Consider the following 50,009-nt stretch of genomic DNA (forward strand, 5'->3'; position numbering starts at 1 on the left):
GGATGCGGGGCCGGCAGGGCAAGCCCGGCCAGCCGCTCTCCGATGGTGGAGATCGCAACCGTGACCGAGAGATCGACCGGGGCGTCAGCGGAAAGGTCTGCGATCACGGGCTCATCTGGTCGGTTGCTTCATCCTGCGGTGCAGATAGCGGCAAGGGAAGGGGGAGGTCAATGCGCAGCGCCGCGCGCGGGAAAGAGCGGCGACCAGGTGTTTCGCGCGCGAAACAAATCATGATAACAAGTTGAAAACAAACAATATCACTCTTTCCACTCTTTCAGCCACTGCTGCAAGGCGCTGCGAAACGCCGCCGAGACACCGGGGCCGGAGAGCCGCAGCTCCTGCGCCTCGGGCTGCCAGTCCATGGAGATCGGCCCGGCGGCGGCCCCGGTCGCGCGCGGCCGTTCGGCCGGCGCCGGGCGGGGGGTGCCCTCGGCCGGGGTCGCCGCCCCGGCGCCGGTCCCGGCGCGCAGGGCGCGTTTCAGCACCACCTGCTCGGCCTCGGCATCGGCGGGACCGGCGGCTTTCAACGCGCGCGCGAGGGCCTTGGCAAAGCCGCGATCCTCGCCCAGCCGCCGCGCCAGATCGAGGCCCAGCCGCTCGCCGATCGCCATCGGAAAGGCCAGCGCCCCGTCGAGATGGCGCACCAGGGCGACAAAGGACCGGATCTTGGATTTCTTGGCCCGGCTGGCCGCGGCATAAAGCGCATCCAGCGCCGCCCGATCGTGCGGGAAGACGCCTTCCTCCACCGCCCGCACCGCGATGCGCGCGCGCTCGTAATGGCTGAGCCCGACGCGGACCTCGTTCTCCTCGACCATGGCGAGATAGGCCTCCGAAGCCTCGCCCGGCCGGGTCACCCGCGCCAGCACCGCGGCAAAGCGCGCCTCGCCGGTCTCCTCATGCAGCTGGCGCAGCGCGGTCAGCCGGCGCCAGCCCGAGATCAGCCCGTAGCGGCCGCCGGCGCGACCGGCGCCGAGATCGACCACCTCGATCGCCGTCTGCTGGCCGCGGGCGCGCAGGCTGGCGGTCAGCGCCGCCTGTTCCTCGTCGGAAACGCCGATCCGGTCGCGTACCAGATAGGCGGCATCCACCGCCGCAAGCGGCAGGCTTTCGAGAAAGCGGCCATCGGCGCGGGCCCGGGCCATTTCCTCCGACAGCGTCTCGAGCGCCGCCGAGGAGGCGGTCTCGCCGGCGACCTGGGCGATCGGCGGGGTCGAGAGCGGACCGGGGGCGGCGCTGGGGGCCGGGGCGGCGGCCTCGAGGTAATCGGCGCGCGGCGGGGTCAGGCGTTTGCGACGGGCCATCAGCGGATCTCCGGCAGACAGGGACAGGACAGACGGGGAGAGGGCAGGGCGGGCGTCATGCGGCGCTCTCTTCGCGGGCGGCCTGTTCCTCGCGCCGCCAGATGCCCAGCAGCAGCTGCTTGAAGGCGGCATAGGTGGCGTCGAAGGTCTCGCGGCCGCGGGCATAGGTCTCGCGGTTGAAATCGCGGTAATCGGCCTCGTAGATGCCGTTGACCTGTTCCCCGGCCTGGCCGATCAGGGCGGTGAAATTCTGCCGGTGCGGCGACAGCACCCGACCGAGATAGGCCTGCATCAGCCCGGCAAGCTCGGCCTGCTGGCTGTCGTCGTAGCGGGTGATGACGGCGCGCACCGCATCCCATTCGAAATGCAGCTCCTCGCGGCCCAGCGCCCGGGCGGCGATATTCTCGCTCTGCTCGATCGAGGTGAAGGTGGAATGCAGCATGTCGAAGAACCGCCCCGTGGAATCGAACTCCAGGAAAGAGGCGCCCAGCGGCACCAGCAGGATGTCAGAGGCGGCCAGCCCGTTGATCGTCAGATAGCCCAGCGCCGGCGGGGTATCGAGGAAGACCAGATCGTAATCGTCGAGGATGCCATCCTCCTCCAGGGTCTCGGTCAGCGCATCCCAGAGCTTCCAGCTGCGGCCCTGCATCCGCCAGACCGGGATCTGGAACTCGGCCCAGTAGAGGTTGAGCTGGGCACCGATCAGGTCGATGTTGGGCCAATGGGTCTTCTGCACCAGGTCGGGGGCCTTGATCTCCAGCGCCTCGCCCAGGGTGTCGTCGAGCGGCACCGGCGCCTCGCCCCGGTCCATCCGGCCCTGGTTGGTGGCGCGCAGGTGGCGGGCGTAGTGGCGCGCCAGCAGCGGGAAGACGGTCTGCCATTCATCCTCGACCTTGCCGTTGAAGATCGAGGTCATCGAGCCCTGGCTGTCGAGGTCGATCACCAGCACCTTGTAGCCGTCGAGCGCCGCCGACATCGCCAGATGCGCCGCCGTCGAGGTCTTGCCGACGCCGCCCTTGAAGTTGGCCACCGCCACCAGCTTGGCCGGCAGCCCCTCGGGGCGATAGGGGCGATAGTCGCGGCCCTTGGCGCCCTCTTCGGCGAAATGCGCCCTGAGCCGCAGCACCTCGTCGAGGGTGAACCATTTGGCGCCGCCCTCGGTCTCGGAGCGGCCCTGCGGCAGGGCGGGGTTCTGCCGCAGCACGCGGCGGAAATGCGCCTGCGCCACCGGGATCAGGTAACGGGTGATCTCCCAGGTGGAAAACAGCCGCAGTCGGCGTTCACCGCTCTCGCCCATCCCGCGCGAGGCGAGATCGGCGCGACCGCGCGCACAGGCCTCCGACATCGACTTGAATTCCGCGGTCGACATCGGCGCGCCAAGCTCGGCCAGGGCGGCATCGGGGTCGATGTTGAAATAGGGAGGCCGCTGGTCGGATTTGTTCATTGTGCCGCTCGAATTTCGCTATGTGCTGCGTTTTCTCCAGTGTACGCAAAAAGGCAATACATTCAAATGGAGATCGCACATTGAGCCAGGTTTTCGGGGAAGAGCCGGTTTCGCCCGGGGGCGGGAGAAAAAAATTCCAGTTAGGAATCTGTTATATCTTTAGTTACAGGCTCGGGGCCTTTCGGCAAAGCCCCTGAAAACAAGGGGCTTTGAGGTGTTGCCGGAAGCCTGGGTGACTCTGATCCCACGATCGGGCGATTCCGAACCCCCAAAGCGCCGATTCCGATCCCACGTTGCCGCGATCCCCGGCGCTGGACGGGGGCTGTGGATAACCCTAGGGTGAGCGTTAATGAAAACACGATTCCCGAACAGCCGGGAACGGGCAGAGAGACGGGTATGACGGCGGCAACTGGCGGTAGCGGGGCAGGGGGGCTTTTGCCCGAACGCCACCCCACGGGGGATTTCTTTGTCTGCGATATCTTCGACGCCCTGCCCAAGGGCGACCTGGCGACGATGGAACACCCGGTGTTCTCGCTCTCGACCCGGCCGGACCGGCGCATCCTGTCCTATCTGCACAATGGCGCCGAGATCACCGTCACGCCTTCGGTGCGCGGTCTGGCGACGATCCATGACAAGGACATCCTGATCTATTGCATCAGCCAGCTGGTGGCGGCGCTCAACGCCGGGCGCACGGTGGCGCGGCAGCTGACGCTCCGGGCGCATGACCTGCTGGTCGCCACCAACCGCGAGACCAGCGGCGATGGCTACAAGCGGCTGCGCGATGCCTTCGAGCGGCTGGCCGGCACCCGCATCACCACCAATATCGAGACCGGCGGCCGCGAGGTGACCGCGGGCTTCGGGCTGATCGAGAGCTGGCAGATCGAGCGCCGGTCGAAGGGCGGTCGCATGGTCAGCGTGCAGGTGGTGCTGAGCGACTGGCTCTACCGGGCGGTGCTGGCGAAATCGGTGCTGACGCTCAGCCGCGACTACTTTCGTCTGCGCAAGCCGCTGGAGCGGCGGATCTACGAGCTGGCGCGCAAGCATTGCGGCCGCCAGCCGGGCTGGACCGTCTCGGTCGACACGCTGTTGAAGAAATCCGGCTCGGCCAGCCCGCGCCGGGTGTTCCGCAAGATGCTGCGCGACATGATCGCCGCCGATCACCTGCCGGATTACCGGATGGAGGAATGCGAGGGCGATCTGATCCGCTTTGCCCCGCGCGCTGCGGTGATCGAGAGCCCCGGTCGCGGCCCGGTGCTGAGCCCGCAGGTGATCGAGCAGGCCCGCGCCCTGGCGCCGGGGCAGGACGTCTATCAACTCGAGGCCGAATGGCGCGCCTATTGGCAGCGCTCGGGCCGGCCGCAGCTGCGCCGGCCGGGGGCGGCCTTTCTGGGCTTCCTGCGCCGGCGGCTGGCGCAGGACTAGCACCGCCTGTCGCACCCGGGCGCCGGGGGCTCACACCAGGGCGATGTTGTCCTCCAGCGCGGTGATGTCGGTCAGCCCTTCGAGAAACAGCACCTCGCCGGTGCCGAAATCGATCTCGATACCGCCATTGACCACGGTGGCATGGGCCTCGAGCAGCGCCTCGGCATCCCGGGCCCCGGTCAGCCGGGTGTTAAAGCGCAGCATGTCCTGGAAATCCTCGAAATCGGTGATCGTGTCATTGCCGAAGCCCTCGGCAAAAACGAAGGTGTCGCTCAGGGTGCCGCCGCGCAGCTCGTCGTCGCCGGCGCCGCCATCGATCCGGTCGACCCCCTGGTTGCCATAGAGACTGTCATTGCCGGCGCCACCGGTGAGCCAGTCGTCGCCCGATGCCCCCGAGAGCCAGTCGTCGCCGTTGCCACCGATCAGCGTGTCGGCGCCGATATTGCCGTAGAGGCTGTCATTGCCGATCCCGCCCTCGAGCGAATCCCAGCCGTAGCCGCCGGAGAGGAAATCATCGCCGTCGCCGCCGAACAGCTGGTCGCGGCCGTCGCTGCCATAAAGCGTGTCCTGCCCGGCATTGCCGTAAAGCGTGTCCCAGCCGGTGCGGCCGATCAGGAAATCGTCGCCGCCCCCGCCATGCGCCGCATCGGCGCCATTGCCGGGGCTGATCCAGTCGTTGCCGGTGCCGCCATACAGCAGATCGACGCCGGTGTTGCCGTAAAGCGTGTCATGACCGCCATTGCCATGCAGGGTGTCGGCGCCGGTGCCGCCCAGCATCGAGTCATTGCCGGCGCCGCCGTTCAGCAGGTCGGTCGAGCTTTCGCCATTGACGGTGTCGTTGCCATCCTCGCCATGCAGCACATCCGCGCCGGTGCCGCCGAGCAGCAGATCGTTGCCGTCCGCGCCATGCAGGGTGTCATGCGCCGCCGCCCCCTCGATCCGGTCATGACCCGGGCCGCCGTCAAGCGCATCGTTGCCGGCCAAGCCCTCGAGGGTGTCATTGCCTTCCATGCCCGCGATGGTGTCGTTCCCGGCGCTGCCGGTCAGCCGGTCGTTGCCGGAAGTGCCGATCCGGGGCCCGTCGAGACCACCCCCACCGCCGCCACCTCCGCCGCCGCCGGTGTTGCCGCCGCCCGAGCCTGCCCCGGCGGGCAGGCCCAGCATGTCGGTGTCGAGGAAATCTTCCGGCGCCAGCGCGGCGCCATTGGCTGTTTGCAGGATCAGGGTCTCGCCATTGAAGCGGATCTCGGCGCCATCGCTGCGGCTGGTGATCTCGAGCTGGCCCAGCGAATGGAGCCGCCCCCAGGCCGAGAGATCGACCCGGTCGGTGCCGGGGGTGAAATCGGTGATCCGGTCGGGGACGCCATCGGCGGCCAGCACGAAGACATCCGCCCCCGCCCCGCCGGTCAGCACATCCGCGCCGCCGCCATCAAAGAGCACGTCCTCGCCGCTGCCGCCGGTCAGGGTCTCGTTGCCGGTGCTGCCGATCTCGACCCCGCCGGCGGGGTCGAAGGCGACGGTGAGATGGGTGAGGCCCCGCTCGCTTTCGGAGGTGGCGAAGACATGCAGCACATTGCCCAGGGCGACCAGCTCCAGCGCCGAGACATTCATCAGCGTGCTGTCCGGCCCGTCGGCGATGGTGTCGAGATGCACGAGCTGGCCCGAGGGCAGGATCAGGAACAGGCTCAGCCCGTCGTCGGCGCCGCCGGCGACCAGGTAATGCCGGCCGGCCACCTCGGCGGTCTCCAGCACCGTCACCCCGCCAAAGCGGGTGGCGAGCGTGTCGAGCAGGTGGCTGCGCGGATCGAGCGTGCCATTGGCCGAGACCGCGAAGACCGACAGCGAGCCGCTGCCCGCCGCGCCGAGGATCACCAGCGTGGTGCCGTCGACCTCGGCCACCCTCAGCGCGCTGGGGTTGTGGACGCCCAGGCCCTCGGCCGCGCCGAGGCTGTCGGTGGCGGTGAGCTGGCCGCTGGCCGAGACCCGGTAGAGCGTCAGCCCCGACTCCGCCCCGCCCGAGGCCACCGCCACAAAGGTGGTGCCGCCGATCTCGAGCCCGGCCAGCGCGGTGGGCGCCCCGGCATAGGTGCCGGTGGTGTCGCCGCGGGCATGGACCTGGACGAGCTGGCCGGCGCTGCCCGGCGCCAGGGTATAAAGCGTGCCCACCCCCGGCAGGGCGGCGACATAGACCCGGCCACCGGCCAGGTCGAGCGGCAGCAGGGTCGGCGCCATCCCCGGCAGGGCGGAATTGCCGGCATAGACCATCTGGCCGATGCCGGGCACGAGCCGGTCCAGGGTCTCTTCGCGCACCGCCCAGCTCTGGCCTGCGGCGCTCCAGCCCACCAGCGCGGTATCGACCGGGCTGGCGCCTGCGGTCGAGAGCCCGCCGCCGCCCAGCTCGAAGCGGGCGAGGCTCTGCCCGCCCTGGCTTTCGACCAGCAATGTCGTGGCGCCGCCCGCTTGCGTCACCCAGAGGCCGGGCGCCCGCGCGTCCTGCAATATATTGGTGCCCAGCACCCCTTCGACAGCAAACTCCGCCATCTCTCACACCTTTCCCGCTACCCGGGACCAGGCATGCCCGCAGACCCCGGAGGGGCGCGGGCGAAAGCATGGCGAAAGGGGGGAGAGCGGGGCCGATTTTAGGAAAATGCGGCCGGGATGCGGTGGGGTCCGGCGATGTCCGCAGGGCTACTTGCGGGCCTTCTTCATGTTCTGCCCATGCACGGCGATGGCCTCTTCGAGGTCTTCATAGAAGGTCAGCTCGCCCTCCTCGAGCACCGCGCCGTAATCGCAGAGATTGCGGATCTCGGCGATCGAATGGGTCACCACCAGGGCCGAGGAGGTGGCCATGCGGTCCTTGAAGACCATGGCGCTCTTGGCCCGGAACGAGGCGTCGCCCACCGAGGTCACCTCGTCCACCAGATAGGTGTCGAACTTGATCCCCATCGAAATGCCGAAGGCCAGCCGCGAGCGCATGCCCGAGGAATAGGAGCGCACCGGCATGTGGTAATGGCCGCCGAGCTCGGCGAAATCGCCGACGAAATCCAGGAGCGCCTCGGTGTCGACGCCATAGATCCGGGCGATGAAGCGCACGTTCTGCGCGCCGGTCAGCTCGCGGTGGAAGGTGCCGGCAAAGCCCACCGGAAAGGAGATCTCGCCATCGGTGAGGATCTCGCCGCCATCGGGCGGAAAATTGCCGGCGATCATCTGCAACAGGGTGGATTTTCCGGCGCCGTTGCGGCCCATCAGCCCCACCGCCTTGCCGGTGGGAAACACCGCGTTGATGCCGCGGGCCACGTATTTGCGGCCCCGGCGGGCGGGAAAGCTCTTGGTCAGGTTGCGCAGCTCGATCATCGCGCTCAGCGGCGGTCCCGCAGGCTGTAATAGACCAGCACCAGAATGCACCAGCTGCCGAAGAGCACCATCGCCACCAGCCCGAGGATCAGCTCGCGGCGGGGGTATTCGGCGCTTTCGGCCAGGGTCGGGCGGACAAAGGCGGCGAGGTAGCGGCTCTGGCGCTGGGCATTGGCCTGGGCGGCGTCGAAATTCGACAGCGCCGAGGTGTACTTGTTCTCGGCAAATTCGCGCTCGACGGTGAGCCGCTCGAATTCCGCCACCACCTCGGCGTAATCGCCGGTCTCCTCCTGGCTGCCGCCGCTGCCGAACTTCAGCCGCTCCTCGCGGATGCGTTCGCGGATCGCGGCGATCCGGCGCTCGGCCTGGACGACGCGGGGGTCGTCCTCGCGGGCGGTCTCGCGCAGCAGGTCGTAATCGATCAGCTCGCGGCCCAGCATCTGCTGCAACGAACCCAAAAGCCCCATCTGCACCTGGATGTCGGCGTCGGGGTTGACGATCTGGTTGCGCGAGCGGAAGGCGGTGAGCGCCTGGCGCGCGGCGCTGAGCTGGTCGAGCGCGGCATTGAGCTCTTCGCGGGCATAGCGCATCGCATCCTCGCGGGCGATCGCCGAGAGCGCGTTGATCATCTCGCTGCTGGCGGCGAAAATCTCCTCGGCGATGCGCTTGGCGCTGTCGGCGTCGAAACTGAGCACCTGCACCTCGATCAGACCGGTGCCCGGGGCATAGGAGATCCGCACCATCCGGCGCCAGTAGTCCAGCAGTTCCTCGATCGAGGCCTCCGGCACCAGCGCAAAGACCGGATCGCTGGCGAAGGGCGCGGAATAGAGATCGCGCAGGCCGAGCCGGTCGTCGATCTTGCGCACCAGTTCATGCGACTGGATGAATTCGAACAGCACGTCGCTGTCGGAGGAACTGGCGGAAGAGAGATTGGAGAGCCCGCCCAGCAGATCCACCGCCGAGGGCGCCTCTTCGCGGCGCACGGTGAAGGCCACCGAGGAGGCATATTGATCCTGCGCCTGGGTCCAGAGGTAATAGGCCGCCACCCCCAGCGGGGCCAGCACCAGGATCAGGAAGGAGAACAGGATGCCCCAGTGCCGTCGCTGGCGCCGCGCCGGCGGGGCCGGCGGCCGCGGCTTGGGCAGCAGTTGCGCGGCCGGCTTGGCGGCGGATTTGGCCGGTTTGGGCGCCGGTTTTGCAGCGGGCTTGGGCGCCGGTTTCGCATCGGATTTGGCGGCGGGTTTCGCCTCCGGTTTCGGTGCGGTCTCGGCGGGGTCCGACACGTTGTCCCGTGCCCTCTGATCCTGGGGTGATTGATCATTCATCACGGCTGTGTTCCAAAGGCACAGGTCAAATTTCGCTTGTCTATAGGGCAGATGGGGACATGCTGCAATGAAAGCCTCGACGGACACCGGGTTTCCGCCGCCGCAGCGCCCGCTGGCGCCACCGCGCAGCAGCGGCCGGATGGGGCGTGTGGTCGGGGCGCTGATCCTGCGCGAGATGTCCACCACCTATGGCCGCTCTCCGGGCGGCTATATCTGGGCCGTGCTCGAGCCGGTGGCGGGCATCGCCATGCTGGCGGCGGGGCTGTCGCTGCTGTTCAAGGCGCCCTCGCTGGGGACGAATTTCCTGCTGTTCTATGCCGGCGGGCTGTTGCCGCTGCGGTTCTTCCAGAACCTGTCGCAATCGGTGGGGCTGGCGATCCAGTTCAACCGCCCGCTGATGGCCTATCCGCGGGTGACCTATGTCGACACCATCCTGGCGCGGGCGATCCTGGCGGTGCTGACCCAGACCATGGTGGTGCTGATCATCTTCGGCGGCATCTTTTTCACCCAGGACATCCGCGAGACCATCGACCTGGCGCCGATGCTCCAGGGCTTCCTGCTCTGCACCCTGCTCGGGGTGGGGCTGGGCACCTTCAACTGCTTCATGTTCCTGCGCTTCGCCATGTGGAAGACCGCTTGGGGGATCGTGACGCGGCCGCTGCTGCTGATCTCGGGGGTGTTCTACATCTACGAGGATCTGCCGCGCATCGCCCAGGATATCCTGTGGTACAACCCGCTGATCCATATCACCGGCATCGTGCGCTCGGGGGTCTATTCGACCTATGATCCGACCTATGTCTCGCCGGTCTACGTCACGCTGGTCGGGCTTATCCCGATGATCTTCGGCACCCTGCTGCTCTGGCGGTACGGGCGGGAAATCCTTCAGCGCTGACCGGCAGATCCGCAAGCGCGCGCCGGGCAGGGGGCCGCGGCGGGCAGGGGGAAATAGAGATTGCCTTTCAGGCGCGGGTTTGCGATTTCCCGAGCGGTCCCCGGGCCGCTTATTGATTGATTGAGGAATTGAAACATGTGCGGAATTGTCGGCGTCCTGGGAAATCACCAGGCCTCTCCCATCCTGATCGAGGGCCTGAAGCGGCTGGAATACCGCGGCTATGACAGCGCCGGCATCGCCACGGTGAACGGGGGCCACCTCGAGCGCCGCCGCGCGCTCGGCAAGCTGGTCAACCTTTCGGATGCGCTGGTGCATGATCCGCTGGCCGGCACCGCCGGCATCGGCCACACCCGCTGGGCCACCCATGGCGCCGCCAATACCACCAATGCCCATCCGCATCAGCGCGGCCGGGTGGCGGTGGTGCACAACGGCATCATCGAGAATTACCGCGCGCTGCGCGCCCGGCTCGAGGCGCATCGGATCACCTCGGAAACCGAGACCGACACCGAGACCGTGGCCATGCTCTGCGACTGGCACCTGGGCCAGGGGCTGGCGCCGGTCGAGGCCGCCCGAGCGACCATTTCCGAACTCGAGGGCGCCTATGCTTTGTGCTTCCTGTTCCAGGGCGAGGACGATCTGATCGTCGCCGCCCGCAAGGGCAGCCCGCTGGCCATCGGTTGGGGCGAGGGCGAGATGTTCGTCGGCTCCGACGCGCTGGCGCTGGCGCCGATGACCAGCGAGATCACCTATCTCGAAGAGGGCGACCTGGCCATTGTCAGCCGCGCCGGGGCCGAGTTCCGCGATGCCGATCACCAGCCGGTCACCCGGGCGCGCAAGACCGTCGATCTCGAGGTGACCACCACCGACAAGGCCGGCCACCGGCATTACATGTCGAAGGAGATCGCCGAACAGCCCGGCGTTCTGGCCAATGCGCTGAAATATTACACCGCCGACCGCGAAGGCCGCCACCTGATCGAGGCGGGGGTGGATTTCACCGCCTATGACCGCATCGTCATGGTCGCCTGCGGCACCGCCTCGCTGGCCTGTTTCGTGTCGAAATACTGGTTCGAGCAGATTGCCCGGATCCCCGTCGAGATCGACATTGCCTCGGAGTTCCGCTACCGCGAGCCGCCGCTCAACACCCGCACGCTGGTGCTCTTTGTCAGCCAGTCGGGCGAGACCGCCGACACCCTGGCCGCGCTGCGCTATTGCACCGGCAAGGCGGGTCTGATCCTGTCGATCGTCAATGCGATGGAAAGCTCGATCGCGCGGGAAAGCGATCTCGCTCTGCCGATCCTCGCCGGGCCCGAGATCGGCGTCGCCTCGACCAAGGCCTTCACCTGCCAGCTCGCGGTGCTGGCGGCGCTGGCGCTACAGGCCGCGCGCCAGCGCGGCGCCGTCGATGCCGCCGCGGCGCAGGCGCTGACCGACCAGTTGCAGCAGGTCCCCGGCCAGGTCACCCAGGCGCTGGCCATCGCGCCGCAGGTGCGCGCCGTCAGCGCCCGGCTGGCGCGGTATGACGATGTGCTCTTCCTCGGTCGCGGCGCGCTGTATCCGCTGGCGCTGGAAGGCGCGCTCAAGCTCAAGGAGATCTCCTATATCCACGCCGAGGGCTATGCCTCGGGCGAGCTCAAGCACGGGCCGATCGCGCTGATCGACGAGGAGATGCCGGTGGTGGTGCTGGCGCCGCATGACGCGATGTTCGACAAGACCGTGTCGAACATGCAGGAGGTCATGGCGCGCGGCGGCAAGATCGTGATGATCTCGGATGCCCGGGGCGCGGCCCGGGGCGGCGCCGGGGTCTGGCAGCAGATCGAGATGCCGGCCGTCGACGGGCCGTTCGCCGCCATCGTCTATGCGGTGCCGGTGCAGCAGCTGGCCTATCACACCGCGCTGGAACGCGGCACCGATGTCGACCAGCCGCGCAACCTGGCGAAATCGGTCACCGTGGAATAGGGCCCGCCACGCCGCCGCCCTCCGGTATCGACCTGCCGTTCCGGCCTCGCTAAGCTGCGCCGGGCGCCCCGGGAAACCGGACCGACAGGCAGGAGGCCCTGATGACACCGCCGGAGATGACAGAAACCCTCAAGCGCGCCGAGGCGCGGTTCCGCGCCGGCGCGCGGGCCGAGGCGGTGGCGCTGGTGCAGGCGGCGGTGACGCGGCAGGCGCCCGAGCGGATCGTGCTCTTTGCGCGCAAGGCCGATGCGCTGCTTACCCGCCATGGCGAACGTCGTGCGGCGCTGGCCTGTGTCAGTGCCGCCTGCCGGGCCTGCCCGGGGCGGCAGGATCTCGACCTGTTGCGCGTGGCGGGGCTGCTGCGGCTGGGCCGGACGCCGGAGGCCGCCGCGGCGCTCTCGGGCCTCTTCGCGCCTTCCGACAAAGCCGCCCCCGCCGCCTATTGGCGCTATCTGGCGCAGGTTTCCCTGGCCCGTGGCGAGATGGCGCGCGCCTCTGACATCTTGGCCCGGGCGCGGGCGCTGGGCCATGACGACGCGGTGCTGCGCGGGCTCGGGATCCGGGCGCTGATGGCCGAGGATCCGCCAGAGGCGCTGGCCCAGGCCAGGCAGGCGCAGGCGGCGTTTCCTGACCACGCCGGCCTCACCCTGCAGCTGATCCGGGCAGAGCGCGCGGCGCTGGGTCCGGCGGCGGCGCGCGCGCTGGCCGAACAGGCGCTCGAGCGCTTTCCCGAAGGGGTCACCTTTCACCTCGAACTGGCCGACATCCTGCGCAGCCTCGGCGCGCCTCTCGCCGCCCGGGAGCGGCTCGAGTTGGCGGCGCGCTGCGATCCGCGCTCGCCGCTGCCGGCGGTGCAGATGGCGCTGCTGCATCTGGCCGAGGGCGACCCCCGGGCGGCGCTGGCGGCGGCGGAACAGGCCGAAACCCTGGGCCGCGACCTGCCCCGGGTCGAGCTGACCCTTGCCACCTGTCTCGAGGCTGCGGGCCAGCCCGAGGCGGCGCTGGCCCGGCGCGAAGCGTTGTTCGACCGCGGCCAGGCCGGGCCCTCGGGGATCCGCGACCTGATCAAGGCGCATCTCGCCCGCGGCGATCTTGCCGCCGTTTCGCGCTATCTCGCGGCCGGTCAGGAGATGTTCCCGGGCCATCCGGTGCTGGTCGAGCAGATGCTGCGCAACAGCGGGCTGACCGAAGAGGATTTCCCCGCCGGCCAGCTGACGGACTGGCTGGCGGGCTGCCTGCCCGCCCCCCGGCTGCGGCGGCTCCGGGCCGAGATGCGGCTGACTGCCTTCGACTTTGCCGGCGCTCTGACCGAACTGCGGCGCATCCCGGTGGCGGAGCGCGATGTCCAATATGCCGTGCTGGCGGCCAAGGCGCTGCTCTTTTCCAACCGCTTGAGCGTGGCGATGCGCTATCTGCGGATGAGCCTGTCTGTCTGGCCCTCCGATATGCGGCTTGCTGCGCTGGTGGTCGCCACCTTCACCAAGGCCGGGCAGGAGCGCGCCGGGCTGGCGCTGTTGCAGCAGGCGGCGCAGCGCAGACCTGAGGGCGCAACTTCCCTGGCCCGCCATCGGATCAAGCTCCATGCCTCTTTGGGCGAGTTCGACGCGGCCCTGGCCGCCTTCCGCATCGCTCTCGGGTGCGAGGCTGCCCGAATGCGGCCAGAAACCCATGCGCTCTTGCGGGAATTGGCGGCGCAGGGGCACGGCGAGATAGTGGCGACGGTGCTGCGTGAAGCCCGCGCAGCCGGGGTCTGGGATGATCCGCATCTGCACAAGACCCTGTTGGGCCAGAACATGACCGAACTCACCATCGCGCTTTTCGATTTCGAAAAGGGCCCGCTCCGCCCCCTGCCGCCCGGTGATACCGCGGGGCATATAACGTTGGTCCAGGCCGAGCCGGACTCGAACATTGCCGCAATGCGTTTCTTGAAACACTGGCAGGCACATTTGCAGGCCGTTCCGGACGCCCTCCCGGCCCGCCCCCGGATCCCCCGGTGTATTTTCCAGTACTGGAACACCCTCGAACCGCCGGAGGCGCTGGTCGGGATGATCGAAAGCTGGCGGGCCGTGCCGGGCTGGCAGCATCGGCTCTTCGACCGTCGCGCGGCGCTGGCCTATCTGCATGACACCTACGGGACAGATTGGGCACGGGCCTTTTCGCTGGCCAGCAATCCGGCTGAGGAATCCGATTTCCTGCGGCTCTGCCTGCTGGCCCGGGAAGGCGGTGTCTATGCCGATGCCGACGATGTCCTGGTCGGGTCGCTGGAAACCCTGGTTGATCGCGGCGCCGGATTCGTGGCGCTTCTGGAGCCGGGCCGATCGATCATCGGCAACAATTTTCTCGCTGCCACCCCAGGACACCTGATTGCCGAACTGGCGGCGAAAACCGCCCGGGAGGCGCTTCTGGCACGTGCAAACGAAACCACCTGGTCCAAGACCGGCCCCAGCATGCTGGGGCGGGCCACGGCGCGCTGTCTGGCGCACTGGGCCAAAACCGGCACTCCGGCGGATGTCGCCTTTCTGGGGTTCGAGGATATCTTCGGACAGCTCGCCATTCACAACAGGGTGCCGCACAAGCGCCAGGCTGGCGACTGGCGACAAGGCGCATATTCGCGCAAAAGCGTCCCCTTTGCCCGGGTTCTGCAAGAGCAGCTCCTCCGGCAGTCAGCTGGGAGCGATTTCGCGGCCTGATCGGACCAACCGATCGGGCGGTAACAAAACCTTGAGCCCGGCGCGCGGCTTTGCCAAGGAAGGGACAAGGCATTTTCGTTGCAAAGGATATTATCATGGCTCCCAAATTCGGCACCAGCGGCCTGCGCGGTCTTGTCACCGAGCTGAGCGCTGACCTGGTCGCGGAATACACCCGCGCCTTTCTCTTGGCCTGTCCGCATGGTGGCGGGCTCTATCTCGGTCGCGATCTGCGGCCGTCCTCGCCCGAGATCGCCGATGCGGTGGCCCGGGCCGCCCGGGCCTGCGGCGTCGAGGTGATCGATTGCGGCGCGCTGCCGACCCCGGCGCTGGCGCTGGCGGCCCAAGCGGCGGGCCGGGCGGCGGTGATGGTCACCGGCAGCCATATTCCCGCCGACCGCAACGGGCTGAAATTCTATCTGCCCGGCGGCGAGATCTCGAAGGACGACGAGGCCGCGATCAGCGCCGCGCTGGGCCGGGCGCCGGCCGCGGGGCAGGCGGGGCTGCGCCACCATGATGCCGCCGCGGCCTATGTGCAGCGCTATGTGACCGGCTTCGGCGCCGCCGCGCTCGCCGGGCTGCGCATCGGCGTCTATCAGCATTCCTCGGTGGCGCGCGACCTGATGATCACGCTGGTGGCGGCGCTGGGGGGCGCGCCGGTGCCGCTGGCTCGCTCGGGGCATTTCATCCCGGTCGACACCGAGGCGCTCGACCCGGAGACCCGCGACATGCTGGCGGGCTGGTGCGCGGACCACCGGCTTGACGCGGTGATCTCGACCGATGGCGATGCCGACCGGCCGATGGTGGCCGATGCCGCCGGCGCGGTGGTGCCCGGCGACGTGCTGGGCGCGCTGAGCGCCCGCAGCCTCGGCGCCGAGGTGATCTGCACCCCGGTCTCGTCGAACGCCATGATCGGCGAGATGGACGACTTTCGCGAGGTGGTGCTCACCCGCATCGGCTCGCCCTATGTGATTGCCGCGATGGAGGCGGCACTGGCGCAGGAGCCCCGGGTCCGGGTGGTGGGCTATGAGGCCAACGGCGGCTTTCTTCTGGGCTTCGAGGCCGAGGGCCCGGCCGGCCCGCTGGCGCCGCTGATGACGCGTGACTGCCTGCTGCCGATCCTCTCCCCGCTGGCCGCGGCGCGCGCGGCGGAGATGCCGCTGGCGGCGCTGGTGGCCGGGTTGCCGGCGCGGTTCACCGCCGCCGACAGGATCGCCGGCATCGCCTCCGAGACGGCGCAGCGCTTTCTCGCGCGGCTGCGCGCGGATGCCGGGGCGCGGGCGGAATTCTTCGGACGGCCCGAGACCGGGCTGGATCTGACCGACGGGCTGCGGGTGTGTTTCGAGGGTGACGAGGTGGTGCATCTGCGTCCCTCCGGCAATGCGCCGGAATTCCGCTGCTATGCCGAAGCAGGCAGCCCCGAGACGGCGTGGGCGCTGGTGACGCGTTATCTGGACAAGGTGGCGGGAGAGCTTGCGTAGAGGCTGTCCTTCCCGGGCCGGATGCCGCGCGCGGGGAATAAGTATAACATAACGTTGATTTGGCGCTTACAGGCCTGCCGCCGGGGCGCCCCCCTTTACTTGCCCTGACAGGTGCCAGATACTCCGGCGAAATACGCCGTATCCTCTTAAATTGACCGGAATTTCATGCAAATCGCCCTCATTCCTGCCCGTGGGGGCAGCAAACGCATCCCCCGCAAGAACATTCGCCCCTTCGCCGGCCGTCCGATGATCGGCTGGCCGATTGCCGCGGCCCGGGCCTCGGGGCTCTTCGACCATGTGATCGTCTCGACCGACGATGAGGAGATCGCCGAGGTTGCCCGCGCCCAGGGCGCCGAGGTGCCCTTCATACGCCCCGACCACCTGGCCGACGATTTCACGCCGGCGCGCGAGGCGATCGTCGATGCGGTCGAGACGATGGAAGAGATCGTCGGGCAGAAGGTCGAGCGGCTGTGCTGCATCTATGCCACCGCCGCCTTTGTGCAGGCGGCGGATCTGCAACAGGCGCGCCGGATCCTCGACGGGGTCGCCGAGGGCGGCTTTGTCTTTGCCGCCGCCAGCTATCCGCACCCGGTTCACCGCGCCATGACCGAAGGCGAGGCGGGCATCGGCATGCTGTTTCCCGATTATGCCAAAACCCGCACGCAGGATCTGCCGGAGGCGTTCCACGATGCCGGCATGTTCTACTGGGGGCGGCGCGATGCCTTTGTCTCGCGCGCGCCGATGTTCAATCCGGCCTCGCGCCCGCATGTGATGCCGCGCCAGCGGGCGCTGGATATCGACACGCCCCAGGATTGGGATTTCGCCGAGGCGCTGTTCGAGTTGGGGCTGCGCACGGCATGAAGCTGCGTCTCGACATTCCCAATCAGTTTGCCTTCGAGAGCTACGCCGATCACGACATCATCCGCACGGCCTATGACAATGTGATCCAGGCGGCGATGCGCCTGGAACTGAAGACCGAGCTCTGCCGCGCCCGGCTTGCCGAGGGTCAGCGCCTGGAGGTGCAGAACGCGGCTGAGATCCGTTATGCCTATCACAGCGAGGAGATCGGGGATCAGGTCTATTGCCTCAAGCCGGGCGCCCTGCCGCGCTACTGGTTTTTCGATTCCTGCGGCTACAGCGGCTGGTCGCAGATGGCGACAGACCCGGCACTGCAGGCGGCGGGAAAGGATTTCGACCTGCGCCGCGCCCGCAAGTTCATCAAGCAGTACCGCGAGAGCATCGCTCGCGAGAACCTGTCGAAGCTGGAGCAGCCGGGAACCCCGCTGGAACCGGAGATCGCCAGACTGCAAGATTTCATCTTCCTGCCGTTGCAGGTCGATCACGATCGGGTCCTCCGACATCTGCCGTGGGAGCAGAGCGACACCCTCCGCCGGGTGACCGAACTGGCCGAAACACACCGCCGCCCGGTGGTGATCAAGCGTCACCCACTCTGCCGTTCCGGGGCGATCACCGCTTGGCTCGAGACCGTCTCAAAGTCCAGGTATGTCTTTGTCTCCGAAGGTTCGATCCATGCTCTCATCGCCCGCTGCCGTGCCGTTCTGGTGGCCAATTCCGGTGTTGGGCTCGAGGCGCTGCTACAGGATACCCCGGTCTATAGCATGGCGCGCAGCGAATACCGCCACATGACTCGCCCAGTAGAGACACTGGCGGCGCTGGAGCAGGTCTTCACAGAAACGCCGGCGCCGGTCGCCGCGCTCACCGAGCGGCTGCTGGGGTTCTTCTTTTTGGAATACCTTGTGGATTCCACCGATGTCTCGGCAATCGAGGCCCGCCTGCGTCAGCACCTTCACGCGCATCCGGGCCTGGCCGAGGCGACGGCGGCAATGGCGGATCGGAAAGCCGAGGACAATCTGGAGATTCTCACGGAACGGGTCACCAGGCATTTGACATCGACCGTCGAACTGATGCTGAAGAGCGGCCCGCCTGCGGCAAAACCGGCGCGGATCGAATGGATCAGGATCCTCGGGATGGCCGGGGGCCTCGGCATCCGGCGCGAACGGATCCTGGCCGACGGCGGCCCCACCGCCTGCTTGCAGGCCGCGACCCGGCTGGCCAACAGCGGCGAAGACCCGAGATGGGCCTACAAGTTCGCCCGAGCGGCGCTGCCGGCCGCGAACCACGGGGGCCGCGCACGGCTGGTGCTGGCCAAGGTCGCGATACAAACTGGGCAGATCGAGAAGGCGATTGACGAACTGCGGCGGGCGCTGAGGTGTTCAGATGTCAACGAATACATCTATCTCACCCTCGCCGAATGCTTAATGCGCCAGGGTCTCGCCCACCAGGAGGAAGCTCGCAGCCTGGCGCGCGAGGCCCTGAAGCGCAATCCGGCTCTGCCGACTGCGCATCTGCTTCTGGCACAGGTGGAAAATGCACGCGGGCGACGCAAGTCCGCGGTGCGGCATATCCTCAAGGCACAGGAGATCGCCCCCGCCCATACTGCAGTGGTCGAGGCGGCCGCACGCTATCTTGGAGGTTGCGAGACCGAGGAGCCGGCCTCAGATTTGACCCGCTCGTGAGGCAAGTGGCTCTCAGGAGAGCCGTTTCAGCCAGCTCTGGAAGTGGATGTTCTTGGGGTCGATTGTGCAGGCCTTGAGCAGCGCGTCCTGCGCCGCCTCTCGATGGCCGAGTTTGAGTTCGGCCAAGCCCAGCCCGAAATACGCCGGTGCATGGTTCGGCCAGCGCTGCAAGGTCTTGATATAGACTGCGCGTGCCTCCAGCGGCTCTTCCTGCTGCCGCAGCGCATGTCCCATGAGTGCCAGCGGCTGCGGGCGGTTGCGCAGGCAGAAGGAGACCGCGAAAGCTTCGAAGGCCTCCGGCGCGCGCCCCAGCTGCATCAGTGCATTTCCCTTGAGAAGAAAGGCCTCGTCCGACATCGGATAGGCCGCTGCCGCCCGGCAGGCACTGTCCTGGGACTGCTGCCATTGCTTTTCCCGCCCGAAGACCCAAGCATCGTAGAAATCCTGCGGGAAGCTCTCCGTTTCCAGCGCCCGTCCCGCTTCCTTAACCGGCGGCAGCTCCTTGCCGTCGATCCAGGCCTGCAACATTGGCAGGAGCCGATCGCGATTTTTCAGGTGCCCGGCGGGCCCATGACCCACCCCTCGCATGGTAATGATCCTGAGAGACCGGTGCGCGGCCATTTTGGACGCGCAGAGGATATCCAGAGGATCGCGCTCGCCGGCGAACAGGCAGCCTTCGAAGCTGTATTTTTCCGGATCGGTCAGATCGCGGTGCAGAAGGGCAATGGTCTTGTTGGCCTTTCTTTCCCACTGGCTGTGCGGCAAGCCCAAAATGGCTTCGGCCCCGAAAGCCATGACGCGTGCTGGCAACAGCGCCGAGAACAGCAGCGCGCCGTAGCCGCCCATACTCTGGCCGGTGCAATACAGCTCGTCGACGCCATGCTCATCGCACCAGGTCCTTATGGTGTCGAGCGTCTCCTCGAGACCGTCGCCCAGCCCTTTCACCCCGTCCTGATACCAGGTATTGGACCAGCCGTTCACGAAGAGAACATTGGCGCTCTCGGCAAGTTGGTGGCCCACCGCCCACCAATTGAAAAGCCCCGGCTTCGCGCCGGTGGCGGTGAAAAACATGACCAGCTTGTTCGACCCGGGACATTCCACGAACAAATGATGGTCCGACATATTTCCCCTTGTGACGTTCATTTGCCCCCCATCTGGCGAAACGCCCATATTGTCAGCTCGCATTTCTGTCAGATACCCTGTCTTCCGGCCGGAGACCAGACAGTCAAGCCTTGACATCCCGCATGTCGCAAAATCAGGGCGAGCTGCCTCAGCTTTCGCCGTCGAGCAGGTCCCAGCTCATCGGGGTGCCGCGCTTGACGTCGCGGCCGACCTTGCGGCCCAAGAGCACGTCATAATGGCGCGGCGCGAGGCCCAGACCCGGGCGGATGCGGCGCAGGGTCTTCTCGGTCAGCACCTCGCCGGCCTTCATGTCCTCGCCGATGTAGAGCGAGCGGCGCTTCTTGCGGCCAGCCTGTTCCGAGGCGGTGCCGCCGAACCAGATCTCGCCCATCGCCTGGGCGGCGCGCTTGCATTCGGTGACCAGCGCGGTGAACTCGTCGGGCTCCAGCGAAAAGGCGCTGTCGACGCCGCCCTCTGAGCGGTCGAGGATGAAGTGCTTCTCGATCACCGTGCCGCCGAGCGCGGTCGAGGCCACCGCCACGCCATTGCCCATGGTGTGATCCGAGAGGCCGAAATTGGTGCCGAAGGTCTGGCCGATCACCGGCATGGTGACGAGATTGGTGTTTTCCGGGCTCGCCGGGTAGGACGAGGTGCATTTCAGCAGCGTCAGGTTGGTGCAGCCGGCCGCGCGCGCGGTTTCCACCGCCTCGCCGATCTCGACGACGCTGGCCATGCCGGTGGAGATGATCATCGGCTTGCCGGTCTGCGCCACGCGGCGGATCAGCGGCAGGTCGATCGCCTCGAAGGAGGCGATCTTGTAGAGCGGCGCGTCGAGGCTCTCGAGCAGGTCCACCGCATCCTCGGAAAACGGCGTCGACATGAACAGCAGCCCGTGTTCCTTCGCCCGGTCGGCGATCGGCTTGTGCCAGTCGGCCGGGGTATGGGCCTCCTCATAGAGGTCGTAGAGCGTGCGCCCGACCCAGAGCGATTTCGGATCGGTGATGGTGAACTCGCCCTCGGAGAGATCGAGCGTCATGCTGTCGGCGGTGAAGGTCTGGATCTTGATCGCATCGGCACCGGTCTCGGCGGCGGCATCGACGATCGCCAGCGCCCGGTCGAGCGACTGGTTATGGTTGCCCGACATCTCGGCGATGATGAAGGGGCTGCCGTCATTGGCAATGCCGTGGGTCTTGCTGAGTTCTTCGCGCAGTGTGAGCATATCGTCCTCTCAAATCGCCCCGTCCGGGGATGTCTGTTCTCCGGTGCGCCGGAAATCCTCGAGCCCGGATTTCAGATCGAACTCCGGGCGCCAGTCCAGCGCCTCGACGGCCCGGTCGAGCGCCATGGCCGTTTCGGGCATCGGCGCGTCGCTGTCGGTGTCGTAGCGGATGTTGCCGGCATTGCCAAAGACCCGGTTGGCGGTCTCGGCGATCTCGCCCACCGACCAGGCCCGGCCGCCGCCGATGTTGACCACGCCGCGCGCCTCCGAGGCCAGCGCCGCCTGAAAGGCCGAGACCGCGTCGCGCACGTAAAGCTGATCGATGCGGTAATCGGCATTGCCGGTGAGCACGATGGTCTCGCCCGCCCGGGCCTGGCCCACGAATTTCATCAGCGCCGGCGTGCCCTTTTCGCCGTGGCCGTAGACCGCCGCCAGGCGCAGCGCCACCGCCGAAGGCCCGCCGGCGCGGGTCAGCATCTCGAGATGCGCTTCGGCCATGAGCTTCGACAGCGCATAGGCGTTGATCGGATGGGCCGGCGCCTCTTCACGGTAGGGCAGGCCGGAGGCCGGGGAATAGACCGCGATGGTCGAGGCCAGCACCAGCCGCGACACCCCGGTCTCGCGGGCTGCCGCCACCAGATCGGCGATCTGGGCGACATTGGGCTGCCAGAAAGGCGCCAGATCCATCGGCGCATCCGCGCGGGTCATCCGACGGCCGGCCAGATGCACCACCGCCTCGGCGCCCGCCAGCGCGGCGACCAGGCTGTCGCGGGAATAATCGGTCTGCCGGTCGTCCGGGCCGGATGGCGCCCCGCGGCCCAGCCGCAATACCCGGTCGCCGGTCTGTTCCAGCGCCGCGCAGAGGTAGCGGCCGATGAAGCCCGAGGCCCCGGTGACGGCAATCACCCGGCTCATGCGCGGTTCCGCACGTAATAGCCCACCACTTCCAGCGTGCCATTGACCGGGCGCACGTCCTGGCCGGCGTCATAGCGGTATTCGTGGTAGATCGCATCCTCGGGCACCGGAAAGGCCGCGGCGCTGAACGGCTGGCCCGGCGCCATCTGCTGGAACATCAGCTCGGCGATCGGCCGCTGGCGGTCGCCTTCGCCGCCGCCCGGCAGCTGTTCGGGCGTGCCCTCGCCGGTCAGGCAGTCCATCGCCATGGCGATCAGGTCTGCGCCCTCGGCGGCGCGGATCAGCCGCCACATGTGGCAGCCGTCGAGCCGCGGCGCGATTTCCACCACGCGGGGGCCTTCGGGGGTCACGATCATCTGGAAATAGAGCACCCCGTCGCGGCTGCCGAGCGCCGCGATGATGCCGTCGACCAGCGCCAGGGCGGCGCGCTGGTTGTCCTCGCTGACGGCATCGCAGGGCACCAGGTGGCCGCGCGGCACCCCCAGCGCATGGGGGCCATGCACCAGCCGCTCGGACAGCACCTTCATCTTGACCTCGCCGCCGCAGACCAGCACGTTGCAGGAGATCTCGACCCCGTCGAGGAAGCCTTCGACAATCGCCTGGCTGCTGCGCGAAAAGCCCACCGCCGCCGCGATCGCCGGCGCCAGGTCTGCCGCCCGGTCGACCCGGACGACGCCGCGTTGACCTTGCGCATCGGTCGGCTTGACCATGCAGGGGAAGGTGTCCCAGCCCGCGGCCTCTGCCGCGCTGGCCAGCTTGCGGTAGGGCACCGGGCCGAGATCATGCTCGGTCAGGAAACCGCGCAGGGCGGCCTTGTCGTCGAGCAGATCGATGAAGGCGCTGTCGTAGAAATGCGGCAGGCCGACCCGTTCGGAGAGCGCCACCACCGATTTCATCGCCACATCCGAGGAGATCGAATAGATCAGGTCGGGCTTGTGCCGTTCGACCACCGCCTCGAGCGCCTCGAGATCAACGATATTGACCGCCTCGACCACGTCGCAGAAGGCCTGTCCGGGCTCACCCTTGACCGGAGAGGCGCCGATCACCCGCCAGCCGCGGTCCTTCATGTGACGGATCAGATCCGCCTGGCCGGCATTGGTGCCCAGCACCAGGATGGTTTTTTGCGTGCTCATGTCGTCTCGCTTTCCCGTTCGAGCAGCGCGTCGGTCAACCGCTGCGTGCCTTGTCCGTCGACCAGCGCCCGGCCCTTGGCGGCCATGGCGCGGCGGCGGGCGTCATCCTCGACCAGTTCCGAGACCGCCGCCCGCAGGCGGTCATCCCCGACGGTGCCCACCAGCCCCAGGAAGGGCGCCCCGGTGAGATCCTGCCAGCCGCGGCAGGGCCGCTCCTGGTTCGGCGCCAGCCCGACAAAGACCGTGGGCAGCCCGCAGATCGCCGCCTCGTAGCTCATCGTGCCGCCGCCGATCAGCGCCAGATCGCAGCCGCGCATCAGCCCGGCCATGTCGGGCGGGTTGACGTGGAACTCGGCCTGGCCGGCGGGCAGCGCCGCCACCGTCTCGGCAATCGCCGCGCGGCGGGGATTGCCGGCGCCCGAGACCAGCACCAGCGTCACCTCGGGGCCGAGCTGTCCGGCCAGGGTGCGCAGCGCCTGTTCCAGCGCGCCGCGATCGTCGCCGCCGCCAAAGGCCACCAGCACCCGGCGCACCGCGCGGCCATCGACCCGCGCGGTGATCCCGGTAAAGGCCGGGCGCAGCACCGCATAGGCCGGGCCGAACAGCGTCCGGGTATGCTCGGGCTCGGCCAGCCAGGGCAGATATTGCGCGCGTTTCTCGTAGGGGCTGGCATTGACCAGCAGATCGGGCTGGAACATCCAGGGGCGGGAGGCATCGAATTGTTGCAGCCAGCGCAGGCCGGCCGCGCGCAGACGCTGCTGATAGCCGGGATCGACGCGGTAGTCGTCCATCACCACATGGCGCGTGCCATGGGCTTCGCAGAGTGCCAGGACGCGGGCGGCATCGTCGTCAGAGCTGCCGCGATCCTCGACGCTGTGCCAGCCGGCAAAGAGCCCCTCGTCGGCGGGCTGGCGCAGGCTGTCGGGCGGGCCGAGCAGCACCGAGTGCCAGCCGAGCGCACCGAGATAGCGCGCCATCTCGCGACAGCGCATGAGATGGCCCAGGCCGACGCTGGCCGAGACATTGCAGCGGAAGATCACGGTGCCGGTCATCGGCTGTCACCCTGTGCGGACGTCCGGCGCCCGGTCATCGAAATGCGGGCCGGGCGGGCCGCCAATATGAAATAACCATGCCGCCCCGGCCGATGGCGGGGGGCGGCTGATCCTGAGAGGTTCAGGCCCGGCCGCCGGACCATTTCAGCTTGTCGCGCTGGACCTGTTCCACCGGCAGGATCTCCTGGCCCTTGAAGGCCAGCGCGCGGTCGACATTGGCGATGTCGCGGCACAGCCGGCGCAGCCCGTCGGGCTCGAGGCTGGCGGCGTGATCGGTGCCCTTCCAGGTGCGGTCGAGGGTGAAGTGGCGCTCGATATGCGAGAAGGTGCCCTTGCCCTCGGCTTCCATCATCCGGCCCACCGCCAGCGCCGCCACATCGGCGGCAATGCCCAGGTGGTGACCGGAGAAGCCGATGCTTCTGACCCGGTCGCCGAAGCGTTCCATCAGCGACTTGATCTCGAACAGGCAGATGTCCTCGAAGGCCACCGGGTAGCCCGAGGTGCAGCTGTAGACCACCAGGTCCTTGGCGCGGCCGCGCTCTTCGTAGAAGTCCACCAGCTTGCCGATCTCGTCACCGGTCGACATGCCGGTCGAGACGTGGATCTCGCCGGCGAAATGCTCGCAGAGATAGCCTTGCAGCTCGTAGTGCTGGTTGGTGGCCGAGGGGATTTTCAGCATCGGCGGGTTGAGCGTGGTCATCTCCTTGGCCGAGGTCAGATCCCAGACCGAGGTGGAATAGGCGATGCCGTTGGCGCGGCATTCCTCGACCAGCTCCTTGTGCTGATCCAGGTCGAGCTCGAGAAACTCGCGGTGCGCGCCATAGGTCGGCCCATAGGCGTTTTCCGGCACCGGGTGCGGCGTGTCATATTCGGAGGCGGTCAGAAGCTCGCGGTTGTGGCGCTTCTGGAACTTGGCGACATCCGCCTTGCAGACATGGGCGGCGACCCGGATCAATTCCTTGGCGATCTCCAGATCGCCCTTGTGATTGCAACCAATTTCCGCAATCACTTGCACTGGCGGAGAAGCTTGAGTCATCTTTTCTAGCACCTAAAACAATGGGGTAGGGTCTTGCACCGGGAAGATCGTGGACACCGTTATCCCGTCCCCCCCCTCGTGTCAAACGCCCCCGGGACGCAGCCCGGGCAATTGTCGCGGGCGGCCTCCCCGGCGCCGGCGGTCTCGATCATCATGCCCTGCCTGAACGCCGCCGCCTGCCTGCCGCGCGCGGTGGCCTCGGTCACCGCCCAGACCCGGCACGACTGGGAGCTGATCATCGCCGACGACGGCTCCTCGGACGCCACCCCGGCGCTGGCCCGGGAGAGAGCTGCCGCCGATCCGCGGATCCGGGTGCTGGCGGCACCGGAGACCGGTCCGCGTGGCGTCGCCGCCGCCCGCAACCGCGGGATCGCCGTGGCGCGGGGGCGCTATCTGGCCTTTCTCGATGCCGATGACGAATGGCTGCCCGAGAAACTCGCCCGCCAGCTGGGCTGGATGCAGGCCGAGGGGCTGGCGCTGACCTACACCGGCTTCTGGCGCGTCCATGCCACCGGGCGGCGCGAGGTCCGGGTGCCCGCGCGGGTCGACCGGCAGAGGCTGCTGCGCGGCAATGTCATCGGCGTGCTCACCGCGATCTGCGACCGCGACCAGCTCGGGCCGATGGCGATGCCGCTGCTGCCGCTGCGGCAGGATTACGCCTTCTGGCTCGATCTGCTGAAACGCACCGAGGCGGCGCATGGGCTGCAGGTGCCGCTGGCCATCTATCACGTGACGCCGGGGTCGCTCTCGGCCAACCGCTGGCGCGCCAGCGCCGCCACCTGGCGGATGTACCGCGAGCATGCCGGCCTGGGCCCCCTGCCCGCCGCCTGGTACCTGGCCAGCCATGTGATCCGGCGGCTGATCCGGGGTTAGGGGCTGCGGCACACACGCCAGAGACAGGCCTCAGATCCGACCGGTTCGGAGGCTATTTCTGTTCGTAGCTGAAAAGTACGCCTTCGACCTCTCCTGAGGTGATTGCCTGCGCGACGGCATCGAACATCTTACGGGCTTCGATCACACGCAGCCCATGCCCTTCGCCCGGTCGGCAGCCACTGTAGAGTCCCTGATCCCAGAGGCGCTCGTCCATCGGGTTCACATCGGTCAGCACCCCGCGTTCCAGATCACGAACGTAGATTGAGAAATGCCGCTCACCTGTCACCCCATCCCAGTCGGTGAAAGGGCACGTGAAAACCTTGTGATAGCGATAGAAGACCCGATGCATCTCTTCCACGTAGTGATAGAAGGTCATGCTGTTCTGGCCCATCAAGTCCAGCACCGCGATCTTGCCACCTCGGCGATGCAGCATGGCAAAGGGCGAGTCGGTTCCGTAGCCACTGGAATTGTAGACCTTGCGAAACGCTTCGGCCTCGGCACCGAGAACGGCAAAGGAATAGGCCGGATGACCGGTGCGGACCGCTTCCGGGTGCTGTCGCGCCGCCTCGGTCAAGGCCCCCATGCGGGATTTCGAACTCCGCATATCAAAGGCGTCGCCTTTGCAAAAATTAAAGTTGAACAGCGGAAAGAGAACTGTGCCCTTCGGCCCCACAGCCTCAAGAAACGAGTCGCGGATCTGCTCGGGCGAATATCCGCGTTTGAGGGTCCGGCGGGTGCTGCTGTGCACCAGCACCATGTCGCCCTCAGAAATTCCAGCGGCGCGCCAGTCCTCGACCAGCGGTGTGATATCGGCGTCAGCGGTCATGGATGCCTCTCCCCTTCGGATTTCAACGCGATCATATCCTGTTGCAGCAGTTCTGTCAGGATCGGCAGTAGTTGATCGGGGCCACAGCCGATCCGGTCGCTGATCTCCACCAGCCCCCGCTGACCATCGGCCAGCGACAAACACATCAGCAGCCGGTTGAGGGTCTGTCTACTGTCAGTTCTGCCGTCGGCAGAACTGCCGCGGTTCATCGGCGAGTTGATCGTCGGGTAAAGCCCGCGCCGGCCCAGTTGCGGCTCGCCATAGGGGTGCCGGTTTTGCAGCTTCAGCCCATCGAAATCAAAAACCTGCATGAACTCTGCAAGGGTATCGGCGGCACGCTCTACCTGTTCGATACGCATCAGGCGCTTGTCATCCGCCGACGTGTGGTATTCGACGAACTGACCATAGATCGTGCGTGCGGCCTGAATCACCGGATAGTTGAACCCCGGTGAGCAGAACTGCCGCTCGTCCGAGCCGGACGTTGGGGTGAAGGGCCGGATCTGGAAGCGTTCGGGATAAAGTTCGGAAAAGCGCCGTGCCAGCCGGTCGATACTGCTCGGATTGTCCAACCAGTCCCGGCGCGACATTTTGAAACTGAGCGTATCGCGATATCCACCGAGGCAGGTCAATACCAGCCCGCCGCGCAACTTCGGCCCCAATTGATCTCCGAATTTTGACAGATAGGCGATCGAGCCCAGCGTTTCCGGACAGAGCAGGAAGCGATAGGTGAACCGCCGCCGGGGTAGTGCCTTGAGCCGTTCATACAGGCGCAACAGACCCAAGGGCCCCGAGAGTTCATTGTTGGCCATGCTGGGATGGCAGAGATAGGAGCTGATCAGCACCACCTCGTCGCTTTCTCCCGGCAGGTCGCAGGTGGCAAAATTGACCTCGCCGTCATAATGCGAGGTGCGAATGTCGATAGTGTACTCGCCCTCCCTCAGCGCCATACGCTGACGATGCGGCAGGCAGAACCCCCAACGTGGATTGTAATAGCTTGTCACATAGGGAATGGCGTCGGGCAGATGCGGCAGCGAGTGCAGATGCGGCTGCAACTCTTCCAGCGACATCTTGCCCTGAAAGGCCTGCGAGTAATTAACCAGGTGTAGATTGTGGTCAGCGAAGTCGCAGACCACCTCGCCATCCGGTCCAATCAGCCGGGCGCTTTCCACGGCCCATTCCGGCGGCACCGTCCAGTCAAGCACCTCGGTACCGCTCGGGATGCCGTGCATCTCGAGTGGCATGACTTCGCCGAAGATATTCAAGCTATCGCGCAGCCCCGGCCCCGTGATGCTGCGGCACAGTGGGAAAAGCCTGTCATACAGGGCGGAGAGTTCAGTCAACATATCTGGAAACCTTTGTCGGAAAAGTCGTGATCGCGGCGGGCTGTCAGGCGCGCCATCTCGATGCGCGAGCCGTGCCGGCCCCAGGCGACTTCGCAGAGTTTTCCCCACCTCCACCATGTAGCGCTTGCAACGGCACGCCGACGGGATGGCCCGGCTCGAACCGCTCCCCCAGCGCCCGTCCGGTCAACTCGGCCACCGCGGTATCGGCACCGACCCTGTAGCGCTCGAGATCCTCCTGGAACCAATAAGGCGGATAGAGCACCTTGTTGGTCACCGGCCGGGCGTGGAAACGATAGGGCTGAGTGAAATTGTCATTGGCCATGTAATCGAGCCAGACCGCCGCCCGCTCGCGCAGGTCTGGCGCCACTTCCAAGGGCTTTTCAAATCGAAGATAGGCTTCGAACTCTTCCACAGTCTGCGGCTGGACATGTCCGATCGGGTAATCGATCGGCGCGTAATGGCCCGCCAGGATACAGGGGATGCCCAGAAGCCCCAGCTCGATCGTTGTCGTCCCATTGTAGATCAGCCCCACATCCATCCGCTCGCGCATGTCGTGGATGTCGAACCAGCGGTGCCCGAGAAAGGCGGCATTGTCGCCCAGCGGCTCTTCGATCAGGTCGCGGAAATATTCCGTCGGGAAGGTGGCGATCTGGTTGTTAAGCTCATGCGGATGCGGCTTGATCAGCAGCAGCGTGTTACTGCCACGGACCGCACGGATGGAATGATTGATCCATTCCTTCATGCTCGCATGCACCGGGCCGCCGTCAAACGGTGCGCCAATATCACAGACCACCTTGCCGAAGGCGCAGACCACCTTGCCGCCCATCGCCCGCCAGGCCTTGATCCGGCGATCGAGTTCGTCGGCCTCGGGCGGGCGGCCCTTGGTGCCCTCGGTCGAACGCTTGACCTTGGTGATCGGCGCGAACCGTTCGAGGATCTCGGGCAGGGCCTCCTGCCGCTGGCGGTAATATTCCTCGAAATTCTCGGGCAGCGGGAAGCTGGGAGTGCGCACATGCGGGGCACGCGTCATGTTGCGCAGCACGAAGCGCTGCGAGACATTCGTGGCAAAGTTGCTGAAATAGTTCTGATACCCATTGGCCGCGGCGAGATAAAAGAAATTGTCCGGGTCGCCGTGGGCATCGCAATAGGCCCGGAACAGAGAATCCGGTAGCCGGCAGTTGAATTGCGAAATACAGGCCACGCGCCGCCCGGTCTCACGTTGCTGGCGGTGCGCATACTCCACCACCCGTGCCATCGCCTGGGTCCACTCGGAGAGACCGCCCAGATACTTCTGCAATTCGGGGCATTGGTAATTGATCGTGTAGCGCCGACGATTGATCGCCGCGTCCTCCCAGACCGGATGGGACAAGTCGATCTCGCCCCAACGAATGCGTCCCTTGCCAATATCCACATGGAAATCCTGCGGGGCGGGCATGCACTCCTTGGCCTCGTCGCTGAAGCGAAGGTTGGGGCTAATGGCGCCGTTCATCACATCGATCGAGGAGTCTCCGGTCGCCTCGAAAGGCAACAGGCCTCCGACCAGCGGCACCACCGCCCAGCCGCGCCTCTTGAACTCCAGGAGAACCATCAGCGGATACCGGCGCAGGTGATCGACATTGCGCGGCGCTATGAGAACGACCCCCTCGGGATCGCGTGGCTGCGGCACGCTCTGGAAGATCTGCGCCGTCTCGATCAGGAAGCGCAACTCACCCACGCGCTTGATCAGGGTGTAGCTGGAATAGCCGTTGAGCGCACTGGGGTTGGCCAGCAGCTGGCCATGCACTTCGCCGACGATCTTCAGCGCCTCCTTGAAGCGGCACTGACGCTGAAGGATATTGGCGTAATAAAGCAGCCCGTGACGGCGGTGCAGGTTCTTCGGCAGGCGCTTGAAGAAGGCGTCGGCCTTCTTGTATTGTCGCGCGGTCATCGCCCAGCGGAAATAGAACTGCATGTCGCGGTTGATCGTCGGCTTGATCGTGTCGAGCTTGGCGGCGATCCGGCCTGCGCTTTCGGTATGGGCCTCGTCGCGCACGATCGCCTGCGGCGCCGGCCAGAGCGCCGGCAGCAGATCGTCGCGGTCCGCCAGGGCCTCGAGCCGGGCGACGATGCGGGCCTGGGTGTCGGCCATGTCGAGCCGCTGGGTCAGCGCCAGCCAGCTGCACAGGGTCAACACCGTCTCGGTGGCCATGGCCTGGGTGTCGACCGCCGCATCGGTCAGCAGCCAGTCCAGATCCGCCTCGATATCGGCCAACCGCTGCCGGGCCAGGGCGTAATCGGCGGAGTAATCGGGCACGTGGCGGATGCCGGTGCGCAGCATCTCCTCGACCGCACGCACCTTGCCGCCAAGGCTGTCGGCGGCGGCGAATTCGGCATCGCAGACCCTGAGATATTCCTCGCGGTCGCGGCCCTGAAGCGCATGTTCCTTAAACGATAGGAACTGTTTCTCGGCCGCTTCCTCGGTCACCTGGGCCTGCGCCTTGCTCTTGTCGGACGAGATCGCCACCCGGGGCGCCTCGGCGCCGACCGTGTTGAACAGGCCCTTGTAGGATCCGGCCTCGTCGGCCCAGTCCATCTGCTCGCGGGCAATCTGGTCGACCGCGCGCCAGGTGGTCTGCAACAGCTTGAAGCGGCGGGCCACCAGCGCGTCGGGCGCGTCGAAGGGATGGGCGATCTCATCCACCAGCGAGCGGTTGGCGGCATGATAATCCCCGTCCATCGCCCGGCAGAGCGCGATCAGATGGGTCAGGAAGGCGCTTTCCTTGAACCGGTCGCGGGCCTTGAGCGCACAGCGCAGCATGCGCTTGCGGCCGACCTCGCTGACAAGCTGCTGGGCGATCAGCCGCCCGGCCTGATACTGGCCGGCGCGGTAGGTGCGCTCGAGCTCGGCCATGATCTTGAGGATCTCGACGAAATTCTTGGACTTGAGATGCCGCGGCATCAGCCCGCGCAGCCGCAGCGCCCGCAGTTGCGCGCCCTCATCGTATTGCCCGGCGGCCTCATAGGCCTCGGCCCGCATGTGCAGCACCCGGGGGTCATCGGGATAATAGCGCCCCGGCACCGAGAGGATGCGCTGTGCCATGTTCGGCTTGGCGCGGTCGAGAAAGAAACGGCCGAATTTCAGAGGGGCCCGAATGAACAGCTTGCGGCCAAACTCGCTGTGCATGAACCCTGCGTCGCTCTGCTTCGTCTCGGACATCTTTACCCCTGCTGCGCGCCCTCGCCGGGACGCATTGAAATCAAGCCAAAACCATCAACGGACGATAAATCAATATATTCGACAATATCCGCGAGCGGCCGGCCGGATCACTCGCCTCTAGCCTGTGTTGCATCGGTGCCAAACGAGTACCGCCCCTGAGGAGATACCTCATGCCCCCCGTGCGACGCAAGCGATCCGCCACTGAAAGGCGGCGGATCGCGGTAGCTATCTACCCGTCAAAAACCTCGTGCAGCCTGTCGATCACGGTCTGCTGATCCTCGGCGCTCAGAGTGGCATACATCGGGATGGTGATCATCCGGCTGTAGTAATCCTCGGCATTCGGGCAATGGCCGGGACCGAAGCCCAGATCGCGATACCAGGGTTGCAGATAGACCGGGATGTAGAGCACGTTCACCCCGATCCCCAGCGCGCGCAGCCGCGTGAAGGCGGTCTTGCGGTCGACCGGGGCGTCATCCGTCACCAGCACCGGATAGAGATGCAGGCCCGAGCGCTGGTAATCGGCCTGGGCCGGCAGTTTCAGCGGCAGATCCGCCAGCGCGCGGTCATAGACCGCGCGGCGTTCGTGGCGGGCGTCGATATAGGCATCCAGCCGGGTCAGCTGGCTGCGGCCGAGCGCCGCCTGAAGATCGGTGATCCGGTAATTGTAGCCCAGCAGGGTCTGCTGGTAATACCACGGCCCGTCGCCCTCGCCGCGCATCCGCTCGGGCTCGCGGGTGATGCCATGGGTGCGCAGCATCGCCATCACCGCCGCCAACTCGTCGTCATTGGTCATCGCCATGCCGCCTTCGGCGGTGGTGATGATCTTGACCGGATGGAAGGAGAAGATGGTGATGTCGGAATGGGCGCAATTGCCGATCTTGCCGTCGCGGTAATCGCCGCCGACCGCGTGGCTTGCATCCTCGACCAGGGCAAAGCCGTATTTCGCCTTGAGCGCGCCCAGCCGTTCCATGTCGCAGCATTGCCCGGCGAAATGCACCGGGGTCACGATCTTGGGCAGGCGGCCGGCCTTTTCGGCCGCGGCCAGCCTAGCCTCGAGCGTATCGAGGCAGATGTTGTAGCTGTCGGGATCGATGTCGATGAAATCCACATCCGCGCCGCAGTAGAGCGCGGCATTGGAAGTGGCAACGAAGGTGTTGGGCGAGGTCCAGAGCAGATCGCCCTGCCCCAGACCGAGCGCCATGTAGGCCACATGCAGCGCCGAGGTGGCGGAACTCATCGCCACCGCGTGTTTCACCCCGCAATAGGCCGCCAGATCGGCCTCGAACCCCGCGATCGCGGGGCCCTGGGTGATGAAGTCGCTGGTCAGGACATCGCGTACGGCGGCGAGATCGGCCTCGGTGATGTCCTGACGGCCATAGGGGATCATGCCATTGCCATCCGGTTGAATTCGACGATCTCGTCGACCGTGAGGAAGTGATCATTGGCGCCCGAGTTGTATTCGAAGCCCAGCGACACCGGCTTGCCCTCTTCGCCAAGCGCATTGGTGGTGAAGGCATTCTCGCGGTCGAAGAACTTGATGGTCGGCTGCAACACGTAGTGATCGCCGAATTCCAGCGTCAGGTGGCTGTCGTCGCCGGGGCACATGATCTCGTGCAGCTTCTCGCCGGGGCGGATGCCGACCACGTGCTGCTCGAGCTCGGGGGCGATCGCGCGGGCCAGCTCGGGGACGCGCACCGAAGGGATCTTGGGCACGAAGATCTCGCCGCCGTACATCCGCTCGAAGTTCTTGAGCACGAAGTCCACACCCTGCTGGAGCGAAATCCAGAACCGGGTCATGTTCATGTCGGTGATCGGCAGCGAGGTGGCGCCCTGGGCCTTCAGATTCTCGAAGAAGGGCACGACCGAGCCGCGCGAGCCGACCACGTTGCCGTAACGCGCGACCGAGAAGCGGGTGGGCTTGGTGCCCACCATGTTGTTGGCGGCGACAAAGAGCTTGTCGGAGGCCAGCTTGGTGGCGCCATAGAGGTTGATCGGGTTGGCAGCCTTGTCGGTGGAGAGCGCCACGACCTTCTCGACATTGTTGGCAATCGCCGCGTGGATGACGTTTTCGGCGCCATGCACGTTGGTCTTGATGCATTCCATCGGGTTGTATTCGGCGGCTGGCACCTGCTTGAGCGCGGCGGCGTGGATGACGTAATCGACGCCTTCCATCGCGGTGACCATGCGGTCACGGTCGCGCACGTCGCCGATGAAATACCGCATCTGCGGCGCATTGTAGGTCTGCGACATCTCGAACTGCTTCAGCTCGTCGCGCGAGTAGACAATGATCTTCTTGACCGAATAGCGTTCCAGAAGAGTCTTGACATATTTCTTGCCGAAACTGCCGGTCCCCCCCGTAATAAAAACCGTTTTGTTATCAAACATCTGTCAAATCTCCTAGAGAGTCATGGGGCGCTCGTTAGCCTACTTCCCCGATTTTGACAACTCTGGAAAACGCCCCTGCGGCACCCTCTTGACAGCCGGTTAAGCCAGCGTGCGAAGGCTTTGCCGATCGGCAAGGCCGGGTCTGATAGGGCTGCGGGACCGGACCTCACCGCCCCGCGCAACCCTATGGAGAATCCCATGCCCAGCCTTTCGCCCAGCCTCTCGCTGCCCTACCTGCAACCGTCGCAGGCCCAGAAGCATGTCACCCACAACGAGGCCCTGCGCCGGCTGGACGCGCTGGTGCAGCTCCGGGTGGCGGAATTCAATGCCGTCACCCCGCCGGCCAGCCCGGCGGAGGGCGACACCCATGCCTTGGGCACCGGTGCCGGCGGCGCCTGGGCCGGGCAGGACGGCCGGCTGGCCTGCTACGGCGACGGCGCCTGGCTGTTCGTCGATCCCCAGGAGGGCTGGCGCGCCTGGGGGCTGGCCGAAAACCGCCTGCGGGTGTTTTCCGCCGGCAGTTGGCTGGCGGTGGTGCCGCCGCTGGAAAATCTGACCGGCCTGGGGGTCGGCACCAGTTCAGATGCCACCAACCGGCTGGCGGTGGCCTCGGAGGCGGCGCTCTTTACCCATGCCGGCAGCGACCACCGGCTGACGATCAACAAGGCCACGGCGACCGACACCGCCTCGGTGGTGCTGCAATCCGGCTGGTCCGGGCGGGCCGAGCTGGGGCTGGCGGGCGACGAGGATTTTCAGATCCGGGTCAGCGCCGACGGCAACGCCTGGACCCCGGGGCTGAGCCTGCGCCGGGCCGATGGCCTGGCCCGGGTGCCCTGCCTGATGGCCGGCGCGATCGACATCGCCAACGATGCCGTGGGCTATGTGCCGACCCCCGGCGCCGGAGGCATGGTGGCGCTCAATCTCGTCGACCCGGATTATCCCCAGGCACCGCATTCGGGGCTGTTCTCCTATGACACCGGCCCGTCGCTGGCGCTGCTCACCCTGGCGCGCGGGGCCAGCCTCGAAAACCACGGCGGCTCGGTACTCTCCGGCACCACCGGCACCGATGGGCGCTCCTCTGTCGCGGTGCGCGACGGCGAATTGCAGATCGAGAACCGCCATGGCGGGCCGCGCCGCTATGCCTACAGCTTTCTCAACACCTACTGAGGATGCCCGGGCGGGCGGTCAGCGGAAAGGTCCGCGCTTTTCCCGTGTTTTCAAGGACATTCGCAACACTATCGTAAAAACGCCCTGTCCGCCGATTGCAACGCGGGGCCCGGCGTGAGATGTCAGTCAAAACCGGAATTGAAGCACGATGAAGACTGAACCGCAGAAATTTACACCGATTGCCATACCGAACAGGTCGCGCAGCTGCCCGGCCTGTGGCGCGGATGCGCTGGAATATGCCAGCGATTACCCCTCCAATGTGAAACCCTTCGCGCTGGAAACGCTCCTTTATTGCACCGCCTGCGGGTTGGCCCATGTGCCGGATTCCAGCCAGATGCTGGCCGATTACTACCTCCAGGATTACGCCCAGACCAACCGCAAGGACCGCGATGTCAACCCCGAGATCTATTTCTCGGAGGCCCATCGCGAAAGCTCGCAGATGATGCGGCGCTATTACGCCCGCGCCCGCGCCCAGGTGATCCGGCTCAAGAAACACGAAGGACGCTTCAACCGGGTACTCGATTTCGGCAGCGGGCCGGGATACCTGCTGCACATCAGCCATGCCCGCGAGCCGCATGCCTATGAACCCGATCAGGAAAGCAAGAAATACCTCGATTACATCGGCGCCCGGCAATACGACGCGCTCGATGAGATCCCGCAGGGCTATTTCGATGTCATCGTCGCCTCGCATACCGTCGAGCACCTGGTGGCCGAGGAGCTGATCGAGACGCTGCGGCATCTGGTCGGCGCACTGCGCCCACATGGGCTGATGCTGATCGAGGTGCCGCAGGGCGGCCATTCCTATCTGCATCTGGAAGGCGCGCGGCAGGATCCGCATACGCTGTTCTTCACCCCGCAGGCGCTGGTCGAGGCGGTCACCCGGGCCGGCGGCGACATCGTCTTTGCCGGGGCGGTGGCCAAGCCCGAGATCCCGCGCCGCGACAAGCCGATCTACACCCCCGAAGGCTCGGCCTTCAACAAGGTGAACCGTGGCGGGCTCACGGTGATCTGTCGTCCGCCGCAGTCGGAATGAGCCGCAGCAGATAGGCGCCATAGGCGGTCTTGGAGAACAGTGCCGCCCGGGCGCGCAGCGCCGCGGCGTCGATCCAGCCCTGGCCAAAGGCGATCTCTTCCGGGCAGCCGACCTGCATGCCCTGGCGTTCGCTGAGCGTGCGGACGAAATTGCCGGCATCGAGCAGCGAGCCATGGGTGCCGGTATCGAGCCAGGCATAGCCGCGGCCCATCTGCTCGACCGAGAGCAGCCCGTCACGCAGGTAGCTGCCCAGCAGATCGACGATCTCGAGCTCGCCGCGCGCCGAAGGCCTGACCGCGCGGGCCCGCACGGGCGCGCTGCCGTCGAGGAAATAGAGCCCGGTCACCGCATAGGGCGAGGGCGCCACCGCCGGTTTCTCGACGATGCGGCGCACCTTGCTGTCGGGGCCGAAATCCACCACCCCGTAGCGCTCGGGATCGGCGACGCGATAGCCGAAAACCGAACCGCCGGTTGCGCGCGCATCCGCCGCCGCCAGCTGTTCCGGCAGCCCGTGGCCAAAGAAGATGTTGTCGCCGAGCACCATGGCGCTCGGCGCGCCGGCGAGGAACTCCTCGGCCAGCAGGTAAGCCTGCGCCAGCCCCTCGGGGCGGGGCTGTTCGATATACTGGAAAGAGACCCCCCACTGGCTGCCGTCGCCCAGGGTGCGGCGGAACTGGTCCTGATCCTGCGGCGTGGTGATCACCGCGATCTCGCGGATGCCCGAGAGCATCAGCACCGAGAGCGGGTAATAGATCATCGGCTTGTCATAGACCGGCAGCAGCTGCTTGCTGATGCCCATGGTGATCGGATAGAGCCGCGTGCCCGAGCCGCCGGCCAGTATGATCCCCTTGCGTGTGCTCATCATGCCTCCAGAAGCTCCAGCGCCGCAGACAGCCCGGCGCGCCAGTCGGCAGGGGTAATGCCGAAATCCGCCCGGAGTTTGGCGCAATCGAGACGGGAATTGAGCGGCCGCCGCGCCGGGGTGGGATAGGCGCTGCTGGGGATGTCGGTGACGGTGACATCACGGCCCGCCCCGGCAAAGATCGCGCGGGCGAAGCCGGCCCAGCTGATCGCCGGCGCGCCGGCGTAATGATAGGTGCCGCCGCCCTGCCCCGCGCAAAGCGCCGCTGCCATCCTCAGCAATGTCGCGGCGATCTCCGCCGCCGGGGTCGGGCCGCCGAGCTGATCGGCGACCACCGAGAGGCTGTCGCGGGTCTCGCTCAGGCGCAGCATGGTCGTGAGGAAATTCGCCCCCTCGGCCGAGAACACCCAGGAGGTGCGCAGGATCACATGCCGCCCGCCCGCCGCGCGCACGGCCGCTTCGCCGGCCAGCTTGCTGCGGCCATAGGCGTTGAGCGGACCCACGGGATCGTCTTCGCGCCAGGGCCTGTCGCCGGAGCCGTCAAAGACATAGTCGGTGGAGACATGCAGGAAGGGAATGCCGCGCGCGGCACAGGCCTGCGCCATGGCCGCCGGCGCCGCGGCGTTGATCCGGGTGGCCAGCGTCTCTTCCTGCTCGGCCCGGTCGACCGCGGTATAGGCGGCGGCATTGATCACCGCGCGCGGGGCGGCGGCATGGATCGCCGCGGCACAGGCCGCGGGGTCCAGGAGATCGGCCTCGGCCCGGCCCAGCGCCGTGACCGCCTCCTGGCGCTGCAACGCGCGGGCAAGCTGACCGGTGCGGCCGAAGACCAGCAGGCTCATTCTTCAGGGCTCCGCCGGTTCGCGCCTGAAACCGTCCCCCGGTGGGGGTCCGAAACGGCGCCCACCCCGAGCCGCGTGCCCACCCCCTGACGCGATTGCAGCGCCCGCCACCAGGCCTCGTTGTCGAGATACCATTGCACGGTGCGCTCCAGCCCCTCGTCAAGCGTGACCGAGGGCCGCCAGCCCAGTTCGCGGGCGATCCGCGCCGGATCGATCGCATAGCGCGCGTCGTGGCCCGGGCGGTCGGCGACAAAGGTGATCTGATCGGCATAGGAGCCCGAGGGCTTCGGCCGTTTGGCATCGAGGATGGCGCAGAGCGTCCGCACCAGCTCGAGATTGCTGCGCTCGTTCTCGCCGCCGATGTTGTAGCTCTCGCCCGGGGCGCCCCGGCTCAGCACCAGCAGCAGCGCTTCGGCATGATCCTCGACATACAGCCAGTCGCGCACGTTCGAGCCATCGCCGTAGATCGGCAGCGGCCGGCCCGCCAGCGCGCCGAGGATGATCACCGGGATGAGCTTTTCCGGGAAGTGATGGGGGCCGTAGTTGTTGGAACAATTGCTCAGCACCACCGGCAGCCCGTAGGTGTGGAACCAGGCCCGCACCAGGTGATCGCTGGCCGCCTTGGAGGCCGAATAGGGCGAGCGCGGGTCATAGGGCGTGTCCTCGGTGAACCTGCCCTCGGGCCCCAGCGAGCCGAAGACCTCGTCGGTGGAGATGTGGTGAAAGCGGAAATGCGCGGGACGGCCGGCCTCGGTCCAGTATCCGCGCGCCGCCTCGAGCAGGGTGTAGGTGCCGGTGACATTGGTCTCGACAAAGGCGCCGGGGCCGTCGATCGAGCGGTCGACATGGCTCTCGGCCGCCAGATGCATCACCGCATCGGGGGCATGGCGGGCGAAGATCCGGTCGAGCGCGGCGCGGTCGCGGATATCGGCATGTTCGAAGGCATACTCCGGGTGATCGGCGACGCTGGCCACATTGTCGAGACAGGCGGCATAGGTCAGCGCGTCAAGATTGACCACCGCATGGCCGGCGGCAATCGCCTGCCGCACCACCGCCGATCCGATGAAGCCGGCGCCGCCGGTGATCAACAGCTTCACGCCGGGCGCTCCGCGAAGCTCTCGAGATCGGCCAGCCAGCCGGCGGCGGCATCGCGCGCCGAAAGCACCGGCGCCCGGCCCTCGAGCCCCCAGTCGATCCCGAGCTCGGGATCGTCCCAACGCACGCCGCGCTCATGGGCGGGGGCATAGGTGTCGGTGCATTTGTAGAGGATCTCGGTGTCGGGGTCGCGGGTCACGAAACCATGCAGGAAGCCTTCGGGGATCAGCAGCTGCCGACCGTTCTCGAAGCTCAGCTCGACCCCGACCCATTGCCCGAAGGTGGCAGAGCCCGGCCGGATGTCGACCGCCACGTCATAAAGCCGGCCGCGGCCGCAGCGCACCAGCTTGGCCTGGGCGCGCGGCGGCAGCTGGCAATGCAGCCCGCGCAGGGTGCCGGGCGTGGCCGAAAGCGAATGGTTGTCCTGGACGAAATCCAGCGTGATGCCCTGCGCCGCCAGGGTCTCGCGGTTCCAGCTTTCGGAGAAAAAGCCGCGGTTGTCGCCATGGCGGGCGGGGGTGAGGATCAGCACGCCCTCGAGCGCGGTCTTCTCGATCTGCAAGGGGGACCTCTTCTGTCGCGGCCGGGATGCGCCCTTGGCTTAGCAAGCCCGCCCCGGCTTGTCACCCGAGGCGCGCGCAATGCGATTGTCATAACCGGGCGAACGCGGCAGAGTACGTCAATCCCGGCCGGGGCCCCTCGTGTGGCGCCGGACCGCTATTTGAAAACGTCACCCTTCGGGAGCGCAGGCATGGTTGCGTCAACCAATCCACTTTACACTCAGCAATGGCATTTCAATCTCATCGGCGACATCGAGGCGATCTGGGCCGATTACACCGGCAGCGGCGTGACCGTCGGCGTCTATGACGACGGCACCGAAGCGGCGCATGAGGACCTCGACGGCAATTACGACAGCACGTTGCACTACATGGGCCTCGGGGCCGACGACGGCCAGCCCAACAGCGCCGCCGACGGCCATGGCACCTCGGTCGCCGGGATCATCGCGGCCGAGAACAATTCCCTCGGCGGGGTCGGCGTGGCCTTCAATGTCACCATCGCCGGGGTCGACCTGCTCAACGATGTCTTCGCCCAGGGCAATGACGTGAACAACGACGCCCTGCGGTTCATGGAAACCTTCGACATCACCAACAACAGCTGGGGTTACACGCCGACCTACGAGCAATTCCTCAACCTCAGCGACCCCGGCAGCGTCGCCGGCCAGGAGGGCGCGGCCTTTGCCCATGCGGCAGAGAACGGCCGCGGCGGGCTGGGCACGATCATCCTCAAGGCGGCGGGCAACGACACCCTCAACGCCCAGGGCGAGGGCCACAACAGCCTGCACCAGGTCATCACCGTGGCCGCCGCCGGCCAGAGCGGCGAGATCGCCAATTATTCCAACTGGGGGGCCAACCTGCTGATCACCGCGCCGGCGGCCTCGGTCACCACCGATCTCGAGGGCAGCGGGGGCTACAGCCCGGACAATTACACCGACACCTTCGGCGGCACCTCGGCGGCGACGCCGGTGGTCTCGGGGGTGGTGGCGCTGATGCTTCAGGCCAACCCCGATCTCGGCTGGCGCGATGTGCAGAACATCCTGGCGATTTCCGCCGCCCATACCGGCTCGGCCTATGGCGGCAGCGGCAGCGGCTCGGAGGTGGGCGACTGGCTGGCCAATGGCGCCGGCAACTGGAACGGCGGCGGCATGAGCTTCCACCATTCCTATGGCTTCGGCATGGTCGATGCCTTTGCCGCGGTGCGCATGGCCGAGGTCTGGGACCTGCTCTATGCCGATGCCGCCACCAGCGCCAACCTGGAGGTGCTCACCGCCAGCTACAGCGGCGCGCCGGTGGCGATCACCGACAACAGCACCGCCTCGGTCACCCTCAGCGTGACCGAAGGCGTGATCATCGAGCATATCTATGTCACCATCGAAGGCAGCCACACCTATATGGGCGACCTGACGATCCAGCTCGAATCCCCCACCGGCGAGATCTTCGACCTGTTCCTGAACGAGCTGGGCAACAACGACCTCAACGGCACCTGGGTGTTCGGCGTCTCCGGCGCGCTCGGGGTCAGCTCGGTCGGCGACTGGACGATCCACATCACCGACAACGCCAATTTCGATGAGGGCTCGCTCACCGGCGTCGAGTTGGAGTTCCGCGGCGCGGATGCCACCACCGATACCGTGCACCACATCACCGGCGATTTCACCGACTACCTCGCCCAGGAGGCCGGGCGCGGCACCATCGAGGACAGCGACGGCGGCACCGACTGGCTCAACATGGCGGCGCTCACCGATGCCATCGCGGTCACCCTGGCCAGTGGCGCGGCGATCACCGTGGGCGGCACGCAATGGGCCAGTATCGGCAGCGGGCTGATCGAGAACATCGCCACCGGCGACGGCAATGACACCGTCACCGGCCTGGGCGACGACAACCATATCGTCACCGGCCGCGGCAATGACCGGATCGACGCCGGGGCCGGCGACGACACCATCGATGCCGCCCAGGACGACGACCTGGTCCTGGCCGGAGCCGGCAATGACAGCGTCGATGCCGGCGGCGGCGCCGATACCGTCGACGGCGGCGCCGGCAATGATTCCATCTTCGGCGACTGGGGGGCCGACAGCCTGACAGGCGGCGCCGGCAATGACACGCTGATCGGCGACAGCGCCTTCGACACGCTCGAGGGCGGCGATGGCAACGACAGCCTGGTCGGCGGCACCGGCGCCGACAGGCTCGACGGCGACGGCGACAATGACACCCTGCTGTCGAACACCGGGGTCGACACCGTCTTCGGCGGCGCCGGCGACGACTGGATCAGCTCGGGCAATGGCGCCGACATCATCGACGGCGGCGAGGGCGACGATTTCGCCATCGGCCGCACCGGCACCGATTCCATCAATGGCGGCGCCGGCAACGACAGCCTCTACGGCAGCGCCGGCATCGACACGATCACCGGCGGCACCGGCGACGATTACGTCTCGGCCGGCTCGGCCTGGGATCTGGTCTTCGGCAATTCCGGCAACGACACGCTCGAAGGCAACTTCGGCAGCGATTTCGTTTCCGGCGGCGAGGGCAACGACTCGATCCTCGGCGGCACCGGCGACGACACCCTGGCCGGCGGCGACGGCAGCGACACCATCCTCGGCAACCAGGGCCGCGACGTCATCGATGGCGGCACCGGCAACGACCTGCTGCGCGGCGGCACCCTGGCCGACGAATTCCACTTCGGCGTCAATGGCGGCACCGACACGATCCAGGATTTCGAGAACTTCCAGGACGCGCTGCACCTCGACGCCAGCCTGGTCGGCGGGCGCACCGACGGCCAGGACATCGTCGATACCTATGCCACCGTGGTGGGCAGCGACACGGTCTTCACCCTGGACGACGGCACCACCATCATCCTCGAAGGCGAAACCGACCTGACCCTGCTCTACGACAACGTCTTCGTGGTCTGAGCCCCGGGCGGCGGCCCCGGCCGGGGCCGCGGCTTTCTCCTTCCCCTTGCCCGCAGCGGCCGCCCTGCCCGGCCGCGCGCCCTTGTCCTCCCCCCGGGCCGCGCTTTGGTGCCTCCCGGGAGGCCCCTCCCCATCCTTTTGAATATGTGACCCGGGCGTCCGGAGAGGTCTGGCCTGTACGGTCAGTATCGCTGCCCGCCGCCCGCCTAGCCGGCTGACCGTAAGCAGGCCGCGGCTCGCCTGACGGGCGCTGTCCCGTACCCCTCGCCCCGGTCAATTGTCCAAAGCCATGGGGGCGCCTGTCCGGCTGGTTCGGAAAAGCGCCGAAGGCTCAGATACGGACAGGTCAGCAGAATGCGAGTACGAGTACATACCGCCACAAACGGCATCAGCCAGATCCATACTTATGGAGGGGGCCTCGAAAATCAGGTGAACCACTGGGAAAACCTGGGCTTCGAAACCATCACCGAGTTCTCTCACGGGCACCATGCCCGCGCCGGGGGCGGCTCTGACACGTTCAACTTCGTCGATATCGACAACGTCCGGGACACCATCGTCGGCCGGCTGGAGGATTTCGATCCCAGCCGCGACGAGATCCGGATCGAGGGTGTGCTGCTCGATCTGAACAACCTGCCCGCCAATGTGCGCGTCGTCGCCTTCAACGGCGCGCATAACGATCCCGGCACCGCGCCGCAGCCCTGGCTGCTGATCGAGACCCCGGCGGGCGGCCATATCTTCTATGCGCTCGAAGGCGCGCGGATCGACATGAACGGCAACGGCGGCTCGAACGGCCACCAGCACGAGCAGCATTTTCTCACCCTGCCGCACATGCCGGATTTCGACACCCTGCCCGACATCGACTTCGTCGATCCGGTCAACGTTGTCCCCGAGGGGGTCACCGCCGACGGCGGCCTGGTGATCAACGACGTCGACACCGACGAGGACGAGGTGCTGGCGGTGATCACCGGCAGCGCGGCCGGCGATGCGATCGGCGCCGGGCTGAACGACGACACGGTGCATGGCCAGCAGGGCAATGACGTGATCTGGGGCGGCAGCGGCTCTGACGCGGTCTTTGGCGGCGAGGGCGCCGACAGCCTGCACGGCGGCAGCGGCGACGACCTTCTGGTCGGCGGCAACCAGGCCGACAACGGCCGGAGCGACGCCGGGGCCGACCTGCTCACCGGCGGCGCCGGCAGCGACGAGATCCGCGGCGGCGGGGGCCATGACACGCTCGAGGGCGGTGACGGCCATGACCGCCTGGTGGGCGACTGGGGCGCCGATTACCTCGCCGGCGATGCCGGCAATGACACGCTGATCTCGAACTCCGGGGTCGACACCGTCCTGGGCGGCGCCGGCGACGACTGGATCAGCTCGGGCAATGGCGCCGACATCATCGACGGCGGCCGCGGCGACGATTACGCCATCGGCCGCAGCGGCACCGACATCATCGACGGCGGCGCCGGCAACGACAGCCTGTTCGGCAGCGCCGGGGCCGATACGATCAGCGGCGGCAGCGGCAATGATTACGTCTCGGCCGGCTCGGCCTGGGATGTCGTCTTCGGCGATTCAGGCCATGACACGCTGGAAGGCAATTTCGGCAGCGATGCGCTCTCCGGCGAAGGCGGCAACGACAGCCTGCTGGGCGGCACCGGTGACGACACGCTTTCCGGCGGCGCCGGCAATGACACCCTCCTCGGCAATCAGGGCCGCGACATCCTCGATGGCGGCGCCGGCGACGACCTGCTGCGCGGCGGCACCCTGGCCGACGAGTTCCACTTCGACCTCGGCGGCGGCACCGACACGATCCAGGATTTCGAGAATTTCCAGGACGAGCTGCATATCGCCACCGGCCTGGTGGACGGGATGACCGACGGCCGTGACATCGTCGACACCTATGCCTCGGTGGTGGATGGCGACACGGTGTTCGACTTCGCCGATGGCACCACCCTCATCCTCGAAGGCCAAACCGACGTGGCCGCGCTTTACGACAACGTCTTCGCGGTCTGATCCACCGCGGGCGGCGTCAGGCCGGCAAGCCGGCCGCTGTCATGGCACAGGAAGGCCTCGACCAGGTGATAGAAGGTCGAGGCCGGCATGGTGTCGGAGACCAGCGCGCCCTTCCCGTCGCGCTGGTCGTACCATCCGCCCGGCACCGGCGTCTCGAGATAGCCCGCCCGGATCCGCGCCAGAACGGCCTCGGGGCGCAGCCGCTCCGGCAGGTCCGCCCCCGCCCCCTGCATCAGCCGCGCCGCCCGCAACAGCTCGCTCTGCGGCCAGAGCCGGAAGCTGGCCTGCCCCGCCACATCCGGCAGCAGGCCCCCGGGCGACAGATGCGCCGTGGCGGCGGCGAACATCGCCTCGGGCGGCGGCAGCGGCGCGCCCCCTGCCCCCTCCGGCAGATCCAGCGCCTGCCAGCCCGCCTCGAGCGCGATCCACTCCACCAGATGCCCCGGCTCTTCGCGCTGATCCGCGCCGGTCAGCGGGCGCAGACCGGCATCGTAGAATTCCAGCAGCCGCAGATCCGCCCCCAGGAAGGTCTCGGCCATCAGCCGGCGGCAGGTGGCGGCGCGGGCGGCGAAGCGCGGCGCGCCGGTGGCACGGTAGAGCGCGCACATCGCCTCGAAGAGATGCATATGCGGGTTCTGCCGCCGGGGCAGGCGCCGGGCGGCGCATTCGTGCCAGCCGCGCGGCGCGGCCAGCCGGTCGAGGGCGCCCTCGAGCCTGGCGATCTCGGAGCTGACATCCGTGCCCGCCGCCGCCAGCCCGGCCGCCGCCAGCAGCACGAAGCTGAGATCATAGAGATCATGCGGCGCCGTGCGGATCGTCAGATCCGGCGCCAGCCAGCTGGCCAGGTTGCCGCTGCCGGGGGCAAAGCCCCGGGTCATGACAAAATCGAACAGGCCCTCGGCCCGGGTCCGGAGATCGGCGGCCAGCGCCGGGCAAACCCCGGGCTGGCGGGCGAGCGTGGCAAAGGCATAGGCCTGGCGCGCCTGCACCCTGAGCCGCCGGTCGAGATCGCGCCGTGGCCGGCCGGCATGGTCCAGCGCCTCCCAGACGGTTCCGGTCGCCGCGTCCCAGCCGGCGCCGGTCCAGAGTGGCACCGCCTGGTCCAGCAGCCAGCCCCGCAGCCCCCCGGGCGCGGCGCTCACCGGCCGGGCCCGCGGCGGAACAGCCCGCGCCGCAGCGCCGCGCCGCGGCGCAGCAGCTTGAGCAGGGCAATCGGATAGACCCCGGCCCAGCCGGCCCAGTCATCCACCGGATTGGCCCGCGGCCGGCTGTCCAGCGCCGCGCCCTCGCGCGCCGCGGCCAGCGGCAACAGATCGGCCAGCGCCGATTGCGCCGCCGTGCGCTCCAGCCGCAGATCGCCCCGCGCCAGCAGCATCTCGAGGATCGCCCGGTCGAGATCGGGGTTGTGCAGATGCGCATCCGGCCCGGAGGCCGCCATGCCGGGCTGCATCAGCGCCCGGTGGTGCCGCCCCGGCGTAAAGAGATAGCGCGCCCCGCCGGAATAGAGATCCATGCCCGCCACCAGCACATGCCGCGCCCCCAGCCCATGTGCCGCCAGCACCGCATAGGTGCCCGACATCGGTTTGCGCTGATAGCGCGCCATCAACGCCTCGACCCCGCGTTCGACCGCCGTATCGCGGAACCGGAGCGGGTGGTAGAGATCGCGGAACCGGCGCATGCCCGCCTTGACGACCTTCGGGTTGTGGCTGGTCCAGCCGCGGATGTCGTATTCATCGCGGCAGCGGTGCAACGTCTCGAACATGAAGGGCGCGACCCGGGGATCGCCGGCGATATAGGCCATGTCGACCCGTCGGCCGAGATGAAACTCTTGTTCGAAAAAGAAGTTGTTGGTCCGCAGCACCGCATCCCCGGCCAGCACCCGCCCCGGGGCGATGCAGCCCAGCGAATGGCCATTGCCGGCCACCACGCAGACCCGGTCTTCGAACATGGGCCTCACACCCGGGCCAGCAGGGCATCGCACATGGCCCGCAGCGCGCCGCGCCCGCCGGGCTGCGGCAGCACCCAGTCGGCCATGCCCAGGATCTCCGGATGGGCATCGCCGGGGCAGGCCGAAAGTCCGGCCCGGGCCATCGCCGCCGCATCGTTGACGTCATTGCCGACATAGAGCAGCTGGTCCCAGCCCAGCCCCTGCCCCGCCAGCCAATGCTCCAGCGCCGTCACCTTGTCGTCGACCGACTGGTGCACCTCGATCTGGAGTTTCGCAGCGCGACGCTCGACCACCGGGTTGCGTTCCTTCGACAGGATCATCAGCTGCCAGCGCCCGGCCTTGCGCAGCATCTCGAGCCCCATGCCGTCGCCGCGCGAGGTCATCACCGCCTCGCGGCCGGTCTCGTCGGTGAGCACCAGGTTGTCGGTATGCACCCCGTCGAAATCCATCACCACCGCGGCAATGCCATCGGCGCGACAGCCCAAGCCTTCGCTGCCGCCGCGCAGCACCGCGATCTGCGCACAGAGCGCCAGGTCGTCCAGGCTGTCGATCTCGACCGGCGGGTGATCCACCGGCGCCAGCGCCACCGGGCCGCAGAAGCGGCGGCCGACGCGGGCAAAATCCTCGGCGCGCACGCAATAGACCGCGCCGCTTTCGCGAAAGGCCGGTGGCAGGTCCTGACGGCGCTGGCGCGGCTGGCGCTCGTCGTGGTTGGTGCCGCGGCCGCGGCCCTCGGCATCCAGGCTCCAGAGAAAGGAATGGTCCTCGATCACCGAGAGCGCGCAGGCCGCCGCCTGCTCCTCCATCGCCGCGAGGCAGGCCTCGATATCGGCGCCGGTGGTGAAGGGCGAGGTGCATTGCAGAAAGACCAGACGGTCCACCGGGAGGCCCTGCCCCGCGATCACCTCGAGCGCATGCAGCCAGCCGCTTTCCGAACTGGCGCCATCGCCCGAGATCCCGGTCGGCCGGTCGATCACCTCGGCCCCGAAACGCCGGGCCTCGGCGGCAATCGCGGCATCGTCGGTCGAGACATGCACCGCCGTCACCGAAGGCGCCGCCCGGCCGGCCCGCACCGCGCGCGCCACCAGCGACAGCCCGCCCACGGCGCGCAGGTTCTTGCCGGGCACCCCCTTGGAGCCGCCGCGCGCGAGGATCACGCAATGGGTTGCAGGGCGTTCGGGCGCATTCTGGGCTGACACGTCGACAGGGCTTTCTTCTGGCTGGCATCCCGGGGCGCGACGTGCCCGGAGTGCCGCAGCGTTTACAAAAAATCTCGTGCTGTGTACACGCAGTGCCGAGACAAAACCAGACGAGAGCAGCCCATGCTTGCACGCCTCAAGGCCACCCTTCTCGGGAAATGGCTCTATCGCCTGTCGCGGCATGACATCTTTGGCGCGCCGCTGCGCTGGCTGCTGGATCTGGGGGTCGCCGAACAGCTCGATCCCGCTCATTGGAAGGTCGCGAACCGGCAACACAATGCCCGTCAGGCGGCGACGCTGGCGGCGTTCCGCACCCGCGCCGGGGGCGCGGGCCAATGAGCGGCACCCCGCGGCTGCTGCTCACCTTCTGCGACGATTCCACGCTGATCTTTGCGGTCCGCCTGCGGGCGCTGCTGCGCGCCGCCGCGCCCGAGGCCGAGATCACCCTCGGTTGCTACCTGCCGGAACAGGCGCTGTCGCTGCGCCAGCTCGAGATGCTGGTGCCCGAGGCCGACTACGTGCTGTTCAACAGGGAGACGCTGATCGAGGCGGTGCAGGCGGGCCTCTACGACGCGGTGCTCACCAGCCGGGTGTTCCGCGCACTGGCCAACTTCCTGCGCACCCCGGCGCTCAAGCATCTGCGCCACCGGACCCAGGTGATCTCTTTCCTCGGCGGTCTCGATTTCTTTCCCGAGCGCGGCTATGCCAACCGCATGCCCTGCGACGGGGTCTTCCTGTTTCCGCAGAGCGACACCCGGAAGTTCGCCGCCTGGGCCCGCGAGCAGGCGGCGATCGACAGCAATGTCACCGCGCCGCTGGTGGATTTCGGCCATCCGACCTTTCTTGCCCCCACGCTGACCCCGCCGGAGGATCTGGACACACGGCGCGACATCTATTTCTTCGCTCAGGCGATCTCGCCGCTGACCCGGCGCGGCCGGCTGCATGTGCTCGAAGCCATGGTGGCCCTGGCCGAGGCCAACCCCGACCGCCAGGTCTGGATCAAGCTGCGCCACCTGCCCGACGAGAACACCCGCCACCTGCACCGCGAGCGCCACGATTACCCCGGGCTGCTCAAGGCGGCCTTTCCCGAGGCGCCGGCCAACCTGCGCCTCACCGCCTGCCCGATGGACGAGGCCACGGAACAGGCGGCGCTGGGGATCACCTGCACCTCGACCGCCGCGATCGACCTGATCCGCGAAGGCGTGCCGACGATGGTCTATCTCGATTACGTCGATGCCTACATGGACCCGATGTCGGCGGCGATGCGGCGGCTGTTCGAGGGCAGCGGGGTGATCACCTCGCTCGACGACCTGCTGCATCTGCGCACCCGGGCGCCCGAGCCGGACTGGGTGGCGCAGATGTTCTGTCCGCGCGATCTGGGCCAACGGGTGCTGGCGATGGTCGCCGCGCTTCAGGACCGCGCGGCGTCCGCGTCGGGATAGAACAGCCGGAAATCCTCGGCATAACGCGCCTTGATCCGGGCCAGGGTCTCCGGCGCCAGGGTCTCGGCGATCTCGGCGCCGGCGTGTTGCTGGCGGACATTGCGTTGCAGCATCGGCCCGATGTCCCGGCCGCAGCGCATGCGGATTTCGCGCCGGACATGCGCCCAGTCGGCCTCGGCCTCCTCGACCCGCCCGACAAAATCCGGCAGCACCCGGCCGCGCCAGGTGACGATCGCGGATTGCGCCCGCAGGTGGATTTCCGTCCCCGCCTCGGGGGTGCGGGCCACCACCTCGACGAAGGCGTCGAAATCCATGCCCGGGGTGATGCCCATGTCGGCCATGCCGGGCAGCAGCACCGGATTTTCCACCACCTTGTTGTGCCAGCAGGAATAGAGCCGCGCCACCGGGTGGCGCACGAAGGTGAAGCTCCAGCCGGCCCGGGTGGCGGGGTGCAGCGCATAGGTCGCCGGGCGCATGCGCTGCACCTTGTGGCGCGCCTGTTCGCCCCAGAAGGCATCCTTGGAGGGGATGTGCCCCGAAGGCGAGCTCAGCCCGAAGGCCGAGGCCAGCGCGGTGCGGATCGAGGAATTGGCCGCCTTGCCGATGCGGAAATAGCCGATGCCGCCCTCGGGCAGCCACATCACGTGGCGCTCGACGCCGGGATTGATCCGGCGATAGACCGCCCAGGCCCATTGCCGGGGCAGGGAGGGCGTGGGGGTCTGCGGCATCTGCGGAGCGGTCATGGCGCATCGGCCTCCTGTGGCTGACCGGGTACCTGGCCACGGGCAAAGGCCAGCAGCCGGCCGGGGCCGCCGATCCGGTTGCGATAGCGCAGGGCATAGAGCAGGCGCATCACCGGCGCCCAGCGGCCGAAGACCCGTTTCAGCATGGCCAGCCGCGCCCGCATCAGGTCGGCGCGCTGCCAGTTGTCGCCGGTGCTCTCGGAGGGGTGCCGCCCGACCGCCACCGGCAGCGAGACGCCGCCAAGCCCGGCCTTGAGCGCATCGGTGACAAAGACATATTCCTCGCCCAGGCCAAAGCGCGCGCCCAGCCCGAACTCGGGGTCGAAGCGCAGCCCGGCGGCCTCGACGGCGCTGCGGCGCACGATCAGCTCGGGCGCACAGACCCGGCCGGCATTGAAGTGATGCAACCGGTGACGGCGGCCGCGTGGCCCGGCGCCGGGCAACCGGTCGCTGCGCCAGCCGGCGGCGAAATCAAGCGCCGGATCGGCGGCAAAGGCCCGGCTCAGGGCGCGAAAGCCCTCCGGCTCGAGCGTCATGTCATCATCGGCAAAGACCAGCAGCGCGCCGGTGGCATGGTCGAAGGCGGCATTGCGGCTGCGCGACAACCCGACGGAGCCCAGCACATGCACCGCCACATCGGCGCGGGCAGCAATCTCTTCGGGGCAGGGGATGCCCCGGGGCATCTGCACCAGCACCAGGTAATCGACCCCGG

The 50,009-nt window shown here is 67.4% G+C and carries 39 protein-coding genes; 14 read left to right on the top strand and 25 right to left on the bottom strand.

Annotation, left to right across the window (positions count from 1 at the left end; all coding sequences use genetic code 11):
- Positions 1-257: 257 nt before the first annotated feature.
- Both BMW90_RS23460 and BMW90_RS23465 read right to left on the bottom strand, forming a co-directional pair.
- A complete protein-coding gene (locus BMW90_RS23460; RefSeq protein ID WP_074839860.1) occupies positions 258-1,301 on the bottom strand; it encodes a ParB N-terminal domain-containing protein in 1,044 nt (347 codons plus the stop codon).
- Positions 1,302-1,356: 55 nt separating this feature from the next.
- Positions 1,357-2,745, bottom strand: a complete 1,389-nt coding sequence (locus BMW90_RS23465) for an AAA family ATPase (RefSeq protein ID WP_048536046.1) — start codon at positions 2,743-2,745, stop codon at positions 1,357-1,359.
- A gap of 396 nt (positions 2,746-3,141) precedes the next feature.
- Between BMW90_RS23465 and BMW90_RS23470 the strand changes: the two genes are divergently transcribed.
- Positions 3,142-4,167: a replication initiator protein A gene (locus tag BMW90_RS23470; protein ID WP_074839863.1), complete on the top strand. Its 1,026-nt coding sequence runs from the start codon at positions 3,142-3,144 to the stop codon at positions 4,165-4,167.
- A 30-nt stretch (positions 4,168-4,197) separates the two neighbouring features.
- Here the strand turns inward: BMW90_RS23470 and BMW90_RS23475 are convergent, their stop codons facing one another.
- From BMW90_RS23475 to BMW90_RS23485, 3 genes are all read right to left on the bottom strand, one after another.
- The gene (locus tag BMW90_RS23475; RefSeq protein ID WP_074839866.1) at positions 4,198-6,708 is read right to left on the bottom strand and encodes a calcium-binding protein; all 2,511 of its coding nucleotides are present in this window, start codon (positions 6,706-6,708) and stop codon (positions 4,198-4,200) included.
- A gap of 147 nt (positions 6,709-6,855) precedes the next feature.
- Positions 6,856-7,521, bottom strand: coding sequence for an ABC transporter ATP-binding protein (locus BMW90_RS23480; protein WP_048536095.1), 666 nt, complete (start codon positions 7,519-7,521; stop codon positions 6,856-6,858).
- A 5-nt stretch (positions 7,522-7,526) separates the two neighbouring features.
- On the bottom strand, positions 7,527-8,846 hold the full coding sequence (locus BMW90_RS23485) for a KpsE/RkpR family capsule polysaccharide export protein (protein WP_083416183.1): 1,320 nt from the start codon (positions 8,844-8,846) through the stop codon (positions 7,527-7,529).
- A gap of 67 nt (positions 8,847-8,913) precedes the next feature.
- Between BMW90_RS23485 and BMW90_RS23490 the strand changes: the two genes are divergently transcribed.
- From BMW90_RS23490 to BMW90_RS23515, 6 genes are all read left to right on the top strand, one after another.
- A complete protein-coding gene (locus BMW90_RS23490) occupies positions 8,914-9,738 on the top strand; it encodes an ABC transporter permease (RefSeq protein WP_083416184.1) in 825 nt (274 codons plus the stop codon).
- A gap of 135 nt (positions 9,739-9,873) precedes the next feature.
- Positions 9,874-11,694 (top strand): glutamine--fructose-6-phosphate transaminase (isomerizing), encoded by a 1,821-nt coding sequence (gene glmS / locus BMW90_RS23495; RefSeq protein ID WP_074839871.1) that lies wholly within the window; start codon positions 9,874-9,876, stop codon positions 11,692-11,694.
- 101 nt (positions 11,695-11,795) lie between these two features.
- Positions 11,796-14,384, top strand: a complete 2,589-nt coding sequence (locus BMW90_RS23500; RefSeq protein ID WP_074839873.1) for a glycosyltransferase — start codon at positions 11,796-11,798, stop codon at positions 14,382-14,384.
- A gap of 95 nt (positions 14,385-14,479) precedes the next feature.
- Positions 14,480-15,862 (top strand): phosphomannomutase, encoded by a 1,383-nt coding sequence (locus tag BMW90_RS23505; RefSeq protein ID WP_074839875.1) that lies wholly within the window; start codon positions 14,480-14,482, stop codon positions 15,860-15,862.
- A 165-nt stretch (positions 15,863-16,027) separates the two neighbouring features.
- Positions 16,028-16,723, top strand: coding sequence for a pseudaminic acid cytidylyltransferase (gene pseF / locus BMW90_RS23510; RefSeq protein ID WP_074839877.1), 696 nt, complete (start codon positions 16,028-16,030; stop codon positions 16,721-16,723).
- Entirely contained in the window at positions 16,720-18,399 is a 1,680-nt protein-coding gene (locus BMW90_RS23515) for a capsular polysaccharide export protein, LipB/KpsS family (protein ID WP_074839879.1), read from the top strand. Before pseF ends, BMW90_RS23515 begins: the two co-directional genes overlap by 4 nt.
- 12 nt (positions 18,400-18,411) lie before the next feature.
- On the opposite strand, the gene BMW90_RS23520 is transcribed toward BMW90_RS23515, so the two are convergent.
- The 6 genes from BMW90_RS23520 to BMW90_RS23545 form a co-directional block, all read right to left on the bottom strand.
- Entirely contained in the window at positions 18,412-19,470 is a 1,059-nt protein-coding gene (locus BMW90_RS23520; RefSeq protein ID WP_170850618.1) for a tetratricopeptide repeat protein, read from the bottom strand.
- Positions 19,471-19,669: 199 nt separating this feature from the next.
- Positions 19,670-20,740 (bottom strand): pseudaminic acid synthase, encoded by a 1,071-nt coding sequence (gene pseI / locus BMW90_RS23525; protein ID WP_074839887.1) that lies wholly within the window; start codon positions 20,738-20,740, stop codon positions 19,670-19,672.
- 9 nt (positions 20,741-20,749) lie between these two features.
- On the bottom strand, positions 20,750-21,655 hold the full coding sequence (locus BMW90_RS23530) for an NAD-dependent epimerase/dehydratase family protein (RefSeq protein WP_074839889.1): 906 nt from the start codon (positions 21,653-21,655) through the stop codon (positions 20,750-20,752).
- Positions 21,652-22,788 carry an ATP-grasp domain-containing protein gene (locus tag BMW90_RS23535; protein WP_074839892.1) on the bottom strand — a complete coding sequence of 379 codons (1,137 nt, stop codon included), beginning with the start codon at positions 22,786-22,788 and terminating at the stop codon, positions 21,652-21,654. The genes BMW90_RS23530 and BMW90_RS23535 overlap by 4 nt, the downstream gene beginning before the upstream one ends.
- The gene (pseG, locus tag BMW90_RS23540) at positions 22,785-23,840 is read right to left on the bottom strand and encodes a UDP-2,4-diacetamido-2,4,6-trideoxy-beta-L-altropyranose hydrolase (RefSeq protein ID WP_074839893.1); all 1,056 of its coding nucleotides are present in this window, start codon (positions 23,838-23,840) and stop codon (positions 22,785-22,787) included. Before pseG ends, BMW90_RS23535 begins: the two co-directional genes overlap by 4 nt.
- A 121-nt stretch (positions 23,841-23,961) precedes the next feature.
- Positions 23,962-24,876, bottom strand: a complete 915-nt coding sequence (locus tag BMW90_RS23545) for an N-acetylneuraminate synthase family protein (protein ID WP_048536071.1) — start codon at positions 24,874-24,876, stop codon at positions 23,962-23,964.
- Positions 24,877-24,954: 78 nt separating this feature from the next.
- Here BMW90_RS23545 and BMW90_RS23550 point away from each other — a divergent pair, with 78 nt between their 5' ends.
- The gene (locus BMW90_RS23550) at positions 24,955-25,749 is read left to right on the top strand and encodes a glycosyltransferase family 2 protein (protein ID WP_274565290.1); all 795 of its coding nucleotides are present in this window, start codon (positions 24,955-24,957) and stop codon (positions 25,747-25,749) included.
- 52 nt (positions 25,750-25,801) lie between these two features.
- Here the strand turns inward: BMW90_RS23550 and BMW90_RS23555 are convergent, their stop codons facing one another.
- From BMW90_RS23555 to pseB, 5 genes are all read right to left on the bottom strand, one after another.
- Entirely contained in the window at positions 25,802-26,575 is a 774-nt protein-coding gene (locus BMW90_RS23555) for an AAC(3) family N-acetyltransferase (RefSeq protein WP_074839896.1), read from the bottom strand.
- The gene (locus BMW90_RS23560; protein ID WP_074839898.1) at positions 26,572-27,918 is read right to left on the bottom strand and encodes a DUF4910 domain-containing protein; all 1,347 of its coding nucleotides are present in this window, start codon (positions 27,916-27,918) and stop codon (positions 26,572-26,574) included. The genes BMW90_RS23555 and BMW90_RS23560 overlap by 4 nt, the downstream gene beginning before the upstream one ends.
- 43 nt (positions 27,919-27,961) lie before the next feature.
- Positions 27,962-31,114 carry a hypothetical protein gene (locus tag BMW90_RS23565; RefSeq protein WP_074839900.1) on the bottom strand — a complete coding sequence of 1,051 codons (3,153 nt, stop codon included), beginning with the start codon at positions 31,112-31,114 and terminating at the stop codon, positions 27,962-27,964.
- 229 nt (positions 31,115-31,343) lie between these two features.
- Positions 31,344-32,501, bottom strand: a complete 1,158-nt coding sequence (pseC, locus tag BMW90_RS23570; protein ID WP_074839902.1) for a UDP-4-amino-4,6-dideoxy-N-acetyl-beta-L-altrosamine transaminase — start codon at positions 32,499-32,501, stop codon at positions 31,344-31,346.
- The gene (pseB, locus tag BMW90_RS23575; protein WP_074839904.1) at positions 32,498-33,499 is read right to left on the bottom strand and encodes a UDP-N-acetylglucosamine 4,6-dehydratase (inverting); all 1,002 of its coding nucleotides are present in this window, start codon (positions 33,497-33,499) and stop codon (positions 32,498-32,500) included. Before pseB ends, pseC begins: the two co-directional genes overlap by 4 nt.
- Before the next feature lie 198 nt (positions 33,500-33,697).
- Between pseB and BMW90_RS23580 the strand changes: the two genes are divergently transcribed.
- Both BMW90_RS23580 and BMW90_RS23585 read left to right on the top strand, forming a co-directional pair.
- The gene (locus BMW90_RS23580; protein WP_170850619.1) at positions 33,698-34,666 is read left to right on the top strand and encodes a DUF2793 domain-containing protein; all 969 of its coding nucleotides are present in this window, start codon (positions 33,698-33,700) and stop codon (positions 34,664-34,666) included.
- A gap of 148 nt (positions 34,667-34,814) precedes the next feature.
- Positions 34,815-35,699, top strand: a complete 885-nt coding sequence (locus BMW90_RS23585) for a class I SAM-dependent methyltransferase (protein WP_074839908.1) — start codon at positions 34,815-34,817, stop codon at positions 35,697-35,699.
- Here the strand turns inward: BMW90_RS23585 and rfbA are convergent.
- From rfbA to rfbC, 4 genes are read right to left on the bottom strand one after another with little or no spacing between them, the layout of a single operon-like run.
- Positions 35,665-36,561, bottom strand: coding sequence for a glucose-1-phosphate thymidylyltransferase RfbA (gene rfbA / locus BMW90_RS23590; RefSeq protein ID WP_074839910.1), 897 nt, complete (start codon positions 36,559-36,561; stop codon positions 35,665-35,667). The two genes, BMW90_RS23585 and rfbA, sit on opposite strands and share 35 nt — an antisense overlap.
- Entirely contained in the window at positions 36,561-37,403 is an 843-nt protein-coding gene (gene rfbD / locus BMW90_RS23595) for a dTDP-4-dehydrorhamnose reductase (protein ID WP_074839912.1), read from the bottom strand. Before rfbD ends, rfbA begins: the two co-directional genes overlap by 1 nt.
- The gene (gene rfbB, locus BMW90_RS23600) at positions 37,400-38,500 is read right to left on the bottom strand and encodes a dTDP-glucose 4,6-dehydratase (RefSeq protein ID WP_048536062.1); all 1,101 of its coding nucleotides are present in this window, start codon (positions 38,498-38,500) and stop codon (positions 37,400-37,402) included. Before rfbB ends, rfbD begins: the two co-directional genes overlap by 4 nt.
- Positions 38,497-39,060 carry a dTDP-4-dehydrorhamnose 3,5-epimerase gene (gene rfbC, locus BMW90_RS23605; protein WP_074839914.1) on the bottom strand — a complete coding sequence of 188 codons (564 nt, stop codon included), beginning with the start codon at positions 39,058-39,060 and terminating at the stop codon, positions 38,497-38,499. The genes rfbB and rfbC overlap by 4 nt, the downstream gene beginning before the upstream one ends.
- 189 nt (positions 39,061-39,249) lie before the next feature.
- On the opposite strand from rfbC, the gene BMW90_RS23610 reads away from it, so the two are divergent.
- Positions 39,250-41,958 (top strand): S8 family serine peptidase, encoded by a 2,709-nt coding sequence (locus BMW90_RS23610; RefSeq protein WP_074839916.1) that lies wholly within the window; start codon positions 39,250-39,252, stop codon positions 41,956-41,958.
- A 354-nt stretch (positions 41,959-42,312) separates the two neighbouring features.
- Positions 42,313-43,965, top strand: coding sequence for a calcium-binding protein (locus tag BMW90_RS23615; protein ID WP_083416188.1), 1,653 nt, complete (start codon positions 42,313-42,315; stop codon positions 43,963-43,965).
- Here BMW90_RS23615 and BMW90_RS23620 read toward each other — a convergent pair.
- Genes BMW90_RS23620 through BMW90_RS23630 form a run of 3 tightly spaced genes read right to left on the bottom strand, consistent with a single transcriptional unit; the run spans position 43,941 to position 47,112 of the window.
- Positions 43,941-45,107, bottom strand: coding sequence for an AGE family epimerase/isomerase (locus BMW90_RS23620; RefSeq protein WP_074839920.1), 1,167 nt, complete (start codon positions 45,105-45,107; stop codon positions 43,941-43,943). The two genes, BMW90_RS23615 and BMW90_RS23620, sit on opposite strands and share 25 nt — an antisense overlap.
- Entirely contained in the window at positions 45,104-45,913 is an 810-nt protein-coding gene (locus BMW90_RS23625) for a hypothetical protein (RefSeq protein ID WP_074839922.1), read from the bottom strand. Before BMW90_RS23625 ends, BMW90_RS23620 begins: the two co-directional genes overlap by 4 nt.
- A 5-nt stretch (positions 45,914-45,918) precedes the next feature.
- The gene (locus BMW90_RS23630) at positions 45,919-47,112 is read right to left on the bottom strand and encodes an acylneuraminate cytidylyltransferase (RefSeq protein WP_074839924.1); all 1,194 of its coding nucleotides are present in this window, start codon (positions 47,110-47,112) and stop codon (positions 45,919-45,921) included.
- A gap of 123 nt (positions 47,113-47,235) precedes the next feature.
- Here BMW90_RS23630 and BMW90_RS26830 point away from each other — a divergent pair, with 123 nt between their 5' ends.
- Positions 47,236-47,451 carry a hypothetical protein gene (locus tag BMW90_RS26830; protein ID WP_074839926.1) on the top strand — a complete coding sequence of 72 codons (216 nt, stop codon included), beginning with the start codon at positions 47,236-47,238 and terminating at the stop codon, positions 47,449-47,451.
- Entirely contained in the window at positions 47,448-48,554 is a 1,107-nt protein-coding gene (locus BMW90_RS23640; RefSeq protein WP_074839928.1) for a DUF6716 putative glycosyltransferase, read from the top strand. Before BMW90_RS26830 ends, BMW90_RS23640 begins: the two co-directional genes overlap by 4 nt.
- Here the strand turns inward: BMW90_RS23640 and BMW90_RS23645 are convergent.
- Both BMW90_RS23645 and BMW90_RS23650 read right to left on the bottom strand, forming a co-directional pair.
- Complete coding sequence (locus tag BMW90_RS23645; RefSeq protein ID WP_074839930.1) at positions 48,524-49,297, bottom strand: sulfotransferase family 2 domain-containing protein; 774 nt, start codon at positions 49,295-49,297, stop codon at positions 48,524-48,526. The two genes, BMW90_RS23640 and BMW90_RS23645, sit on opposite strands and share 31 nt — an antisense overlap.
- On the bottom strand, positions 49,294-50,009 hold a 716-nt coding region (locus BMW90_RS23650; RefSeq protein WP_074839932.1), incomplete at its 5' end, for a glycosyltransferase family 2 protein. The genes BMW90_RS23650 and BMW90_RS23645, both read right to left, overlap by 4 nt.

Origin of the sequence: Marinovum algicola (assembly GCF_900109145.1) — a bacterium.
Classification (GTDB): domain Bacteria; phylum Pseudomonadota; class Alphaproteobacteria; order Rhodobacterales; family Rhodobacteraceae; genus Marinovum; species Marinovum algicola.

Coding starts and splice junctions, on each gene's coding strand:
- BMW90_RS23460 (WP_074839860.1), bottom strand. CDS start 1,301: ATGGCCCGTCGCAAACGCCTGACCCCGCCGCGCGCCGATTACCTCGAG.
- BMW90_RS23465 (WP_048536046.1), bottom strand. CDS start 2,745: ATGAACAAATCCGACCAGCGGCCTCCCTATTTCAACATCGACCCCGAT.
- BMW90_RS23470 (WP_074839863.1), top strand. CDS start 3,142: ATGACGGCGGCAACTGGCGGTAGCGGGGCAGGGGGGCTTTTGCCCGAA.
- BMW90_RS23475 (WP_074839866.1), bottom strand. CDS start 6,708: ATGGCGGAGTTTGCTGTCGAAGGGGTGCTGGGCACCAATATATTGCAG.
- BMW90_RS23480 (WP_048536095.1), bottom strand. CDS start 7,521: ATGATCGAGCTGCGCAACCTGACCAAGAGCTTTCCCGCCCGCCGGGGC.
- BMW90_RS23485 (WP_083416183.1), bottom strand. CDS start 8,846: ATGAATGATCAATCACCCCAGGATCAGAGGGCACGGGACAACGTGTCG.
- BMW90_RS23490 (WP_083416184.1), top strand. CDS start 8,914: ATGAAAGCCTCGACGGACACCGGGTTTCCGCCGCCGCAGCGCCCGCTG.
- glmS (WP_074839871.1), top strand. CDS start 9,874: ATGTGCGGAATTGTCGGCGTCCTGGGAAATCACCAGGCCTCTCCCATC.
- BMW90_RS23500 (WP_074839873.1), top strand. CDS start 11,796: ATGACACCGCCGGAGATGACAGAAACCCTCAAGCGCGCCGAGGCGCGG.
- BMW90_RS23505 (WP_074839875.1), top strand. CDS start 14,480: ATGGCTCCCAAATTCGGCACCAGCGGCCTGCGCGGTCTTGTCACCGAG.
- pseF (WP_074839877.1), top strand. CDS start 16,028: ATGCAAATCGCCCTCATTCCTGCCCGTGGGGGCAGCAAACGCATCCCC.
- BMW90_RS23515 (WP_074839879.1), top strand. CDS start 16,720: ATGAAGCTGCGTCTCGACATTCCCAATCAGTTTGCCTTCGAGAGCTAC.
- BMW90_RS23520 (WP_170850618.1), bottom strand. CDS start 19,470: ATGTTTTTCACCGCCACCGGCGCGAAGCCGGGGCTTTTCAATTGGTGG.
- pseI (WP_074839887.1), bottom strand. CDS start 20,740: ATGCTCACACTGCGCGAAGAACTCAGCAAGACCCACGGCATTGCCAAT.
- BMW90_RS23530 (WP_074839889.1), bottom strand. CDS start 21,655: ATGAGCCGGGTGATTGCCGTCACCGGGGCCTCGGGCTTCATCGGCCGC.
- BMW90_RS23535 (WP_074839892.1), bottom strand. CDS start 22,788: ATGAGCACGCAAAAAACCATCCTGGTGCTGGGCACCAATGCCGGCCAG.
- pseG (WP_074839893.1), bottom strand. CDS start 23,840: ATGACCGGCACCGTGATCTTCCGCTGCAATGTCTCGGCCAGCGTCGGC.
- BMW90_RS23545 (WP_048536071.1), bottom strand. CDS start 24,876: ATGACTCAAGCTTCTCCGCCAGTGCAAGTGATTGCGGAAATTGGTTGC.
- BMW90_RS23555 (WP_074839896.1), bottom strand. CDS start 26,575: ATGACCGCTGACGCCGATATCACACCGCTGGTCGAGGACTGGCGCGCC.
- BMW90_RS23560 (WP_074839898.1), bottom strand. CDS start 27,918: ATGTTGACTGAACTCTCCGCCCTGTATGACAGGCTTTTCCCACTGTGC.
- BMW90_RS23565 (WP_074839900.1), bottom strand. CDS start 31,114: ATGTCCGAGACGAAGCAGAGCGACGCAGGGTTCATGCACAGCGAGTTT.
- pseC (WP_074839902.1), bottom strand. CDS start 32,501: ATGATCCCCTATGGCCGTCAGGACATCACCGAGGCCGATCTCGCCGCC.
- pseB (WP_074839904.1), bottom strand. CDS start 33,499: ATGTTTGATAACAAAACGGTTTTTATTACGGGGGGGACCGGCAGTTTC.
- BMW90_RS23580 (WP_170850619.1), top strand. CDS start 33,698: ATGCCCAGCCTTTCGCCCAGCCTCTCGCTGCCCTACCTGCAACCGTCG.
- BMW90_RS23585 (WP_074839908.1), top strand. CDS start 34,815: ATGAAGACTGAACCGCAGAAATTTACACCGATTGCCATACCGAACAGG.
- rfbA (WP_074839910.1), bottom strand. CDS start 36,561: ATGAGCACACGCAAGGGGATCATACTGGCCGGCGGCTCGGGCACGCGG.
- rfbD (WP_074839912.1), bottom strand. CDS start 37,403: ATGAGCCTGCTGGTCTTCGGCCGCACCGGTCAGCTTGCCCGCGCGTTG.
- BMW90_RS23610 (WP_074839916.1), top strand. CDS start 39,250: ATGGTTGCGTCAACCAATCCACTTTACACTCAGCAATGGCATTTCAAT.
- BMW90_RS23615 (WP_083416188.1), top strand. CDS start 42,313: ATGCGAGTACGAGTACATACCGCCACAAACGGCATCAGCCAGATCCAT.
- BMW90_RS23625 (WP_074839922.1), bottom strand. CDS start 45,913: ATGTTCGAAGACCGGGTCTGCGTGGTGGCCGGCAATGGCCATTCGCTG.
- BMW90_RS26830 (WP_074839926.1), top strand. CDS start 47,236: ATGCTTGCACGCCTCAAGGCCACCCTTCTCGGGAAATGGCTCTATCGC.
- BMW90_RS23640 (WP_074839928.1), top strand. CDS start 47,448: ATGAGCGGCACCCCGCGGCTGCTGCTCACCTTCTGCGACGATTCCACG.
- BMW90_RS23645 (WP_074839930.1), bottom strand. CDS start 49,297: ATGACCGCTCCGCAGATGCCGCAGACCCCCACGCCCTCCCTGCCCCGG.